The sequence below is a fragment of the Mesorhizobium tamadayense genome (assembly GCF_003863365.1).
In the GTDB taxonomy this organism is placed as follows: Bacteria; Pseudomonadota; Alphaproteobacteria; order Rhizobiales; family Rhizobiaceae; genus Mesorhizobium; species Mesorhizobium tamadayense.
In genome coordinates this window covers 286,405-328,235 of sequence record NZ_RQXT01000002.1, presented here as the reverse complement: position 1 = coordinate 328,235, position 41,831 = coordinate 286,405, and the positions used below count along the sequence as shown (strand labels likewise).

40 protein-coding genes and 1 pseudogene (1 of these 41 running past the window's edge) are annotated in these 41,831 nt (G+C 64.5%); 33 read left to right on the top strand and 8 right to left on the bottom strand.

The window, feature by feature from the left end; all coding sequences use genetic code 11:
• Both EH240_RS03210 and EH240_RS03205 read right to left on the bottom strand, forming a co-directional pair.
• Positions 1-305: hypothetical protein (locus EH240_RS03210; RefSeq protein WP_124995963.1), on the bottom strand; the 305-nt coding region annotated here is incomplete at its 3' end.
• Positions 306-538: 233 nt separating this feature from the next.
• Positions 539-1,570, bottom strand: a complete 1,032-nt coding sequence (locus tag EH240_RS03205) for a hydroxyacid dehydrogenase (protein ID WP_124995962.1) — start codon at positions 1,568-1,570, stop codon at positions 539-541.
• A gap of 145 nt (positions 1,571-1,715) precedes the next feature.
• On the opposite strand from EH240_RS03205, the gene EH240_RS03200 reads away from it, so the two are divergent.
• The 5 genes from EH240_RS03200 to EH240_RS03180 all read left to right on the top strand — a co-directional run bounded on the left by EH240_RS03200 (position 1,716) and on the right by EH240_RS03180 (position 6,624).
• Entirely contained in the window at positions 1,716-2,789 is a 1,074-nt protein-coding gene (locus EH240_RS03200; protein ID WP_124995961.1) for a LacI family DNA-binding transcriptional regulator, read from the top strand.
• A 130-nt stretch (positions 2,790-2,919) separates the two neighbouring features.
• On the top strand, positions 2,920-3,855 hold the full coding sequence (locus EH240_RS03195) for a sugar ABC transporter substrate-binding protein (RefSeq protein ID WP_245435811.1): 936 nt from the start codon (positions 2,920-2,922) through the stop codon (positions 3,853-3,855).
• Positions 3,856-3,999: 144 nt separating this feature from the next.
• A complete protein-coding gene (locus EH240_RS03190) occupies positions 4,000-4,992 on the top strand; it encodes an ABC transporter permease (RefSeq protein WP_124995959.1) in 993 nt (330 codons plus the stop codon).
• Positions 4,989-5,765 (top strand): ATP-binding cassette domain-containing protein, encoded by a 777-nt coding sequence (locus EH240_RS03185; RefSeq protein WP_124995958.1) that lies wholly within the window; start codon positions 4,989-4,991, stop codon positions 5,763-5,765. Before EH240_RS03190 ends, EH240_RS03185 begins: the two co-directional genes overlap by 4 nt.
• Before the next feature lie 4 nt (positions 5,766-5,769).
• A complete protein-coding gene (locus EH240_RS03180) occupies positions 5,770-6,624 on the top strand; it encodes a sugar phosphate isomerase/epimerase family protein (protein ID WP_124995957.1) in 855 nt (284 codons plus the stop codon).
• A 5-nt stretch (positions 6,625-6,629) separates the two neighbouring features.
• Here the strand turns inward: EH240_RS03180 and EH240_RS03175 are convergent, their stop codons facing one another.
• Complete coding sequence (locus EH240_RS03175) at positions 6,630-8,291, bottom strand: sulfatase-like hydrolase/transferase (protein ID WP_124995956.1); 1,662 nt, start codon at positions 8,289-8,291, stop codon at positions 6,630-6,632.
• Between the two features lie 246 nt (positions 8,292-8,537).
• Here EH240_RS03175 and EH240_RS03170 point away from each other — a divergent pair, with 246 nt between their 5' ends.
• The 12 genes from EH240_RS03170 to pobA all read left to right on the top strand — a co-directional run bounded on the left by EH240_RS03170 (position 8,538) and on the right by pobA (position 20,027).
• On the top strand, positions 8,538-9,527 hold the full coding sequence (locus tag EH240_RS03170) for a sugar phosphate isomerase/epimerase family protein (RefSeq protein ID WP_124995955.1): 990 nt from the start codon (positions 8,538-8,540) through the stop codon (positions 9,525-9,527).
• A gap of 55 nt (positions 9,528-9,582) precedes the next feature.
• Entirely contained in the window at positions 9,583-10,635 is a 1,053-nt protein-coding gene (locus EH240_RS03165; protein WP_124995954.1) for a sugar ABC transporter substrate-binding protein, read from the top strand.
• A gap of 51 nt (positions 10,636-10,686) precedes the next feature.
• Entirely contained in the window at positions 10,687-12,219 is a 1,533-nt protein-coding gene (locus EH240_RS03160; protein WP_124995953.1) for a sugar ABC transporter ATP-binding protein, read from the top strand.
• 13 nt (positions 12,220-12,232) lie between these two features.
• Positions 12,233-13,210, top strand: a complete 978-nt coding sequence (locus EH240_RS03155) for an ABC transporter permease (RefSeq protein ID WP_124995952.1) — start codon at positions 12,233-12,235, stop codon at positions 13,208-13,210.
• Positions 13,207-14,073 (top strand): MurR/RpiR family transcriptional regulator, encoded by an 867-nt coding sequence (locus EH240_RS03150; protein WP_124995951.1) that lies wholly within the window; start codon positions 13,207-13,209, stop codon positions 14,071-14,073. Before EH240_RS03155 ends, EH240_RS03150 begins: the two co-directional genes overlap by 4 nt.
• 16 nt (positions 14,074-14,089) lie before the next feature.
• Positions 14,090-15,004: a ribokinase gene (locus EH240_RS03145; protein WP_124995950.1), complete on the top strand. Its 915-nt coding sequence runs from the start codon at positions 14,090-14,092 to the stop codon at positions 15,002-15,004.
• 220 nt (positions 15,005-15,224) lie between these two features.
• Entirely contained in the window at positions 15,225-16,037 is an 813-nt protein-coding gene (gene pcaD, locus EH240_RS03140) for a 3-oxoadipate enol-lactonase (protein ID WP_124995949.1), read from the top strand.
• Positions 16,030-16,431 carry a 4-carboxymuconolactone decarboxylase gene (gene pcaC, locus EH240_RS03135; protein ID WP_124995948.1) on the top strand — a complete coding sequence of 134 codons (402 nt, stop codon included), beginning with the start codon at positions 16,030-16,032 and terminating at the stop codon, positions 16,429-16,431. The genes pcaD and pcaC overlap by 8 nt, the downstream gene beginning before the upstream one ends.
• Positions 16,424-17,176 (top strand): protocatechuate 3,4-dioxygenase subunit beta, encoded by a 753-nt coding sequence (pcaH, locus tag EH240_RS03130; protein ID WP_124995947.1) that lies wholly within the window; start codon positions 16,424-16,426, stop codon positions 17,174-17,176. Before pcaC ends, pcaH begins: the two co-directional genes overlap by 8 nt.
• Positions 17,176-17,790: a protocatechuate 3,4-dioxygenase subunit alpha gene (gene pcaG / locus EH240_RS03125; protein ID WP_124995946.1), complete on the top strand. Its 615-nt coding sequence runs from the start codon at positions 17,176-17,178 to the stop codon at positions 17,788-17,790. The genes pcaH and pcaG overlap by 1 nt, the downstream gene beginning before the upstream one ends.
• A gap of 12 nt (positions 17,791-17,802) precedes the next feature.
• Positions 17,803-18,855 (top strand): 3-carboxy-cis,cis-muconate cycloisomerase, encoded by a 1,053-nt coding sequence (locus tag EH240_RS03120; RefSeq protein ID WP_124995945.1) that lies wholly within the window; start codon positions 17,803-17,805, stop codon positions 18,853-18,855.
• Complete coding sequence (gene pobA, locus EH240_RS03115; protein ID WP_124995944.1) at positions 18,855-20,027, top strand: 4-hydroxybenzoate 3-monooxygenase; 1,173 nt, start codon at positions 18,855-18,857, stop codon at positions 20,025-20,027. The genes EH240_RS03120 and pobA overlap by 1 nt, the downstream gene beginning before the upstream one ends.
• 340 nt (positions 20,028-20,367) lie before the next feature.
• On the opposite strand, the gene EH240_RS03110 is transcribed toward pobA, so the two are convergent.
• The 4 genes and pseudogenes from EH240_RS03110 to EH240_RS03095 all read right to left on the bottom strand — a co-directional run bounded on the left by EH240_RS03110 (position 20,368) and on the right by EH240_RS03095 (position 24,444).
• Positions 20,368-21,408 (bottom strand): IS110 family RNA-guided transposase, encoded by a 1,041-nt coding sequence (locus tag EH240_RS03110; RefSeq protein ID WP_124995978.1) that lies wholly within the window; start codon positions 21,406-21,408, stop codon positions 20,368-20,370.
• A 171-nt stretch (positions 21,409-21,579) separates the two neighbouring features.
• Positions 21,580-22,786, bottom strand: a pseudogene (pcaF, locus tag EH240_RS03105) (3-oxoadipyl-CoA thiolase).
• Entirely contained in the window at positions 22,787-23,590 is an 804-nt protein-coding gene (locus tag EH240_RS03100) for a CoA-transferase subunit beta (RefSeq protein WP_124995943.1), read from the bottom strand.
• Positions 23,587-24,444 (bottom strand): CoA transferase subunit A, encoded by an 858-nt coding sequence (locus EH240_RS03095; RefSeq protein ID WP_124995942.1) that lies wholly within the window; start codon positions 24,442-24,444, stop codon positions 23,587-23,589. The genes EH240_RS03100 and EH240_RS03095 overlap by 4 nt, the downstream gene beginning before the upstream one ends.
• Before the next feature lie 98 nt (positions 24,445-24,542).
• Here EH240_RS03095 and EH240_RS03090 point away from each other — a divergent pair, with 98 nt between their 5' ends.
• From EH240_RS03090 to EH240_RS03050, 9 genes are all read left to right on the top strand, one after another.
• Positions 24,543-25,313, top strand: a complete 771-nt coding sequence (locus EH240_RS03090; protein ID WP_124995941.1) for an IclR family transcriptional regulator domain-containing protein — start codon at positions 24,543-24,545, stop codon at positions 25,311-25,313.
• Between the two features lie 92 nt (positions 25,314-25,405).
• A complete protein-coding gene (locus EH240_RS03085; RefSeq protein WP_167483903.1) occupies positions 25,406-26,632 on the top strand; it encodes an MFS transporter in 1,227 nt (408 codons plus the stop codon).
• Between the two features lie 111 nt (positions 26,633-26,743).
• A complete protein-coding gene (locus EH240_RS03080) occupies positions 26,744-27,469 on the top strand; it encodes a GntR family transcriptional regulator (protein ID WP_124995940.1) in 726 nt (241 codons plus the stop codon).
• Between the two features lie 2 nt (positions 27,470-27,471).
• The gene (locus EH240_RS03075) at positions 27,472-28,503 is read left to right on the top strand and encodes an ADP-ribosylglycohydrolase family protein (protein WP_124995939.1); all 1,032 of its coding nucleotides are present in this window, start codon (positions 27,472-27,474) and stop codon (positions 28,501-28,503) included.
• On the top strand, positions 28,500-29,474 hold the full coding sequence (locus EH240_RS03070) for a PfkB family carbohydrate kinase (RefSeq protein WP_124995938.1): 975 nt from the start codon (positions 28,500-28,502) through the stop codon (positions 29,472-29,474). Before EH240_RS03075 ends, EH240_RS03070 begins: the two co-directional genes overlap by 4 nt.
• Positions 29,475-29,514: 40 nt before the next feature.
• Positions 29,515-30,573 carry an ABC transporter substrate-binding protein gene (locus EH240_RS03065; protein ID WP_124995937.1) on the top strand — a complete coding sequence of 353 codons (1,059 nt, stop codon included), beginning with the start codon at positions 29,515-29,517 and terminating at the stop codon, positions 30,571-30,573.
• 28 nt (positions 30,574-30,601) lie between these two features.
• Complete coding sequence (locus tag EH240_RS03060; protein WP_124995936.1) at positions 30,602-31,471, top strand: ABC transporter permease; 870 nt, start codon at positions 30,602-30,604, stop codon at positions 31,469-31,471.
• The gene (locus EH240_RS03055; RefSeq protein WP_124995935.1) at positions 31,471-32,259 is read left to right on the top strand and encodes an ABC transporter permease; all 789 of its coding nucleotides are present in this window, start codon (positions 31,471-31,473) and stop codon (positions 32,257-32,259) included. The genes EH240_RS03060 and EH240_RS03055 overlap by 1 nt, the downstream gene beginning before the upstream one ends.
• Positions 32,259-33,323, top strand: coding sequence for an ABC transporter ATP-binding protein (locus tag EH240_RS03050; RefSeq protein WP_124995934.1), 1,065 nt, complete (start codon positions 32,259-32,261; stop codon positions 33,321-33,323). Before EH240_RS03055 ends, EH240_RS03050 begins: the two co-directional genes overlap by 1 nt.
• 32 nt (positions 33,324-33,355) lie before the next feature.
• On the opposite strand, the gene EH240_RS03045 is transcribed toward EH240_RS03050, so the two are convergent.
• On the bottom strand, positions 33,356-34,384 hold the full coding sequence (locus EH240_RS03045) for a LacI family DNA-binding transcriptional regulator (protein ID WP_124995933.1): 1,029 nt from the start codon (positions 34,382-34,384) through the stop codon (positions 33,356-33,358).
• A gap of 353 nt (positions 34,385-34,737) precedes the next feature.
• Here EH240_RS03045 and EH240_RS03040 point away from each other — a divergent pair, with 353 nt between their 5' ends.
• From EH240_RS03040 to EH240_RS03010, 7 genes are all read left to right on the top strand, one after another.
• Positions 34,738-36,351 carry an extracellular solute-binding protein gene (locus EH240_RS03040; protein WP_124995932.1) on the top strand — a complete coding sequence of 538 codons (1,614 nt, stop codon included), beginning with the start codon at positions 34,738-34,740 and terminating at the stop codon, positions 36,349-36,351.
• A gap of 80 nt (positions 36,352-36,431) precedes the next feature.
• Positions 36,432-37,292, top strand: a complete 861-nt coding sequence (locus tag EH240_RS03035; protein ID WP_124995931.1) for a carbohydrate ABC transporter permease — start codon at positions 36,432-36,434, stop codon at positions 37,290-37,292.
• Positions 37,289-38,248: a carbohydrate ABC transporter permease gene (locus EH240_RS03030; protein WP_124995930.1), complete on the top strand. Its 960-nt coding sequence runs from the start codon at positions 37,289-37,291 to the stop codon at positions 38,246-38,248. Before EH240_RS03035 ends, EH240_RS03030 begins: the two co-directional genes overlap by 4 nt.
• Entirely contained in the window at positions 38,245-39,330 is a 1,086-nt protein-coding gene (locus tag EH240_RS03025) for an ABC transporter ATP-binding protein (protein ID WP_124995929.1), read from the top strand. Before EH240_RS03030 ends, EH240_RS03025 begins: the two co-directional genes overlap by 4 nt.
• Positions 39,331-39,333: 3 nt before the next feature.
• Positions 39,334-40,404: an ABC transporter ATP-binding protein gene (locus EH240_RS03020; protein WP_124995928.1), complete on the top strand. Its 1,071-nt coding sequence runs from the start codon at positions 39,334-39,336 to the stop codon at positions 40,402-40,404.
• A 35-nt stretch (positions 40,405-40,439) separates the two neighbouring features.
• The gene (locus EH240_RS03015; protein WP_124995927.1) at positions 40,440-41,525 is read left to right on the top strand and encodes a Gfo/Idh/MocA family protein; all 1,086 of its coding nucleotides are present in this window, start codon (positions 40,440-40,442) and stop codon (positions 41,523-41,525) included.
• A 50-nt stretch (positions 41,526-41,575) separates the two neighbouring features.
• Positions 41,576-41,831: the start of a sugar phosphate isomerase/epimerase family protein gene (locus tag EH240_RS03010; protein WP_124995926.1), read on the top strand. The gene runs 659 nt beyond the window's last position; 256 of the gene's 915 nt are visible here — the first part of the coding sequence; the start codon lies at positions 41,576-41,578; the stop codon falls past the right edge of the window.

The following is a 41,831-nucleotide window of genomic DNA, read 5'->3' as shown; positions in this document are numbered from 1 at the left end:
TACTTGCTGCCGCCGTTTTCCTTGACGCTGCTGCAGAACTCCGGATGGCTGTTGGCTGCGTTGGCATTCTTGGCCTCGTCCGCGCAAGCAGTCATCATCGCGGTCTGGTCTTCCGGCGACAATGCCTTCCAGGCCTTTGTGAAGGCGTCCTTACCGACCATCGTCTTCATGCTGGAGTCTGTGTAGAAGGGTTGCATCTTGGCCGGATCGTCTAGTGCTGACGTGCCGGTCTGCCCTGCCGCGAACGCAGAACCGGCGGTCATCAAAATCGCCATGGCGCCGAAGCAGATCGATTTGATGTTCATGACATACCTCCTGTTGCTCTGGCCTCCTGTTGCTCTGGATCGTTCAAAGCAATGATCATGATTGCAACGGCAGGGCAGGATGAAAGTTCCGGAATAGCCGCGCCAAATAGGCGATAATTCTAACAAGATCGGGGAACTTGAAATTCTTTTGGGCGGCCGTCGTTCAATCCGCCGGTGCTTTGTCGATTAGGGCGTGGCTGGCGCCAAGGTGCCAGCCAGGCAAAGCCAGCCCTTCAGTTCCGATCGACCGGCTTGGAACGCATCCGCGAAACGGTCTCGCGTTCGGCGCGTTTGGAGCGCATCGGCGGCAGGCCGCGGTCGATCAGGTCCATGTCCTCCAGCACCATGTCGCCCATGCGCTTGAAGGCGACGTCGAGCGCGCCAGCGCGGTGGGCCGAGCGCAGGAAGCCGGGGAGGGAACGGACGGGGTGATCCTTAGCCAGTGGTTCTTCCGGAAACACGTCGCTGGCGGCAACGATATGGCCAGTTCTCACCGCTTCCATCAGCGCCGGGAAATCGACAACGCCGGCGCGGCTGAGCAGGACGAAGGCGGCGCCCTTGCGCATTTTCGCGAAGGCGTCGGCGCCGAGGAAGCCCTGGTTCTCGCTGGTCACCGAAGCGACGACGAAGAGGAAATCGCTTTCCGACAGCACCTTGTCGAGCGAGGCCGGCTCGACGCCATGCTCCACCAGCACGGACGGCGGCAGCCACGGATCGAAGACCCTGGTGCGGGTGCGGAAGCCCGTGAGCAAACGGTTCAGCGCGCGGCCGAGATCGCCGAAGCCGATGATGCCGACATCGGCGCCGGAGAGCAGGCGCGCGGTCTGGTTGCCGTCGCCGCCCCAAAGCTCTTCGCCTTGCCGGAAGGCGAGGTCGGCATCGACGACATCGCGCGCCAGGTTGAGCGCCATGGCGATCCCAAGCTCGGCGACCGGCTCGGCGAAGACCAGGCCGGTGGTGACGACATGAATGCCGCGGGCAAACAGCGTCTCATAGGGCATGTTGTTGATGAGATTGGTCTCGACGTTGAAGACGCAGCGCAGCGACGTCAATTTCTCCAGTGTCTCCGGCGCGATCGGCGGCTGGCCGACGATGTAGCGCGCTTCGGCGAGCACATCTGTCGGCAACTCCGAGACACCTTCGGGCGTTGTCTCGACGATGCGATATTTCCTGCGAAACACGTTCAGTTGCCGCGGCGTGAAGATCAGGCCGAGCGTGCGCGGTTCGGGCGCGCTGATCACCAGCGGCAGGGCCTTGTCGGACATCGTTTATCCTCCCAGCGCGATTGGATCACGTCAATCACACAAACGTTCTTTACCCAGGATTAAACGATTTACAACTGCAAAAAATCGATTTATCGAATAAAACTAGAAACGCAGCAAGCGGCTGCCCGCCCTCAGGAGGAGGTCAATGGCGCAACATGAAGCCCAGCAGCGGCGGCCGTCGATCCACGACGTGGCAAGTCATGCCGGCGTGTCCGCGGCGACCGTCTCCAAGGTGCTGTCCGGCGTCACGACGGTGAAGCCAGAGAATGCGCAGCGCGTCTTCGATGCCGTCGAACTGCTCGGCTACCGCGTCGATCCGCTCGCCTCCGACATGCGGCGGGCCAAGCGCCGCATCATCGGCGCCATTATGCCGGAATTCGAAAGCGAGTTCTTCGGCCAGATGGTGAGCGAGCTCGAGGGTCTTGCCGAGCAGCGCGGCTACACGCTGGTCGCCGCCTCCAGCCGTGAATCGGAAGCGCGCGAGAAGGAGATCCTTGCCCGCATGCATGACTGGCGCGTCGCCGGCGTGGTGCTGGCACCGGTGCGCAACGAGCATGGACCGGCAGCCGGTTTCATGAAAGCGAACGGCATGACCGGCGTATTGATCGATCGCGTGCTTGCCGACGATGCCTTCGATACCGTTTCAGCCGACAGCGCCGCGGCAAGCGCTGAAGTGGCGCGCGCGCTTGTCGGCCAAGGCCATCGCCACATCCTCGTCGTCGGCCTCGGCCAGCAGGCGGCGACGGTGCGCGCCCGCCTCGAAGGGTTTCGCAACACGGCGCTCGAGCTCGCGCCGGACATCCGCATCGACGTAGTGCTCTCCGAAAGCAACGTCGAGCCCTTGCGGACGCTGCTTCGCGACTATTTCAGCAAGCGGGAAGCTGACGGCGATCGGCCGACGGCGGTCTATTCGCTCTTCCTCAAGGGCACGCTGGTGGCGCTTTCGGAATTCCGGCGGCGTGGCTGGCATTGCCCGAACGACATCTCGCTGGTCGGCTTCGACGACGCCGAATGGATGCAGGTGACATGGCCGGCGATCGCCGCCGTGGTGCAGCCGGTGCGCGAGATCGCCGGCAATGCGATGGAGGTTCTGTTCCGCAGGATCGAAGGCGAGCGCGGCCCGCCGAGGGCGCGGCTCGAACCTTGCAAGGTGTTGATGCGGGAATCCGTTGGCTCGCCAGGCAACGGCCCGCATTCCGGGGGAGGAGACCGACAATAGCCCCCATTGTCGACAACGGAAGAAAAGCGCCGGCCCTGGCCGAGGCATCCGGTGCGCAAGATCAACGGAGGAAGGAATGACATCGTTTTATAAAAGGATAAATCGATTTACGCTGGCATTGGGCGTAGCCTTGGCATTTTCGGCCATAGGTGCGGCCAAGGCTGAGGACGGCGAATACGGTGTGCTGATGAAGACGCTGGCCAACCCGTTCTGGGGTGCGATGGCCCAGGGCGTCGCCGACGGCGCCAAGGAGGCCGGCGTGAAGTATTTCCAGCAGGCGGCCGAGAGCGACCAGGCGGCCGAGCCGCAGCTCAACCTCTGCAACACCATGCTGGAACGCAAGCCGGTGGCGATGATAACCGCCGCCATCAACTCCACCAACCTCTTGCCCTGCCTGAAGTCGGCGCAGGATGCCGGCATCAAGATCGTCGACCTCGACAACAATCTCGACCAGGCGGTGCTCGACAAGGAAGGCGTCAAGGTCACCTTCCACATCGGTTCCGACAATATCGCGGCCGGCGCGCAGGGTGCCGAATACCTCGTCTCCAAGCTCGGCAAGGACGCCAAGGGTCCGGTGCTGGTGATCGAGGGCCTGTCGGGCAACATCACCGGCGAGAAGCGCGCCAAGGGCTTCGCCGACAAGCTGAAGGAACTGGCGCCGGGGCTCCAAATCGTTGCCTCGCTGCCGGGCGACTGGGACCGCGGCAAGGCGGCTTCGATCGCCACCGACACGCTGACCGCGCATCCCGATCTCGTCGCCATCTTCTGCGCCAATGACGGCATGGCGCTTGGCGCCGTGGAATCGGTCTACGCGGCCGGAAAGGGTGAGCAGGTGACGATGATCGGCGTCGACGGCAATGTCGATGCGGTGAAGTCGATCAAGGAAGGCCGGCTCAACGCCTCCGTCGCGCAACTGCCCTATCTGGTCGGCAAGCAGGCGGTCGAGAACGTCAAGAAGGCGCTGGCCGGCGAGAAGGTTGAGGAAAGCATAGCCGTGCCGACCCTGGTGCTGACCAAGGACGTGCTCGACGCCGGCAAGGAGCCGATGCTGCAATATGTGAAGTAGCTTCACGGTAGGGAGTAGGGGAGTAGGTCAGCAGGGCAGTAGGGGAAGCGACGGTTTGCGCTTCTCCGATTGGTTCGAGACGCCGTATTTCCCTACTCCCCTACTGACCTACTCCCTTATTCCCTTACCCGAAGGGTGAAAAACATGGCTTCTGAAACGGCGCAGCCCGGCTTCTGGGCTCGGGTGCAGCGCGCATCCGTCGAACGGCTCCACATCAGGCTGGAGTCGCTGGTCGTGCTTGTGGCGCTGAGCACGGCGATGGCGCTGCTGTCGCCCTTCTTCCTGTCGCTCAGCAATTTCCTCAACATCCTGCTCGCGACGTCGACGATCGGCGTGCTGGCGATCGCCGCCACCTTCGTCATCGGCTCCGGCGGGCTCGATCTGTCACTCGGCTCGGTTATGGGCCTTGCCGGCGTGGCGGGCGCCTTCGTCGCCGTCAATCTCGGCTGGCCATCGGTGTTCGCGGTGATCGCCTGTATTCTGGCAGGTAGCATCGCCGGCTACATCAACGGACAGCTTGTCACCCGCGCCTTCGTTCCCGCCTTCATCGTCACGCTCGGCATGCTGGGCCTCGCGCGCGGGCTGGCGCTGGTCATCTCGCAGGGCAGGGCGATTTACGGCCTGCCTGCCGAGATCGTCTATATCGGCCAAGGCCGGCCGCTCGGCATTCCGATGCCGGTGATCATCTTCGTGCTCACCGCGATCGTCGCGCATTGCGCGCTCGCCTATACGCGCTTCGGCCGCCACACGCTGGCGCTTGGCGACAGCGAGGGCGCCGCGCGCGCCGCCGGCATCCGCGTCGAGCATCACCGCCGCATCATCTACACGCTCTCCGGCGCGCTTGCGGGCCTTGCCGGTCTCTTGTTCACCGCCCGCGTCAACGCCGGCGATCCGACCGCTGGCATCAATTACGAGCTCACCGCCATCACCGCGGCGATCATCGGCGGCACCAACCTGTTCGGCGGCCGCGCCTCGATCCTCGGCACCATGATCGGCGCGCTGATCATGGGCGTGCTGCAGAACGGGCTGACGCTGCTTGCCGTGCAGTCCTATTACCAGCAGATGGCGATCGGCGCGGTGCTGATACTCGCCGTCTTCATCGATCAGTACCAGGTGCGGAAGGAGTCGCGCGTATGACCCTGCTTTCGCTCCACAACATCCGCAAAAGTTTTGGCGCGGTCGACGTGCTGCACGGTGTCGACCTGTCGGTCGCGGCCGGCGAGGTGGTCGGGCTGGTCGGCGACAATGGCGCCGGCAAGTCGACGCTGATGAAGACCATCACCGGCATCTACCGCGCCGACACCGGCTCGATCGAGTTCGACGGCAAGGACATCCTCGCCCTCGACCCCGGCCAGCGCCGCCGGCTCGGCATCGAGATGATCTACCAGGACCTGTCTTTAGCCAAGCAGCAGGATGTGGCCTCGAACATCTTCCTCGGGCGCGAGCCGACCAAGAAGGTGTTCGGCCTGTTTCCGGGCTTCGTCGACAAGGCCGAGATGGACCGCCGTGCGACGCGGATGATCGAGCGGTTAGGGGCGCATCTGCCATCGATCAACCGCTCGGTCGGTTCCTTCTCCGGCGGCCAGCAGCAGACCGTGGCGATCGCGCGGGCGCTTACCTTCAACCCGAAGCTCGTCATCATGGACGAGCCGACGGCGGCGCTTGCCGTGCGCGAGGTGCAGAGCGTGCTCGACCTGATCCGGCGGCTGAAATCGGAAGGCATCGCCGTCATACTGATCTCGCACCGGCTGAACGATGTGCTGTCGGTCACCGACCGCATCGTCGTGCTGCGCCACGGACGGGCGGATGCCGATCTCGTCACCGCCAAGACCAACATGAACGAAGTCGTCAGCCGCATCGTCGGCGGCGGCGATATCAGTGCCGCGGCGGCGCATGAACAACGAGGCTGAGCTTATGAACACGTTTGGACTGCACACTTTCGCCATCGCACCGGTCTGGGACCTCGCTCGCATCGAGCCGCAGATGGACAGGCTGAAGGAATTCGGCGTCGGCCTGATGGAAATCCCGCTGCTGCGCCCTGAGGAGATCGACACCAAGCGCACGCGCGGTTTCGCCAACCACTATGGCGTCCAGCTTATCCCGTCGCTCGGCTTGCCGCGCGCGCTCGACGTGGTCGAGCGGCCGGAGGAGGCGCTCGACTTCCTGCAGCCGGCTTTCAAGGTGTGCAACGAAGTGGGCGCCGAGGCGCTGGGCGGCGTCACCTACGGCACGATCGGCAAGACCACCGGCCGGGCGCCGACGCAAAGGGAGATCGACGGTATGTGCCGGTTCCTCGAACGGGCGGCGAAGGCGGCGAAGTCGCGCAGCCTGAAGCTCGGCATCGAGCCCTGCAACCGCTACGAGACGCACCTCATCAACCGCGGCATCGACGCGGCGCGGATCATCGAGCGCGTCGGCGCCGACAACATCTTCATCCACCTCGACACCTACCACATGCATATCGAGGAAGAGAGCTTTGCTTCAGGCTTCGAGGCGGCGGCACCCTTCCTCGGCTATGTGCATGTGTCGGAAGCCAATCGCGGCGTCCCGGGACGCGGCATGCTCAACTGGGCGGCCTGCATGAAGGCAATCGCCGACATCGGCTATGAAGGGCCGATCACGCTCGAAAGCATGAACCATGTCGATGTCGACATCGCCGGCGGGCTGGCAGTGTGGCGCCCGGTGGCGGAAGACCCGCGCGACGTCATCGAGGTCGGACTGCCGTTCCTGCGCGAGGAAGCGCGCAAGGCGGGGTTGACGCTCGGATAGCGAAGTTACTTGCGGTCCCGGCGCGCCAGCCAGCGGCGGCGCGCCTCCTGCTGCTTGGCAAGCTCGGCTTCGTCCCAGTAGCCGATGAGCACGCCGGAACCGATAATGGGATCGAAATGCCCGATCTTGTCGTCGATCTCCGTCAGCCATTCGTCGGGAACGGTGATGCGGTTGTTGGGCAGCGCCAGCCAGCGCATCAGCATTTTGCGCAGCCGCTCGATGTCGCTGGCCGCCGACGGCTCGCGGCCGAGGTCGCGCAACTCGCCGGGGTCGTTGCGGAGGTCGAAGAACATCGGCTCCAAGCTTTCGCCGTGAACCAGTTTGAAGCGGCCGTCGGTGATCATGTAGAGCTTGCAGTCCGACACCGGCATGGCGAGCTTGAGGCGCGCGGCGTCGCCGCTGTAGTCATATTCGCTGACAGCAAAGTTGCGCAGGCTTGTCCGTTCGCCGGAAGTGAGCGGCAGCAGCGAGCGGCCTTCGAGGAGGTGCGGCTTGGCCTTGCCGCCGAAATAGTCGAGGAAGGTCGGCGCGAGATCGATCATCTCGACCAGTGCGTCCGATGTCGTTCCGCGCGTGCCATCGGCTTCGGGGCGCGGATCGTAGACGATCATCGGCACCTTCACGGCCACGTCGTGGAACAGGTATTTTTCGCCGAGCCAATGGTCGCCGAGATAGTCGCCATGGTCGGAGGTGAAGACCACCAACGTGTTCTCGAACAGGCCGCGCTTCTCCATGAAGTCGAACAGGTGGCCGAGCTGGTCGTCGATCTGCTTGATCAGGCCCATGTAGCAGGGGATGACCGTCTCGCGGACCTCGTCGCGCGAGAAGTTCTTCGAGTAGCGCTCCTGCTGGAAGGCCTCGAAGATCGGGTTTGGCAAGAGGCGCTCCGCCTCGCTGCGGACCGGCGGCTGGATGTCCGCCTTGCCGTACACGGCGTGATAAGGCGCGGGAACGATATAGGGCCAGTGCGGCTTGATGTAGGAAAGATGCGCGCACCAGGCTTCGCCCTTGGCTTCGGCTTCCTCGATGAAGCGCATGGCGCGGCGCGTCATGTAGGGCGTTTCGGAATGCTCCTCCGGGATGCGCGCCGGCTTGTCGGCGTGGACGAGCAGCCAGCCGTTGAAGTTCTCGCCGTTCTCGCCCTCGCCGGAATTCGCCCAATGCTCCCATGGGTTGGCGGCGCCGAAGCCATGCTCGCGCAGATAGGTATCGTAGGCTGGATCGGGGTCGTAGCTGGTCGAGGGATGCAGGCCGTCGTGGCGCTCGAACGGCTCGAAGCCGCATTCGGCGATCCGCACGCCGATGATGGAATCCCTGGCGATGCCGAGGCGCTCCATGCCTTCCTCGTCGGCGGTCATATGCGTCTTGCCGATCAGCGCACAACGCACGCCGACCTCGCGCAAATGGTCGCCCAGCGTCGGCTCGCCGACCCTCAGCGGCACGCCGTTATGCGTCGAGCCGTGCGAGCGGACATAGCGGCCGGTATAGGCGCTCATGCGCGAGGGGCCGCACACCGTCGATTGCACGTAGGCGTTGGTGAAACGCACGCCGCGGCTGGCGAGCCGGTCGATATTCGGCGTTTTCAGGCGCCTGTGTCCGGCGCAGCTCAGATAGTCGAACCGCAGCTGGTCGCACATGATGAAAAGGACGTTGCGTCTTGAAGTCATTGCTATCCGTCGAAGTGGCTCTCGGACCAGCGGTAATGCCAGAACGGCGAGCGCTTTTCCAACTGTTGTTGACGATCGGCCCGACGACCGAGATTTCAGCAATGAGAGGCTGAGGGTCGGCAGGGTTTCCCGGACAGGGGCTGCGTAACGGCTGATCGTCGGTAAGAACGGATTGCATCGTCTTTCAAAAAAATAACTTTACAAAATTTTATAACTATGTGAAGTAATGGCGTACGAGGACGCCAGATGACATCCCATCGTTTCGCCACCCGCCTGAATTCCTTTGCGTCCCGGCCTCACGCCGAGTGGCCCGACCTAGCCGGAAAGCCGTCGCTGATGCAGATGGCCGCCCGCGCGGCCAAGGTTGCCGGCCTCACTGACGTCGATCTGAATTTCCCCGACCATGTCGGCGAAAAGCCGGCTGAAATCGCCCGAAAACTTGGCGATCTTGGCCTTTCCATCAATGGCCTCGCCATGCGCTATTACTCCAACCCGGCCTTCAAGCTCGGCGCTTTCACCAATCCCGATCCAGCGGTGCGGCGTGAAGCCATCGATCTGACCAAGGCCGGCATCGATGCGGCGCGAGAGGCCGGCGCCAATCTCATGACCTTATGGCTGGGACAAGACGGCTTCGACTACGCCTTCCAAGCCGATTACGAGACGCTATGGCAACACGAAATCGATGGAATTCGTGAAGTTTCGATGCATGACCCCGACTGCGCCATCAGCCTGGAGTACAAGCCGAACGAGCCGCGCTCCTATTCGCTGATGCCCGATGCGGCAACGACCTTGCTGGCGATCCGCGAGGTCGGCCAGCCCAATCTCGGCGTAACCCTGGACTTTGCCCATGCGCTCTATGCCGACGAGCAGCCGGCCTTCGCCGCGGCGCTTGTCGCGCGTCATGCAAGGCTGCTCGGCGTGCATCTCAACGATGGGTACGCCAAGCGCGACGACGGCCTGATGGTCGGGGCCGTGCATACGCTGCAGACGATCGAACTGCTGCGCCAGATCCGCAGGAACGGCTACGCCGGCGCGATCTATTTCGACACGTTCCCCGACGTGACAGGGCTCGATCCGGTGCGCGAATGCGAGGTCAACATCGCCACCGTCAGGCGCATGCTGCGCGTCGTCGAGCGACTTGAGCACGACAATCGCCTGGCGACCGCCCTCGACGGCCAGGACGCCGTGGCCTCGCAGGCCATCGTCCAGGAAATCATGCTCGGCCCGGACGGTTGACCGCTTTGTCCGCGCTTTCGACCAAATTGCCGTCTTCAACCAGGGAGGAATGACCATGAAATTTCTGCTCGCAGCTACCACCGCGGGGCTGATGGCCCTATCCATCGGCACGGCCTTGGCCACCGACCTCGCGCCACTCAATTCCGATACCGAGAAAGACCGTATCGAATGGTCGCAGCTCGACGCGAAGTTCGGCGCATTCCCCAAGCTGCCTGAAGGCACCAAGGCGGGCGCCGTTTCCAAGACTTTGACCAATGAATACTGGCGCTCGTTGGGCGAAGGGTACAAAACCTTCGGCGGCAAGATCGGCGTGCCCGTCGTCTATCAGGCGGCTCAGAGCGAAGGCGATCAACTGGGACAACTCACCATTGCCGAGGGTCTGGTCACACAGGGGTACAATGTGCTCCTCGTTTCGCCGCAGACGGACTCCAACCTGCAGCCGATCATGGAGCAGGCCAAGGCTGCCAACGTGCCGGTCATCAACGTCAACGACGCGGTTATTCCGCAGGCTGAGCACTATGTGGGCAATGTCCAGCGCGACAATGGCGTGCGGGTCGCCAAATGGTTCATCAAGAACCGGCCGGAGGGCGGCAAGGTTGCCGTCGTCGAGGGCCAGGCCGGCGTCTATGCTGCAGTCCAGCGCACGGAAGGCTTCAAGGCCACGATCGGCGAATCCGGCAAATTCCAGGTCGTCGCGAGCGTTCCCGGCAACTGGGACCGGCAGACGTCCTACGACGCGGCCACCAACATCCTGCAGCAACACCCCGACCTGATCGGCTTCTATGCCAACAATGACGGCATGGCGCTGGGCATCGTCGAAGCGGTCAAGGCGGCCGGCCTGCAGGGCAAGGTCGCCGTCTTCGGCACCGATGGCATTTCCGATGCCTATGCCTCGATCCGCGCCGGCGAACTCACCGGCACAGTCGACAGCTTCCCGGTGCTGACCGGCGAGGTGGCGCTGGAAGCGGCGCTGCGCCTGGTCGCCGGCCAGAAGTTGCCGCGTGTCGTCGCCACGCCGCAGGCGCTGATCACCAAGGACAACGCCGACCGCTATTCCGGTCCCGACGCGCGCAAGGCGCTGCTGGAGGACGCGGCGGCGGGTCAATAGGCCTGCGTTGCGCCGGGCATAACCCCGGCGCGACCTCCGAGGACTTTCAAGATGTTTGAAATCCCGCGCTTGAAATTCGAGGGCGTCTCCAAGGTGTTTCCCGGCGTGCGGGCGCTGAGCGATGTGTCCTTCGCCATCGGCGCCGGCGAGGCGCATGGGCTGCTCGGCGAGAACGGCGCCGGCAAGTCGACATTGCTGCGCATCCTGTCGGGCGTTTACCGGCCGACAGCTGGCCATATCGCCATCGACGGCAAGCCGGTCGCCTTCGCCAATCCTGTCGCGGCGCGGCAGGCTGGCATTGCCATGATCCACCAGGAATTGCAGCAAGTAGCGCGCCTGAGCGTCGCCCAGAACATGTTCCTCGGCCAGCCTCTTACCCGCTCCGGTATTTTTGTGGCGAGCCGCGAACAGGAGCGCCGCGCCGCCGAGGCGCTTGCCGCAATCGATCCGAACATCGATCCGGCGGTGCCGATCGGAACCTTGAAGGTCGCGCAGCGACAGATCGTCGAGATTGCCCGCGCGCTGCTCAACCGCGCAAAGGTCGTCGCCATGGACGAGCCGACATCGAGCCTGACGCCGGCCGAGTTCGAGCGGCTTGCCGAGGTCATTGCAGGGCTCGCCCGCGACGGCGTCGCCGTCGTCTATGTCTCGCATAAGCTCGACGAGGTGTTCGGCATCTGCCGGCGCGCCACGATCATGCGCGATGGCGTCGTGGTCGATTCTGTCGATCTCGCGGACCTGCCCGAAAAGGCGGTTGTGGCGATGATGGTAGGGCGCGAGCTTGCCCAAGAGAAGCACCGTTCGCACAAGTCGGGCGATGTCAGGCTCACCGCGCGCAGCCTTTCGTCGGCAACCAAGGTGCGAGACGTATCTTTCGACCTCCACCGCGGCGAGCTGCTGGGTATCGCCGGCCTTGTCGGGTCCGGACGCACCGAACTGCTTCGGCTGCTGGCTGGGGCCGACCGCCTATCGTCGGGCGCGATCGAAATCGACGGAAGGTCCGTTCGCCTTTCCAGCCCGCGCGATGCCATCGCTGCCGGCATCGGCCTGGTGCCGGAGGAGCGCAAGCGTGAGGGCATCGTGCCGCTGCGATCGATCATCTCCAACATGGCGCTCTCTTCGATGAAGGTCTTTGCGCCGCGTGTCCTCATCGATAATCGTCGATTGAGGCGGGTCGCCGCCGAGAAGATGCAGCGGGTCAATCTGAGGCCCTTCCTGCTCGACCGGCCGATCCGGCTGTTCAGCGGCGGCAACCAGCAGAAGGCGATCATCGGCCGCTGGCTGGCTGCCGGCACGCGCATCCTTCTTTTCGACGAGCCGACGCGAGGAATCGATGTCGGCGCCAAGGCCGAGATCTATCACTTGATCGAGGAACTTGCTGCCGAGGGTCATTCGGTGATCGTCGTTTCCTCCGAGCTGCCCGAAGTGATCCGGCTGGCCGATCGCGTGCTTGTCATGCGTGAGGGCACGGTCGCGGCCGAACTCGAAGGCACCGATCTCAACGAGCATGCGATCGCCGCGCACGCCATACCGCAATCGAAGAGGCAGCCCGGTCAGGCCGACGCCGGTCGGGCAAGCGCATAGAGCAGGGCGCCAAATGTCGGACATTTCGCAAGCAATCACAGGCCGGCCAGGGGCGGCTTTCGTCAGCCGCTTTTCCATGCGCGACGCCGGCACGCTCATCGGCCTGGTCGTCATCTTGGGGTTCTTCGGCGCGTTGGTGCCTGGTTTCTTCGCCGAGCGCAACCTGATCAACATCCTGCAGCAATCGAGCATCAACGCCTGCCTGGCGCTGGGCATGACGCTGGTCATCATCTCAGGCGGCATCGATCTGTCGGTCGGGCCGACCGCGGCGCTGTCGGCGGTGATCTCGGCCTCGATGCTGATGGCGGGCGCGCCAATTCCGCTGGCGATAGCTGCTGGCCTGGCCATCGGCCTTGCCGGCGGCCTGGTAAACGGCATTCTCGTCGCCCATGTCGGGCTGCAGCCCTTCATCGTCACGCTCGGAACGCTCAGCACCTATCGGGCGCTGGCGCTCATCTACACCGGCGGCAATCCCGTGCTTGGTCTCCCAGCCGATTTCCGCGCCGTCTTCAACGGATCCCTGCTCGGGCTTCCGCTTTCTGTCGTCATCGTCGCCATGGTGGCGCTGGTTGCCTGGATCATCCTCAAGAAGACACCTTTCGGCGAATATCTGCTTGCCGTCGGCGGAAACGAGGAAGCGGCCTATATCGCAGGTGTGCCAATCGCCCGCACCAAGATTGCCGCCTACATGATTTCCGGCCTGCTTGCCGCCCTCGCAGCGCAGATCCTGATCGGCCGGCTGGGTGCTGCCGAACCCATCCTTGGCAATCTCTGGGAGCTCGACGCGATCGCTGCAGCCGCCATCGGTGGCGCCTCGCTGATGGGCGGCAAGGGCAGCGTCATCGGCACCATTTTGGGCGCCGTCGTGCTGGGCAGCATGCGGAACGGCCTGACGCTGATGAACGTGCAGTCCTTCTATCAGCTGCTTGCAACTGGCCTTATAATCCTCGCCGCGATGCTCATCGATCGCGTGACGAGGGGACGTGGATGACTTTGACCGACTTGAAAGCCGTAGGGCCGCGCATCCGCATGATGATGCCGCATCTCACGCCGCTGGAGGCAAAGGTGGTGGAGACCGTGTTCGGTCGCCGCGGCTTCGATGAGACGATCCCTTTGAAGCAGATCGCCGAAGAGGCCGGCGTGTCGGAGGCGATGGTGGTCAAGATTGCCAAGAAGCTGGGCTTCTCCGGCTACCGCGACTTTCGCACCGCGGTTTATGAATACAGCCGACTGCCAACCGCCGAGATGCATCAGGAACTGTCGGCCGACGACAGTTCGGCCGAGATCGTTCAAAAAGTCTTCCGCACGTCGATCCAAGCGCTGGAGGAAACGCTGGCGATCCTCGACATGGACGATTTCGACCGTGCCGCCGATCTGCTCTATCGCGCCAGGAATCGCGATTTCTATGGTGTCGGCGGCTCGGCGCAGATCGCACGAGACGTCTCGCACAAATTCCTGCGCATCGGCATTCGCGCATCGGTCTACGACGACTCGCACATGATGCTGATGTCGGCCTCGCTGCTCGGCGCCGACGACATCGCCGTAGGCTTTTCGCATTCGGGCAATACCAGCGCCGTCATCGACGCCATCCAGCTTGCCAGGAAGAACGGCGCCCGCACGCTTGCCATCACGAACTACGACAACTCGCCGCTGGCGGCGGTGTCGGATATCGTGCTCTGCTCGACCGCCCAGGGTTCGCCTCTAATGGGCGAGAACGCGGCCGCCCGCATTGCCCAGCTCAATATCCTCGACGCGTTGTTCGTCGCGGTCGCCCAGCGCGACTACCAGGCGGCTGAGCGCAATCTTGGCCGCACCATGTCGGCGGTGACATCGAAACGGCGGGACAAAAGCTGATGAAAGATCGGCGCGAATGAGCGTTGTTTCAGTGGGACTGGTCGCCGTTTTCGGCAGCCTGCATTACGACATCATGGTCAACGCACCGGATCGCCCGCGCAAAGGGGAGACGGTGACCGGCTATGCCTGGCAGCCGAAATGCGGCGGCAAGGGCGGCAATCAGGCGGTCTCCGCCGCGCGGGCAGGTGCACAATCGGCGATGATCGGCGCCGTCGGCGACGACGATTTCGGGCGCGCGCTGCTCGCCAATCTTGACCGCAGCAGTGTCGATCATCGCTTCGTGCGGGTAGAGCCTGGGGCAGGGTCCGGCATGAGTGTGGCGATCTTCGATACCGGCGGAGACTATGGCGCGGTGATCGTCTCCGGCAGCAATCTGACGCTCGATGAAAAGGACGTCGCGAAGGCGGCCGATCTGTTGGCACGGGCTTCGGTACTGTTGTTGCAGAATGAGGTGCCTGAAATCTCCAACACCGCCGCCGCGCGCGCTGCCAAGGCGGCCGGCGCCCGCGTCGTGCTGAACGCAGCGCCGGCGCGGACGCTGCCTGCCGAACTCACCGCGCTGGTCGACTTCGTCATCGTCAACGCCATCGAGGCGGAGTTCCTGGCCGGCATTCCGGTCATCGATACGCTCGACGGCGCGATCGAGGCGGCGCGCCAATTAGCCGGAATCTATCCGGCGGCGGTCGTGACCGCCGGCGGCGAGGGCGTCGCCTATCACGATCGCAACGGCCACGCTTTCGCGCTCGCCGCAATTCCGGTGAAGGTTGTCAGCACCCATGGTGCCGGCGACGAATTCGTCGGCGCCTTCGCCGCCGCGCTCTCCCGCGGCGAGCCCGTGGAGGCCGCTGTCGCTGCCGCCAATGCCGCCGCCGCCCGGCTGGTCTCCATGCCGGAAGGGGAGCGCCAGGCGCGAGCGCTTGGCCGTGAATGATCCAGGACGTGGTCCTTCAGCTACTTCTGACAGGTAGCATCGGAGGATCCCAATCGTTATCCAGAGCAGGTCGGTCAACTCGGCGATCCGAGTTCTCTCGTGCCGCGGATAGGCTGGAAGAGGATGGAGCCCGGCGAGGGGCAACGTCCGGCCGTTCAGGCTAGCCATCGGTTTACCGAACCAAACAACTGGTGCAAGGTAGCGATGGAGGATCGAAATCGTGCCATTCGTCAGCATCGGCGGCGTGACGCTGCACCACCGCTATATCGAAGCGGCCGGCACTTCGCGCCCGATCATCTTCATCAATTCGCTCGGCACGGACTTCCGTATCTGGGACGACGTCATCGCGCGCCTTGCCGGTGAAATGCCGATGCTCGTCTATGACAAGCGAGGCCACGGACTTTCCGATATCGGCGGCGGCGTGCGCTCGATCGACGACCATGTCGACGATCTGAGCGCGCTGATCGATCATTTTGGCTTCGACAAGGTCGTGCTCTTTGGCCTGTCGGTCGGCGGCATGGTGGCGCAGCGGCTCTATGCCCGCCGGCCCGAGCTCGTCGAGGCGCTGATCCTCAGCGACACCGCCCACAGAATAGGCACGGCCGAGAGCTGGAACGGCCGCATCGCGACGATCGAACGCTACGGCATCGAGGCGATCGCCGACGGTGTGATGAAGGTTTGGTTCACGCCGGATTTCCATGCCAACCGGGCGGCCGAGCTTGCCGGCTGCCGTAACATGCTGACCAGGCAGGCGCTGCCCGGCTATATCGGCACATGCATGGCTGTCCGCGACGCCGATTTCACCGACAGCGCGCGCAATATCGCGGTGCCGACGCTCTGCATCGTCGGCGACCAGGACGGCTCGACGCCGCCCGATCTCGTGCGCTCGCTTGCCGACCTGATCCCCGGCGCGCGCTTCGAGGTGATCCGCGGCGCCGGGCACATTCCCTGCATCGAGCGGCCCGACGCGCTCACAACCCTGATCCGCGACTTCGTCGCCTCGTTGCCCGAAGGAAAGCATGCCCATGGGTGACGTCTCCAAGAACGAAAAACGCTACCGGACGGGGCTTGACGTCCGCCGGTCCGTGCTCGGCGATCCGCATGTCGACCGCGCCGGGGATGCGGTGACCGATTTCGACCGGCCGTTCCAGCAACTGATCACCGAAGCCGCCTGGGGAACGGTGTGGGCGCGCCCCGGCCTGTCGAAGCGCGAGCGCTCGATCGTGACGCTGGCGCTGCTTGCGGCCCTCGGCCATGACGAGGAGGTGGCCATGCATGTGCGCGCCACCGCCAACACGGGCGCGTCGCGCGACGATATCTGCGAAGCCTTCCTGCATGTCGCGATCTATGCCGGCGTGCCGGCTGCCAACCGCGCCTTCAAGATCGCCAAGGAGGTGTTCGCGCAGATGGACGACGCCCATGCCTGAGCCCGGCTCCAACAGGACGCCGGAAACGGGCGCCTTCTTCCAGCGCGATCGTCAGTGGCACCCGCCGGCATTCACGCCGGCGTACAAGAGCTCGGTGCTGCGCTCGCCGCAAAAGGCGCTGATCGCCTTCGACAACACGCTATCGGAACTTACCGGTCCGGTGTTCGGCCATGCCATGCTGGGAGAACTCGACAACGACCTGATCCACAATTTCGCCAGGGCCGGCGAGAGCGCCATCGGCGAGCGCATCATCGTCCATGGGCGCGTGCTCGACGAGCGGGGCAGGGGCGTGCCCGGCGTGCTGCTCGAATTCTGGCAGGCCAATGCCGGCGGCCGTTACCGCCACAAGAAGGACGGTTATCTTGCGCCGCTCGACCCGAATTTCGGCGGCTGCGGCCGCGCCATCACCGCCGAGGACGGCGGCTATGCCTTTCGCACCGTCAGGCCCGGGCCGTATCCATGGCCGAATGGCCCGAACGACTGGCGTCCGGCCCATATCCATTTTTCGGTGTTCGGCCACGGCTTCGCGCAGCGGCTGATCACGCAGATGTATTTCGAAGGCGATCCGCTGATCCGGCGCTGCCCGATTGTCGGCGGCATTGCCGACAAGGCTGCCATCGAAGCGCTGATCGCTGCGCTCGACATGCAGTCGACCATCCCGATGGACGCGCTCGCCTACAAGTTCGACATCGTGCTGCGCGGGCGGCGCTCGACGCTGTTCGAGAACAGGCTGGAGGGCAATTGATGACTCAATCGCTCGACCGGCTGAAGGAAAGCCCTTCGCAGACCGCGGGGCCTTACGTGCATATCGGGCTGACGCCCAATTTCTGCGGCATCGGCGGCGTCTATGCGAGCGACCTCGGCTCGACGATGGTCAACGAGCAGTCCAAGGGTGAGCGCATCGATTTGCGTATCCGCGTGCTCGACGGCACCGGCAAGCCGCTCAAGGACGCGCTGGTCGAGATCTGGCAAGCGGATGCCAACGGGCTCTACAATTCGCCGGCCGAATTGCGCGGCGCCGCCGACCCGAATTTCCTGGGCTGGGGCCGGCAGCCGACCGACACGGAAACCGGCATCTGCCTGTTCCGGACGATCAAGCCAGGCCGCGTGCCGTTCAGCGACGGTCGGCTGATGGCGCCGCACATCACGCTGTGGATCGTGGCGCGCGGCATCAATATCGGCCTGCACACGCGGCTCTATTTCTCCGACGAGGAGGAGGCCAATGCCGAGGATCCGATCCTTGCCCGTATCGAGCACCGCGTGCGCGTGCCCACCCTGATCGCCGAGCGCCAGGGCGACACCTACGTCTTCGACGTCCATCTGCAAGGCGAGAAGGAGACGGTCTTCTTCGACAGCTGACCGAGCCGTTTCATGACCGTTTCGCCCTTCGATCATCCGCTGCTTTCCGCTCTCGTCGGCGACGAAGAGGCGGCGAGGCATTTTTCTGTCGAAGCCGACATTGGGGCGATGATCAGCTTCGAGCGTGCTTTGGCCGAAGCGGAAGCTGAATGCGGGGTGATCCCGCGCGAGGCCGGGGCAGCGATCGTCAAGGCGCTGGCCTCGTTCCGGCCGGACACGGCGGAGCTGCGCGGAGGCGTCGCCAAGGATGGCGTCGTGGTGCCGGAACTGGTGCGCCAGATCAAGGCTACCGTCGGTGGGCAGTTTGGCGAATTCGTTCATTTCGGCGCCACCAGCCAGGACGTCATCGACACCTCGCTGGTGCTGCGCTTGCGCCAGGCCATCGACCATACCGGCCTGCTGCTCAGCGAAAACATCGTGCGCCTTGCCAACCTCGAACAGGAGTGCGGGAGCAGGGCGCTGATGGGAATGACGCGCATGCAGCCGGCAATTCCGATAACCGTGGCGGATCGGATCGTTTCGTGGCGGGCGCCGCTCGAACGTCATCAGCAGCGGTTGACGGAACAATCTGGCCGGCTGCTCGTGGTGCAGTTCGGCGGCGCGGCCGGCACGCTCGACAAGCTCGGTGACAAAGCGCCAGCAGTGCGCGCGGCGCTCGCTGCCAAGCTTGGCCTCAGCGATGCGCCGCAATGGCACTGCCAGCGCGATGCGCTCGCCGAGTTCGCTAGCTGGCTGTCGCTTGTCACCGGCAGCCTCGGCAAGTTCGGCCAGGATATCGCTCTGATGGCGCAGGCCGGCACCGACATCCGGCTTTACGGCGGCGGCGGCTCGTCGGCCATGCCGCACAAGCAGAATCCGGTGAAGGCGGAGGCGCTGGTGGCGCTGGCGCGCTTCAACGCCCTCCAGCTCTCCGGCATGCACCAGGCGCTGGTGCATGAGCAGGAGCGCTCGGGCGCGGCCTGGACGCTGGAATGGCTCATCCTGCCGCAGATGGTGGTGGCGACCGCTGCCGCGCTCAGGCTCGCCGCCGAACTTGCGGGGCAGATCGAAAGCCTCGGGCACTGATGCGCACGCAGGTTGCAATCATCGGCTCAGGGCCTTCCGGCCTGCTGCTCGGCCAATTGCTCGCCACCATCGGCGTCGAGACGATCATCCTCGAGCGATCCAGCCGCGAGCATGTGCTGGGTCGCGTGCGCGCCGGCGTGCTCGAACAGGGCACCGTCGACTTGCTCGGCGAGGCGGGCGCGGCGGATAGGCTGCATGCCGAAGGCCTGCAGCATTCCGGCATCTCGCTCGCCTTCGACGGACGCCTGCATCGTATCGATCTCACCGGCCTGACCGGCGGCAAGCATGTCACCGTCTACGGGCAGACCGAGGTGACGCATGATTTGATGGACAAGCGCGAGGCGGCGGGGCTCGTCACCGTCTACGAGACCGCGAATGTCGCGCTGCATGATTTCGGCGGCGCATCGCCTTTCGTCACCTACGACAAGGACGGCGCTACCCATCGCATCGACTGCGACTTCATCGCCGGCTGCGACGGCTACCATGGCGTCAGCCGCAGATCGGTGCCCGCGAGTGCGCTAAAAACCTTCGAGCGGCAATATCCGTTCGGCTGGCTTGGCGTGCTGGCGGAGGTGCCGCCGGCCGACCACGAACTGATCTATGCCAACCATGAACGGGGTTTTGCATTGTGCTCGATGCGCTCGCCGCACCGCAGCCGCTATTATGTGCAATGCCCGGCCGACGAGCGCGTGGAAGCGTGGTCCGACGGTCGCTTCTGGGACGAGCTCAGGCGCCGCCTGCCGCCGCAGACGGCCGCGGCGGTGACCACTGGACCATCGTTCGAGAAGTCCATCGCGCCGCTGCGTTCCTTCGTTGCCGAGCCGATGCGCTTCGGCCTGCTGTTCCTGGTCGGCGACGCGGCCCATATCGTGCCGCCGACCGGCGCCAAGGGCCTCAACCTTGCTGCCAGCGACGTGCGCTATCTCTTTGCCGGGCTTCGCGAATTCTTTTCCGAGAGGTCGAAGGCCGGGCTCGATGCCTATTCCTCAAGGGCGCTGGCCAGGGTCTGGAAAGCGGTGCGCTTCTCCTGGTGGATGACGACGATGCTGCACCGTTTTCTCGAGACGGGCGAGTTCGGCCAACGCATCCAGGAGGCCGAGCTCGATTATCTGGTGCATTCCAAGGCGGCATCGACCGCGCTGGCGGAGAATTACGTTGGCCTTCCGTACTAGGGTGTGTCGATATTCAGGTGAGGCCGGCCTGCAAATGGCGGGGTCCTGCGCTTCCGGTGCTCATATGTGGACGGCCCCCTGCTTGCAAGGTTTGGCTGAGATGGTTGATCGGATCGCTTGCGCTCATATGTCCGGCCTGTTGCGCGCCGGTATGTGAGCGCTGGCCAAGATGGGCTACACGGATAGCGAGTTCCAAACACGTACGCGGCATTGGCTGCCGGTGAGCACCTCGGAGTGTCTCGCTGGTCCCGGTTCGACCGGTCACACCATCTGCTCCTCTGCTTGCAAGTTCTGGCCTCGGCGTCGAACGAGGGCGCTCGACGCCGAACTCTTAATGCTCTTACGGCTGCACAGACACCGGATTGGTGGCGCCGAGGGGGCGGTAATGCTCACCGGTGACCATCAGCTTCCAGGCGATGCGGGCCAGCTTGTTGGCCAGCGCCACCGCCGCGAGTTTGGCGGGCTTGCGCGCGGTCAAGGCCGCCAGCCATGGCCAGACCCTTTTGCTGCCCCGCCGCATATGTTGAATGAGCGCGGTGGCGCCCGCTACCAGCACGCTTCGCAGCATGTCGTCGCCTGCGCGGGTGATCACCCCAAGCCGATTTTTGCCTGCTGTCGAATGGTTCTTCGGCGTCAATCCGAGCCAGGCGGCAAAGTCGCGCCCCGACTTGAAGCCGTGCGCATCCGTCACCTTGATGGCCAGCAGCGTCGCTCCGACAGGACCGACCGCCGGTATGACGGCCAGCCGCCGGCTCACTTCGTTGTGCCTATGAAGCGCAAACAGCTTTTTATCGAGCACGGCGACCTCGGCGCTGATATGCGCATAGTCGCGCGCCAGCGTCTCGAACATGTCCCTGGCCGTGTCCGGGATCGTCGCGTCAGCGCGAATGTCGGCCAGCAGATCGCCGAGCCGGGAAAGCCCCTTGGGCGCAGTCAAGCCGAACTCCGCCGCAAAGCCGCGGATCGAATTGGCCAGTTGCGTGCGCCGGCCGATGAACTGCGCTCGCAGCTTCGCCAGCATCTGTGCCGCCTGCTGTTCGGCGCTCTTGGCCGCAACGAAACGCATGCGTGGCCGAATCATCGCCTCGCAGATCGCATCGGCATCGGCTGCATCCGATTTGGAGCGCTGGACATAGGGCTTCACGTGCTGCGCCGGCATCAGCAGCACATGATGACCCAGCGCGCGCAATTCCCGCGCCCAGTAATGTGCCGCGCCACAGGCCTCCATGCCAACCCTCAGCGGCGAAAGCCCGGCAAAGAAGGCGAGCACCTGATTGCGCCGCAGCTTCTTGCGCAACACAGGCTGTTCGGCTTCATTCACCCCATGCAGTTGGAAAACGCTCTTTGACGTATCCATGCCAATGCGAATAAGTTTATCCACGGACGGTCTCCCTTGCTTGAGATCTTCAACGACCTCATTCTGGCACATCACGATGCCGTCGGGGGCCGTCCACCCCAACACGTACTTTAAGTACGCTCCGCTCCGGTTTTCGGAGCCCGCCATTTTCGGCTCGGCCTGACCTGAATCTCGGCACACCCTGGCGTGCGCCTATCAAATTCGCTCCAGCGCAATGGCAATACCCTGGCCGACACCGATGCACATCGTGGCAAGTGCATAGCCTCCGCCGCGCTCGTGAAGCTCGAGCTGCCGCCGTGCCGGTAATGCGGGCGCCCGACATGCCGAGCGGATGGCCGAGCGCGATGGCGCCGCCGTTCGGATTGACGTGCGCGGCGTCCTCGGCAATGCGGAGCTCTCGCAGCACCGCGATACCTTGCGAGGCGAAGGCTTCGTTGAGCTCGATCACATCGAACCGGTCCGGCGTCAGACCAAGACGGGTGCAGAGCTTCTTGGTGGCCGGAGCCGGGCCGATGCCCATGATGCGCGGCGCGACACCGGCGACAGCACCACCGAGGATGCGGGCGATCGGCGTCAGGCCGTGCTTCTTCGCCGCCGCTTCGGAAGCGATGATGAGCGCGGCCGCGCCGTCATTGACGCCGGAGGCATTGCCGGCGGTGACGGTGCCGCCCTGGCGGAACGGCGTCGGCAGCTTGGCCAGCGCCTCGATAGTCGTGCCGGCGCGGGGATGCTCGTCCTTCGCCACCACGACCGGATCGCCCTTCTTCTGCGGGATCGTCACCGGTGTGATCTCCTTCGCCAGCCGGCCATTGGCTTGCGCAGCGACGGCCTTGTCCTGGCTGCGTACGGCGAAGGCATCCTGGTCGGCACGAGAGATTGAAAAATCCTCGGCGACGTTCCCGCCGGTCTCGGGCATGGAATCGACGCCGTACTGCTTCTTGATCAGCGGGTTGACGAAGCGCCAGCCGATCGTGGTGTCGTAAATCTCGGCATTGCGCGAGAAGGCGCTGTCGGCCTTCGGCATGACGAAGGGCGCGCGGCTCATCGATTCCACGCCGCCAGCGATCATCAGTTCGGCCTCGCCGGCCTTGATGGCGCGCACGGCGATAGTGACGGCATCCATGCCCGAGCCGCAGAGCCGGTTGACGGTCGAGCCGGGGATGTCCTGGGGGAGGCCGGCAAGCAGCAGCGCCATGCGCGCGACGTTGCGGTTGTCCTCGCCGGCCTGGTTGGCGCAGCCATAGACGACGTCGTCGACCGCGGCCCAGTCGACGCCGGCATTGCGCTCGATTAACGCCTTCAGCGGGATGGCGCCAAGATCATCGGTTCGCACCGAGGACAGCGAACCGCCGAAGCGGCCGATCGGCGTTCGGATGTAATCGCAGATGAAGGCTTCAGTCATTTATGCAGCTTTCCCCTTGGCGGTTCCCGCATGCGCGGCCTTGGTGCGGGCCTGCAAGTCGCGCAATGTCTTCAGCTCGAGTTCCGTCGGCGCTGGCGTCTCGTCAAGGGCCTCCACAAACTTGACTGTCCAGCCACAGGTTGCCTGCAGCTGCTCGCGGGTGACGCCGGGATGCACCGATACGACGGTGAATTCCTTGGTGACGGGATCCGGCTTCCAGACGGCGAGGTCGGTGATCAGCAAGGTCGGACCGGCCGTGTCGATGCCGAGGCGCTTGCGGTGGTCGCCGCCCTCGCCATGGCCGAAGGAGGTGAAGAAGTCGATCTTCTCGACCATGCCGCGCTTCGACTGCGCCATCGTGATGTAGACCTCTCTCGACGAGGTGGCGATCTCCGGAGCGCCGCCGCCGCCGGGCAGCCGCGTCTTCGGATGCGCGTAGTCGCCGATGACGGTGGTGTTGATATTGCCGAACTTGTCGAGTTGAGCGGCACCGAGGAAGCCTATGGAGATGCGGCCGCCCTGCAACCAGTAGCGAAACATCTCCGGCACCGCGACGGTGGTCACCGCCGTCTCGCACAATTCGCCGTCGCCGATCGACAGCGGCAAAACGTCAGGCGCGGTGCCGATCGTGCCGCTCTCGTAGATCAGCGTGATATCGGGCGCATGGGTCAGCCGCGCGACGTTGCAGGCGGCCGACGGCGCGCCGATGCCGACGAAGCAGACATCGTCGTTCTTCAGCGCACGGCTGGCGGCGATCGTCATCATCTCGTTGGGGGTGAAGCCCAAGTCCTCGGTGTCGCTCATGCGGCTTTCCTCAGATGCTCGACGCGGGCGGCGAAGTCGTCCGCGCTGCTCTCGATGACGTTCTTCTGCATCCATGCCTGGAAGCGGTCGCGGTCGGCGGCGATCTCGTCCCATTCGAGATAGGCGGCGTTGTCGCGCTCGTAATAACCATGCGTATAGGAGGGATGCGAGCCGCCGGGCACGACGGAGATCGCCGCGATGGTCCAGCTCGGCAGCACGGTCAGATTGGGGTGGAGATCGTCGAAATTGTCGACCACCTCCTCGACGGTCACCACGGCACGCTTTGCCGCGAGCACGGCCTCCTTCTGGATGCCGATGATGCCTTCGACCAGCACATTGCCCTTCCGGTCGGCCTTCTGCGCGTGGATGAAGGTGACGTCGGGGCGGATCGCCGGAACCGCGGCAAGAACTTCGCCAGTGAACGGGCAGGTGACGGATTTGATGTTCGGATTCACCTCGGCAAGACCCGCGCCGCGATAGCCGCGAAACACCGCGCAGGGCAGGCCGGCCGCCCCAGCCTCATAGGCGTTGGCCATGCCGGCGTGACTGTGCTCCTCGACCTCGATCGCGCGCGGAAAACCGTTCTCGATGGCGTCGCGGGCGCGCCTGAGCAGGCCGACGCCAGGATTGCCAACATAGGAGAAGACGATCTTCCTCGCCATGCCCATGCCGATCATCTGGTCGTAGATCAGGTCGGGTGTCATGCGGATAAGCGTCAGGTCGCGAAAACCCTGGCGGATCGCTTCATGTGCGGCGGCGGTCGGGATCAGATGCGTGAAGCCCTCGAAGGCGACTGCGTCGCCATCGTGCAAATTCTGCGCGACGGCCTCCTTCAGCGGCACGAACTTCACCATGTCCAGGCTCCGGTGTTCCGCGAAAAAGTTCGCGTTGCGAACATATGTTTAATATGGAATACTTTTTAGCTCCAACCTTTGCGCCGAGTCAAACGCACGTGGAAGACGAAGCAACGTCGCGCGATCATGTCGGCTCGCTGGAACGCGGCCTGGTGGTGATGGAGATCCTCGCCCGGCATCCGGCCGGCATGACGCTGACCGAGATGGCCGAGGAAGCTGGCCTGACGCGCGCCGGCGCCCGCCGCTTCCTGCTGACGCTGGCAGCCGCCGGCTATGCGACGCAATCGGGCCGGCTGTTTTCGCTGTCGCCGCGGCTTCTGACCGTCGCCCGAACCTGGCTCAGCGGCGCCTCGCTGTGGACCTTCGCCACACCCATCATGCGCGAGGTGGCGGGTCGGTTCGACGAGGCCTGCAATGCGGCGGTGCTGTCGGGCGAGGACGTCGTCTATGTCGCGCGCATTCCCGGCCGCCGCATCTTGAGTGTCGCGCTCGACGTCGGCACGAGGCTGCCGGCCCACTGCACCTCGATGGGGCGGGTCCTGCTCGCCGGCCTTGGCAAGGACGAACTGAAAAGCTTCCTCGGCGAAGCAAAGATCGAGCGACGGACGCCGAAGACGATCGCCAGCCGTGCCGCGCTGGGCAAAGCTATCGACAAGGCAAAGGCGGACGGTTTTTCCATTGTCGACGAGGAACTGGAACTCGGCCTGCGCTCGATCGCCGTGCCGATCCGCGACCGCGCCGGCCGCACCGTCGCGGCCATCAATGTCTCGACGCAGTCGGCGCGCTTCTCGGTCGAGGCGATGGAGCGCGAGATCCTGCCCGCGCTGACCAGTGCAAAACAGCGCATCGAGGAGTTCTTCTTCGTTTGATGGCGGCCAATTTCACCGCTGGCACATTTGCCGCTCCTCCAGCATGATATCTCGGCTCCAGCTACGTGCCCGGGTGACAAGCCCTGACGGTGATGCTGGCGACAAACTGTCGAGAGACGAAATCGGTGCAGCGGATCCATCCGACGATTTTTCTCTTTGCTGCTCGTGCTCTGCGGGACTTTGGCGACGGATTCGTGGCCGTGCTGTTGCCGGTCTACCTGCTCGCCCTCGGATTTACTCCCCTGCAGGTCGGCGTCATCGCGACAGCATCGCTCCTCGGTTCCGCGCTGCTGACAATATATGTCGGGTTCCTTGGCGCCCGACATGATCACCGTCAACTGCTGCTGGCCGGGGCCGGTTTGATGATTGCTACCGGCGTGGCCTTTGCCGTCGTAGATGATTATGCGTTACTTCTGGTCGTTGCTCTCGCCGGCACGATCAACCCCTCGGCCGGCAGTGTCAGTGTATTCGTGCCGTTGGAGCACGCCGTACTCACACGCGAGGTCACCGAGCGTGAGCGTACCAGGATGTTCGCGCGCTACAGCCTCGTGGGCGCGTTCGCGGGTGCCACAGGTGGGCTTGCTTCAGTGATACCCGACCTTTTGGCCCCGGCTGGTCTGGACCGACTTGCCGGCATCAAGGCCATGTTCGTCCTTTACGCGCTCCTCGGTCTGCTCGGTGGCTCGCTCTACGCATGCATCCCACACCGCCCGGCACCGGTTGCCGGCCCGCCAGCCGCGCTCGGCCCTTCGCGCCATATCGTTTTCAAGCTTGCGGCCCTTTTCAGCCTCGATGCCTTCGCGGGAGGCTTCGTCGTTCAATCTCTGCTCGCCCTTTGGCTTTTCGACCGATTTGACCTCTCGCTTTCGCAGGCAGGTGTTTTCTTCTTCTGGTCGGGCGCGCTATCGGCATTCTCGTTCCCTGTGGCCGCTCGGCTTTCGCGACGCATCGGGCTGATCAACACGATGGTATTCACGCACATTCCGTCCAGCATCGCTCTGATGTTGGCGGCACTGGCACCGACACTGCCCATGGCGCTTGTCTTCCTATTGATCCGGGCTGCGCTGTCGCAGATGGACGTGCCGACGCGCTCGTCCTACGTAATGGCCGTCGTTACGGAGGCGGAGCGCGCGGCGGCCGCGAGCTTCACGTCGGTGCCGCGCAGCCTGGCCGCCTCGGTCAGCCCTGTCCTGGCAGGCGCTCTCTTCGCTGCCTCGTTCCGAGCATGGCCTTTGCTCATCTGCGGTGCGCTGAAGATTTTGTACGATCTGCTCTTGCTGATGCAATTCCGGCGGCTGAAGCCGCCGGAGGAACGCTGACCCTGATTCAGGACCGAAGTTTGCCGTCTCTCCGGATTTCTTCGCGATTGACGCCGTCTCTCAAATGCAATATTGAACAGGATTATACAGGTTCATTGAACAGGTATTGATATGACCCGTCGCGCTACGCAGCTCACTCCCGGCACGGGCAAGCCCGAGCAGATCGCGACGGTTCTGGAGCATGAGATCCGCTCCGGCATGCTCGGCTTCGGCGACCGCCTGCAGAGCGAGAACGAGCTCGTGCAGCGCTTCTCAGTCAGCCGCAATACGGTCCGCAAAGGGCTGGAAGAGCTTTCCAGCCGCGGGCTCATCACCACCAAGGTCGGCATCGGCTCCTTCGTTACCTTCGACGGCATGCCGGTCGATGACGCGATCGGCTGGTCGCGCGCGCTTGCCAATGCAGGCGCCAATGCCGAGACCCGAACGTTGAGGCTCGAGATTATTGAGGACGCCGAACTCGCGGCAAAACTCGGTGTCGAGAACCGGTCCTTCATCGCCGTCGACCGTGTCCGTACCAATGCCGATGACGGCCATGCCATTTCGATCGAGCGCAGCCGGCTGCCGCTGTCGCCCGAGTTGGAGGACGTGCCGCTGCGCGGACTTCGGGAAGGCTCGCTGCACCAGACGCTGCGCGGAGCAGGGCTGGTGCCCGACCATGGCGAGGAATGGGCCGACATCGAGATGCTGAGCGCCGCCGATGCCGCTGTCCTCGATTGCGCGCCGGGCACGCCATTCCTCAGGACGCGGCGCCTGACGCGCGCCGCCGACGGACGTGCCATCGAATTCGTCACCAGCCTGCTCAACCCGGCGCATTTCGCGCTTCATCTGGAGTTCTGAGCATGGCGGCTGAGGCGATCGACCGGGCAATGGGCGCGCTGATCGGCGGGGCGCTGGGCGATGCGCTGGGCATGCCGACGCAGCTTCTGTCGCCCACCCGTATCGCCGAGCTCTACGGCCATGTCGAAGACTTCGTCGCGCCGTCCGCCGATCATCCGGTGTCGAAGGGGCTGCCGGCTGGCGCCATCACCGATGACACGGAGCAGGCGCTGCTGCTTGGCCGCATCCTGGTCAGTTCCGGCGATCGTTTCGATCACGCGCGCTGGGTCAACGCGCTGCTCGACTGGGAGCGCGACGTCAAGGCGCGCGGCAGCTACGATCTGCTCGGCCCGTCGACCAAGCGCGCCATAGACGCCATCAATGACGGCGTACCGCCCGAGCAAGCCGGAAGTAGCGGCGACACCAATGGCGCGGCGATGCGCATCGCGCCGGTCGGCATCATGATGCCACCGGAGCCGCTCGACGCGCTGGTCGCCAAGGCCGCGGAAGCCTGTCGCGCCACGCATAACACGTCGATCGCCATTGCTTCGGCCGCCGCGGTCGCGGCAGCCGTCAGCAGCGGTGTTGCCGGCAGCGACTGGCGCGTGGCGTCCGACCGGGCCGTCGCGGCGGCGCGGCGGGGGGCAACGCTCGGGCATTGGGTCACCGGCGGCGACATCGCCGCGCGGATCGCCTGGGCGCAGAAACTGGTGCGCGGCAAGGCGGAGAAAGAGGCGATCCGGCTGATCGTCGATCTGATCGGCACCGGCGTCGCCAGCCAGGAATCGGTTCCGGCTGCGTTCGCCGTGCTGGAGGTGGCGCAGGGCGATGCGTGGCGGGCGGCCGTCATCAGCGCCAATCTCGGCGGCGACACCGACACGATCGGCGCCATCGCCGCCGGCATGGCAGGCGCCTGTTCCGGCCTGTCATGCCTGCCGCAGGGGCGCATCGCCAGGCTGAAGGGCATCGACCTCGCCGAGGTTCGCGCGCTGGCTGCTGATCTGGTCGCCGCACGAAACGCGAAGGCTGGCTCCGGCAAGGAGGCTGCCGCATGAGCGCGCGGCTCGTTCATGTCGGCAGCGCCGTGGTGGACTATGTCTACCGCATCGACGCCTTGCCGGCCCCCGGCACGGAAAAGACCGCGACGAGCTACGCCCGGGTCGCCGGCGGCGGCTTCAACATGATGGTCGCGGCAAGCCGCACCGCCATGAAGGTGGTGTTCGGCGGGCAACTGGGCACAGGGCCCGACGGCGATTTCCTGCGCGCGGCATTTGCTGCGGAAGGCATCGACACGCTGACGCCGCCGTCGCCCTTGATGGATAGCGGCAATTGCGTCGCCATGATCAGTGGCGACGCCGAACGGACCTTTGTCTCATGGCCGGGCGCCGAGAGCGTGCTCACGCTCGACGTGATGGTTCCGGTCGAAGTCACGCCAGGGGACTGGGTTTTCGCTTCCGGCTATACGCTGAGCTATCCCGGCAGCCGCGATGCGCTCGCCGGCTGGATCGAGGCGCTGCCGGCGGAAGTTCCCTTCGTCTTCGATCCGACGCCGGTGATAGCGGACATTCCCCGCCCGATCCTGGACAGGGTGTTGGCGTGCACGACCTGGCTCAGTTGCAACGCTGACGAGGCCGCCGAGATCGCCGGTTCGGGCGACGCCCAGACGGTAGCCATCCGGCTGCTCGCCGAGCACTGCCCGAAGGCGGCCGGCGTCGTTATCCGCGCCGGCGCGCAGGGCTGCCTGGTGCGTCTGGCCGATGGCGGCACGCGCGCCATACCCGGCTTCGAGGTCCCCGCGGTCGATACCAATGGTGCCGGCGACACCCACATCGGTGCCTTCGTGAGCGGCCTGTCGCGCGGCATGCCGCCTTGCGAAGCGGCGCGTTACGCCAACGCGGCGGCTGCGCTTTCGGTCACCCGCCATGGCGGATCGTCGGCGCCGACGGACCGGGAAATACAGGAATTCCTGATCCAGCGCGGGCAGGCGGCGGCCGCGCATGGCCGGGAACAAGAGGCCACAACTTAACAAGCCCTCAAACCGGGCAAACAATGAGAGGAAAGAAAACATGTGCATGCCCAGACTGACCGCTTTTCTGACGGCGACGGCCGTCTTCGTTTCAGCCTTGGCCGCCCAGGCCGCCGAAGAAGTGCATGTGCTCAACTGGAAGGGCTACGGCGCCGACGAGCCATGGGCGGTTGCCGATTTCGAGAAGGCGACGGGTTTCAAGGTTGTCAACGACTTCTTCAACTCCGAGCAGGAGATGCTGACCAAGCTGAGGACCAATCCCGGCCTTTACGACGTCGTCATGATCAATGCCGCCTTCAACGACCAGGCGATGGCCGGCAAGCTGATCCAGCCGATCGATGCGTCGAAGCTCTCCAACTACGCCGACATCGCCAAGGACAAGGCCAACTCGCCGATGCTCAACCATGACGGCAAGGTCTATGGCGTGCCGTGGGTCTGGGGTCTGACCGCGGTCGCCATCAACGAAAAATCCTTCGACAAGCCGCCGACGAGCATCGCCGAAATGTGGGATCCCGCGCACAAGGGCCGCGTCATCATCCGTGACGACGCCGTCGAGGCGGTGCAGTTCGGCGCCATTGCCAGCGGCCAGAACATTAACGACATCAAGGACATGGAAGCCGTCAAGGCGAAGCTCACCTCGCTGATGCCGCAGATCAAGACCTTCTGGAGCTCCGAGAACGACTGGAACCAGATGGTCGCCTCCAACCAGATCGACATCGGCACCTACTGGAGCGGCTCGGCCGACCGCGCCAAGACGCATTTCAAGCTGCCGGTCTCGCTGGTCATTCCGCAGGAGGGCGCGGTCGCCTGGCTCGACGCCTTCTCGATCCCGGCCGGTTCCAAGAACGTCGCCGGCGCCGAAGCCTTCATCAACTACATGATCGACCCGAAATTCTACGTCGAATGGGTCACCAAGGTCGGCGCTCCGGTCTCGGCCAACACCAAGGCGGTCGAGACGCTGCCTGAGGATGCCTTCAACCGCAAGGTCATGGGCAACCCCGAGGTCGCCAAGCGCATCCAGTTCCAGGCGCCGATCACGGATGAGCAGCGTGAAAAATACCTGGCGCTGTGGCAAGAGCTGAAGGTCAACGTGAAGTAACAGGCGTCTTTCGGGGAGGAGAGGCATCATGGCTGACCAGCTTGCGACCGGCTCGCGCCGTGGACTCAAGCCCGCCCTGCCGCTTCTCCTTCCTGCCTATCTGTGGCTGACGGTGGCGATCTTCCTGCCGCTGTCGGCCATGGTCTTCTTCTCCTTCATGACCGACCTGCCGCTGGCGGAGAAGGAGTGGGCGTTCACGCTCGGCAACTACACGGCCTTCTTCTCGCAGGGCCTTTACCTGACGCTCCTCCTCGCTTCACTGCGTCTCGGGCTCGAGGTGACGCTGTGGTGCGTCGTCATCGGCTATCCGGCGGCCTATGTGCTGGCCAAGGTGCTCAAGGGGCGCAGCCGCGAGGCGATCTTCCTGCTCATCATTCTGCCGTTCTGGTCGAACGGGCTGGTGCGCATCTTCTCTTGGGCGATGGTGCTGCGCGAGGGCGGCATTCTCGACACGACGCTGAATGCCGTGCTGCCGTTCAAAATCAACATCGATCTCATGTATTCCTATCCGGCCGTCATCATCGGGTTGGTGCACTCCTATGTGCCCTACATGGTGCTCACCTGCTACCTCACGCTGCAGGCGATCGACGACTCGCTGATCGAGGCCGGGCGCTCGCTTGGCGCCTCGCGGTTTCAGGTGCTCAAGCGGGTGATCATCCCGCTGTCGATGCCCGGTCTGATCGCGGGTGCTGCGCTGATCTTCGTGCCGGTCGTCGGCTCCTTCATGGAGCCGCGCATCCTCGGCGGCCGCACCGGCACGTTCTACGGCACCATCATCGAGGACCAGTTCGTCGCCGTCTTCAACTGGCCGCTTGGCGCGGCGTTGTCCTTCATCCTGCTTGCCGTCGTGCTAATCATCCTGGCTTTAGCCGCGCCGGTCTTGCGGAGGGCCGGCTGATGGCGACGACGCGCATTCTCGAATGGCTCGGCCGCTTTTACATCTTCCTGCTGCTCGCCTTCCTCTACCTGCCGATCATCATCATGGCGCTGATGTCGTTCAACGCATCGCCTTTCTATCAATTGCCGTTCGAATGGACGACGGACTGGTACGCCTCGCTCTGGCAGAACGACCAACTGATCGCGGCGACCTGGAACAGCATCGAGATCGCGGTGATCACCACCTTCATCAGCACGGTGCTGGGCTCGATGGCTTCGCTGGCGCTCTACCGCTATGAATTCCGCGGCAAGAAGCTCCTGCAGGCGCTGCTCTTTCCGCCGATCGCCATTCCCTGGCTGATCACCGGCACGGCGATGCTGATCTTCTTCTTCGGCATCGGCATCGGCCGCGGGCTGGTCGCCATCCTGCTCGGCCATGTCGCGCTGGCGCTGCCTTATGTGATCGTCGTCGTGTCCGCGCGGCTGCAGACCTTCGCGCCGGAACTGGAGGAGGCGGCGCGTTCGCTCGGCGCCAATCAGTGGCAGGTGACGCACCGCGTCACGCTGCCCTGGATCATGCCCGGCGTCATTGCCGGCGGGCTGTTCGCCTTCGCGGTCTCCTTCGACCAGTTCGTGGTCTCATACTTTCTGTCGACGCCCGGCCAGACGACGCTGCCGGTCGAAATCTATGCCGCGATCCGCAAAGGCTTCACGCCCGAGATCAACGCGGTCTCGACCATCATCATCGTGGTGTCGATGGCGCTGATGCTGCTCACAGCACGCTTCTTCAAATTCGGCGGAGAGAAATAATGGCAGGCGTTCAGGTAGCGAACGTCTCGCGCAGTTTTGGCGCGCACAAGGCGCTGGACGACGTCTCGATCGATTTCGCCGACGGCGGTTTCTACGCGCTGCTCGGGCCTTCCGGCAGCGGCAAGACCACGCTGCTGCGCCAGATCGCCGGCTTCGACTTCCCCGACGCCGGCCGCATCGCCATCGGCGGCGAAAGCGTCGAACGGGTGCCGGTCGAGAAGCGGCGCATCGGCATGGTGTTCCAGAACTACGCGCTGTTTCCCAACATGAGCGCCGCCGACAATGTCGCGTTCGGGCTGTCGGTGCGCGGTGAGCCGAAGGCGACGATCGCTGCGGAAGTGCAGCGCGCGCTCGATCTCGTGCAGCTCGGCAAGCTCGGCACCCGCCGTCCGCACCAGCTCTCCGGCGGCCAGCGCCAGCGCGTGGCGCTGGCGCGCGCCATCGTCACCAAGCCGCGCGTGCTCTTGCTCGACGAGCCGCTCGGCGCGCTCGACAAGGCGCTGCGCGTCGACATGCAGATCGAACTGAAGCGCATCCAGCGCGAGATCGGCATCACCACGATTTTCGTCACGCACGACCAGGAAGAAGCGCTGACGATGAGCGACCGCATCGGCATATTGCGCGACGGCAGGCTGGTGCAGGAAGGGCCGCCGGAGGAGATCTACGACCGGCCGCAAAGCGAATTCGCCGCGACCTTCCTCGGCGACGCCAACATCTTTCGCGGCGACGCGACCGGCGCCGGCATCCGACTCCCCGATGGCACCGCGATCGCCGCGGGAGCGGGCGCAAAGCTCGCCGCTGGCGCCAAGGCGAGCTGCGCCGTGCGGCCAGAGCGCATCCAAATTTCGACCATCGCGAAAGGCCACGATCAGGTCGATACCAACATGCTCAAGGGGCAGGTGTCCAAGCGCATCTTCGCGGGCAACAACAGCACCTACTTTGTCGATCGCGACGGCCAGACACTCAAGGTCATTGTTCAGAACACCGGCGCCGAGCGGCTTGCCGAAGGCCAGGAAGTGGTGTTGCTCTGGTCTCCGGAGAGCACGGTGCTGATCGCAGCTTGATGCCGCACTTCAAGGTCTCGTGCCGAGCCCGGTCAAATCTCCGGGATGCTCTCGCGAAAGATCACCTGCAGCCGCGGCTGGTGCAACTCGTAGGGCAATCCCCTGACGGCGTGGGACAGGATGTTGAGCGCCTCGCGCGCCTCGACGCGCGGGTTCTGGTCGATCACCGCATCCAGCGTGCCGTCGAGCAGAAGCTCCTTGGTGCCGTCGGTCACCTCATGGCCGAGGAAGAGGATCTCCCTCGCGCGGCCGCGTTCCTTGAGCGCGCGGGCGATGCCGGTGTTGCCGGCGCCGACATTGTAGATGGCGGCGAGGTCGGGATGGCGCTCGAGCAAGGCGGAGGCCTCCGAATAGGCCTTCTCGCGGTCGTCGAGCATCTCGCGCATCTCGACGATTTCGAGGTTGGGGGATTCCTCCGCGAGGATGTGACGGAAGCCCATCTCGCGCTCCTCATGGCCGCGATAGGCAAGCGAGCCGGCGAACAGCGCCACCTTGCCCGGCCGCCCGGCGCCCATGAAGCGGTTGAGCAGGTAGCCGGCCAGCCGACCCGCGGCGCGGTTGTCGATGCCGATATAGGCGACCCTCGGCACATGCAGGATGTCGGAGGCGATGGTGACGACCTTGATGTCGCTCGCCGACAGCGAGCGGATCGCCTCGCGCACCGTCGGATGGTCGAGCGCGATAACGCCGACGCCTTGCGTCTGGCCGTGCAGGTCCTGCAGCAGGCGGGCGAGCCGGTCGGGATTGAAACCCTCGATCGTCGTCACGCGGACATCGAGGTCGGGCCGTGTCAGTGCCTGGGCCTCGATGTGACGATGCAGCAGCTTGATGAAGGAGTTGGTGCCGGCGGGCAGCGCGAAGTCGAGCCTGATCGTCTGGCCCGGCACGGATCGTTGCGGCGTGCCGTTCGGGCTCTCGGCAATGTAGCCAAGGCGCTGCGCCATCTCGATGACGATCTCGCGGGTGCGGGCCCGCACCCCCGGCCGGTTGTTGAGCACACGGTCGACCGTGGCGGGAGAAACGCCGGCTTCCCGGGCTATGTCTGTCAGGGTTGACCGCACGTCGAGCACCTCATCGCAAGCATCAAAATCACGCAGCTCCGAACCAGTTCCTGAAAACCGCTCAGCCGCAGCCGCGATTCTGATGTGAAATGATGTAACCAGCCTTGGCCCGCACGCAAGCAGACGCGTTACACAAGGCAGCGAAGGTCGGGCAAAGCCGGCCGGATCGACGCAGGAATCCCTCAAAACCACGCAGCGGGTGCGATGTGACTAGCTTGGCGGACTGCATTCTCTCCCTCATTTGCGATCTTATGACGTGTTTTGAGCATTAATGATGTTGACAGGCTCGCCACGGTTCCGTCAATATCCCTCATAAGGGCCAAGGAGGAACAGGCCCTTATGGGAGAGTTCCAATGACTGATTTGATCCGCGTCTCGCGGCGCCGCCTGCTGGCGTCCGGAGGAAAGGCGGCGGTTTTTGTCGCCGCGACGGGTATCGCGCCGCAATTCATTCGTCCCGGCCGCGCTTATGCCGCCGACGCGCTGGCGCCCGGCATGATCGGCGGGCCGACCGGCTTCGACGGCGCCGAGCGCTACCAATACGGGCCGGATACGCCGGAAGGGCGCGCCGTCGAAGCGGCCAAGGCGTTGAAAGCCGCCGGCAAGGCGCCGGCAAAAATCGTGCTCGGCCTTTCGGACGGATCGATCGGCCAACTGACGCAGCCGTTCCCGGCCGGCGCGCCGTCGATCAAGGACCTGTGGGAAAAGGAAACCGGCATCCCGATCGAGATCGTCGGCCTGCCCAACGGCCAGGAATTCACCAAGACGATGCAGGACATCTCCACCAAAGGTGGGGCCTACGACATCTATTCGACGGAATGGAACCGCCTCGGCGATCTCGCCGAAACCGGCGGCATCGCCAAGCTCGACGACTTCGTCGCCCAGCACAAGCCCGAATGGGACGATCCGGAGCGCGGCTACGTCAACGGCGCCAAGGGCGTGTCGCTGCTCAACCAGTATCGCGGCTCGACCTATGGGGTGTCGCTGGACGGCGACTTCCAGACCTGGGTCTACCGTACCGACCTGTTCGGCGATGCCGGCGAGCAGAAGGCCTTCAAGGACAAGCATGGCTACGACCTTGCGCCGCCGAAGACCTGGAAGCAGCACAGCGAGATCGCGGCCTTCTTCCAGCGCCCGGATAAGGGCCTGTTCGGCTCGACCGACCTGCGCAACCAGGGCTGGGGCTACACCAACTGGTACCAGCGCTATGTCTCGATGGCGTCGCCAAACCAGTTCTTGTTCGACGACGCCGGCAAGCCGCTGATCAACTCCGAACAGGGCGTCGCGGCGACGAAGGAATATATCGACTCGCTGGCGCATCACTCGCCGGACGCGATCTCGTGGGGCTGGCCGGAGCAGTACGGCAATTTCGCCAAGGGGGGTGCTGCGATGACCTGCGCCTTCTCCAACTTGCCGAAATTCCTCGACAATGCCGGCAACAAGGATTCCAAGGTCACCGGCAAGATCGGCTCGATGCTGCCGCCAGGGCGCGAGATCGATGGCAAGCTGATCAGCCGTTCTGTGCTCTGGTTCTCGCTGACCGGCATGGTCTCGTCGCAATCGAAGAGCCCGGAAGTCGCATATCTCCTGCTGCAGTGGCTGGGCTCGAGCCGCATCTATGCCTGGATGACGGCCAATCCGGGCGGCTATTTCGATCCGTTCCGGCTGTCGGACTTCTCCGATCCGCTGGTCCGCCAGACCTACCACGCCTACCACATGGACGTGGTGCGCGAGACGGTCGCCCGCACCGTGCCGACCATCAACTATCCAGGCGCCACCGCCTTCCACAACGCGCTCGACGAAAACCTCGTCGCGGCGCTGACCAAGGCCAAGACCGCCGAGCAGGCGATGGCCGACACCGAACGGGAGTGGAAGAAGATCGCCCGGCGCACCGGCGAGGACAAGCTCAACGAAGCGATCAAGACCAACAAGGAGGCCTGGCCCACGGTTCTCGATCCTATCAGCTGATCCGTCTCCCTGGATCAGAACCGGAGGGGAGGGGCGCCAGCTCTTCCCCTCCGCCGTAACGCCACCAGCAAAGCAGCCAGATGAAGCGTTCCATTCCTTTCGAGATCTTCCGCTACGCAGCGATCCTCGCGGCGCTCGCGGTGACGCTGGTGCCGATCCTATGGATGGTGTCGATGGCCTTCAAGCCGATCGCCGAATGGTCGGCGACCGGCGCCGACCTGACATGGTGGCCGAAGAACCCGACGCTCAGCAACTTCCAGTTCGTATTCGGCGAATCCACCAACAGCCTGATCGTCGCGCTCGACCGCACGGCACTGAAGCCGATCGTGTCGTCGCTCTTGTCGGCGGTGTTCGGAACCGCGATCGCCATGTCGGCGGGCACCGCGGCCGCCTACGGCCTGTCGCGTTTCGGCGCCGGCCAGAACCTGCAGCTGGCGCTGATCCAGCTGAGGCTGTTTCCGCCGATGGCGGTGATGATCCCGGTGATGATCATGTGGGCATTCCTGAACTTCAACGATACCTGGTGGGGGCTGGCGCTGATCTACGGCATCGTCACGCTGCCCTTCGCCTTCTGGCTGATGAAGACCTTTTTCGACGACATGCCGCGCGAGATCGAGGAGGCGGCGCTCGTCGAAGGCTGCTCGCGGTTGCGCGTCTTCACCCGCATCACGCTGCCGATGATGCGCGCGCCGCTGGCAAGTGCGGCGCTCTTCGTCTTCATCCTCAACTGGTCGGACTATCTGATCGCGCTGCTGCTCACGACGCGCGAATGGGTGACGATCCCGGTCTACATGGCGTCGCTGTCGTCGTCGATGACAGGGCAGCTCTACGGCGCCAAGGCCGCGCTCGGCCTGATCGCGGCGGTGCCGCCGGTCATCATGGGCATCGCCATCCAGCGCCACCTGGTGCGCGGGCTGACCTTCGGAGCGCTCAAGCAATGAGCGCGGTGACTGCGACGATTGCGGAGGGCGAGATGGACGCAGCCCTTGCAAAGCCAACCCTGCGGGACGAGGGCGCGCGCCTGGGTTTCCGGTTGACCCTGCCGGCGCAGATACTGGTGCTGTTCATCTCGGCGTTTCCGCTGCTCATGCAGCTCTACATCAGCGTCACCGACTGGTCGCCGCTTTCGGGCGCCGGCTGGTGGAGCGCCTGGGAGATGTGGAACAGTTTTGCCAATTACACCGACCTTGCAGCCGACACGCGCTTCTGGAGCGCCCTGGAGCGCACGGCGATCGTCATGCTCGTCTGCGTGCCGGCGGAGTTCCTGCTGGGGCTAGCGCTGGCAACGCTGTTCGCCGACGACTTTCCCGGCAAGCGCATCTTCTATTCGATCCTCTTGATGCCGATGATGGTGGTGCCCGCGGTCGCCGGCTACATGTTCTTCATGCTGTTCCAGTCGGGCGGCCCGGTGAACGACATCCTGTCGAGGATCATCGGCACGCCCGTCACCATCGCCTGGCTTTCGGATCCGACGTTGGCGCTGATCGCGGTCATGATCGCCGACATCTGGCAGTGGACGCCGCTGATGTTCCTCATCCTGCTCGCCGGCCTGGTCGGCGTGCCCGAGGATCAGATGAAGGCGGCGACGCTGCTCGGCGCCAACGCGTGGCAGCGCTTCACCACCATCGTGCTGCCGAAGATGAAGACGATCATCATCATCGCGCTGGCGATCCGGGTGATCGAGAATTTCAAGATCTTCGACACGCTCTATATCATGACCGGCGGCGGTCCCGGCGTCGCCACCGAGACGATCTCCGTCTACATCTACAAGGTCACCACACAGGACCTGATCTGGGGATATGTGGCGGCGATCGCTTTAGCCATCCTCATCGTGCTTTCCATCGTCGCGGTCTACGCCATGAAGCGCATGGCAAAGGTACGGGAGGTGGCGGCATGAGCGCCATCCATCTGCACAACCTGGTCAAGAAATTCGGCGACTTCACCGCGCTGAAGACGATGGACCTCGAAATCGCCGACGGCGAGTTCATGGCGCTGCTCGGGCCTTCGGGCTGCGGCAAGTCGACGACGATGAATATGATCGCCGGCATGGAGGAGCCGACCAGCGGCAAAATCCTGTTCGGCAAGCGCGACATGGCCGGCGTGCCGATGGGGCGGCGCGGCGTCGGCTTCGTCTTCCAGAACTATGCTATTTTCACCCATATGACGGTGCGGCAGAACCTTGCCTACGGGCCGAGGATGCGCGGCGCCGCCAAGGCCGAGATCGACCGCCGCGTCGGCGCCATCGCCGAGATGCTGCAGCTTTCGCCGCTGCTCGACCGCAAGGCGGACCGGCTGTCGGTCAACATCCTGCAGCGCGTGGCGATCGGCCGCTCGGCGATCATGGAGCCGGCGATCTTCCTGCTCGACGAGCCGCTCTCCAATGTCGATGCGGCGTTCCGCGCGGTGATGCGCACCGAGCTCAGGCAGCTGCAGCGCCAGTTCAGGCAGACGATGGTCTATGTCACGCACGACCAGCTCGAAGCGATGACCATGGCCGACCGCATCGCGGTGATGGACCATGGCGTGCTGCAGCAGGTCGGCACGCCGCTCGAGGTCTACAACAACCCGGCCAATGCCTTCGTCGCCCGCTTCATCGGCGCGCCGGGCATGAACCTGCTGAAGGGCAAGCCGGCCGAAAGCGATCGCGGCCTGGTCATCGATCTCGGACCGCTCGGCGTCACGCCGCCCTTGCCGGACGAGCTCGCTCCAGTGGTGAGGGCGGTGCGCGGAGATGTGCTCTACGGCTTTCGGCCGGAGCAGGTGACGCTTGCCGAGCGCGGGCTTTCGATGCCGGTGAGCTTCGTCGAACGGATCGGCGCGCGCACCATCGTGCATCTGGGCGAGGGCGGGAGCGCCGTGAAGGCGGTGTTCGAGAACGATGTCGGGCTGTCGATCGGGCAGACCGCGGTCGTCGCGCCGCCGGCTTCCTCGGTGCGCGTCTTCGACGCCGCCAGCGGCCGCGCAGTGAAGGCAGGCTGAATCATGGCGGATATCGTTTTTCGCAATGTCACCAAGCACTACGGCGCCACACTTGCCGTCGACGATGCCTCGTTCATCGTCAACGAAAACGAGTTCTTCTGCTTCTTCGGCCCGCCACTGTCGGGCAAGTCGACAATTCTGCGGCTGGTGCTTGGATTGGAGCAGCCGGATGCCGGCGAGATCCTGATCGGCGGCAAGCCGGTCAACAGCGTCTCGCCGGCCGAGCGTAACGTCGCCATGGTGTTCCAGAACCTGGCACTGTTCCCGCATATGAGCGCGCGCGACAATGTCCGCTTCCCGCTGGTCGAGCGGAAGGTCGCGGAAGCCGAGATCGAAAGGCGCCTCGGCGACGTCGCGGCCAAGCTCCATATCGGCCATATCCTGCACAAGCCGCCGGCGCAGCTTTCCGGCGGCGAGCGGCAGCGGGTGGCGATCGCACGGGCCCTGGTGCGCGACCCGGCTGCCTATCTGATGGACGATCCGATCTCGGCGCTCGACGCCAGGCTGCGCGAGGAGACGCGCGTCGAGCTGAAGCGCATCCAGCGCGAGCTCGGCAAGACGCTGATCTATGTCACGCACGACCAGGAGGAAGCGATGTCGGTCGCCGACCGCATGGCCATCCTGGAGAACGGCCGCATCCGCCAGATCGGCGCGCCGGCGGAAATTTACGACCGGCCAGCCAGCGCCTATGTGGCGAGGATGCTCGGCTCGCCGATGATGAACATCCTGCCGTCGGTGCGCGGCGCAGGCGGGATCGAAGCGGCCGACGGCGCGATCCGCATTGCCGACGACAAGGCGCCGGCCGAGGCGATCGAGATCGGGCTGCGGCCCGAAGACATCAAGGTCCGGCCCTGGACGGACAACGAGACGGCGGAAGGGGGAACGGGCCGCCCGGCGCGGGTGTTTGAGGTCGAGCCGCTCGGCGGCTACACCGTGGTGACGCTCGCCGCCGGGCAGGCGCGGCTTCGCGCGTTGCTGCGCGGCCAGCCCGACATCCGACCGGACGCGATGGTGGCAATATCCTGCGAGCCGGCCAGAGTGCATTATTTCGGCCAGGACGGAGGCGCGTTGTGACGGCGGCCGCAAGCACAGAATTTTGGGAGAAACATATGGCAAGCAAAGGTTTCGAGCCGGACGTTAAGGTTCGCACCAAGGAATACCGGATCGGCTGCGTCGGCGCCGGCATGATCATGGCCGAGTGCCATCTGGCGGCTTACAGGGAGGCCGGCTTTCCGGTGGTGGCGATCGCTTCGCGCACCAAAGCGAACGCTGAGAAGGTTGCCACCCGCTGGGGCATTCCCACGGTGCACGACACGCCGGAACGGCTGATCGAGGACGAGCAAGTCGAGATCATCGACCTTGCCTTTCCGCCCGACCAGCAGCCGGCGCTGATCCGGCACGCGCTGAAGCAGAAGCACATCAAGGCGATCCTGGCGCAGAAGCCGCTGGCGCTGACTGTGGAGGAGGCGGTCAAGCTGCGTGACGAGGCCGCAAAGGCCGGCAAGATCCTCTCGGTAAACCAGAACATGCGTTACGACCAGTCGATGCGCGTGTTGAAGCAGATCATCGACAATGGCGAGCTCGGCGACATCGTCTTCGCGCAGATCGACATGCACGCGATCCCGCACTGGCAGACCTTCCTCGAAGACTACGACCGGCTGACGCTCGCCAATATGAGCGTGCACCATCTCGACGTGCTGCGCTTCCTGTTCGGCGATCCCGACGAGATCACGACGCTGACGCGCAAGGACCCGCGCACGCGCTTCGACCATTCCGACGGCATCACGGTGTCGACACTGCGCTTCCCGTCGGGCGTGCTCGCGGTGTCGCTGGAGGACGTGTGGTCCGGTCCGCGCCAGGAAGGCTATCACGACGACCAGCACATCAACTGGCGCGTCGACGGCACCAAGGGTGTCGCCAAGGGCACGATCGGCTGGCCGACGGGTGCTGCCTCGACGCTGACCTATGCGTCCGCCGAAACGACCGGCGGCGAGTGGGTCAGCCCGAGCTGGAGTACGATGTGGTTCCCGCATGCCTTCATCGGCGTGATGGAACAGCTGCAGCATGCCGTGAAGACCGGCACGCCGCCGGCGCTCTCCGTCGCCGACAACGTCAAGACGATGGCGCTGGTGGAGGCGGGCTATCGCTCGATCGCCTCGGGTCGCACGGTCAAGCTCTCCGAAATCGCCATCTGACCAACTGAATCACCAGCAACTCGAATCGCTTACAGGGAGGAATTCACACCATGATGCAGGCAGGCATTTTCACGGGTTATTTCCCGTACGGCCTCGAAGAGACGGCGCAAAAGATCCGCGGGCTCGGTTTCAACACGGTGCAGCTCGACCTGCATTTCAAGGACATCGACCTGTCGGACGGCCAGATTACCAAGGACAAGGCGAAGACGGTGCGCGACACCTTCCGCGACCACAACCTGCCGGTCTGCTGCGTGTCCGGCTACACCAACATCATCCACCCGGACAAGGCTGAGCGCGAGAAGCGCG

Excerpts from the sequence above, each read along its gene's own strand:
- EH240_RS03205 (WP_124995962.1), bottom strand. The coding sequence starts at position 1,570 with ATGTCCGACAAGGCCCTGCCGCTGGTGATCAGCGCGCCCGAACCGCGC.
- EH240_RS03200 (WP_124995961.1), top strand. The coding sequence starts at position 1,716 with ATGGCGCAACATGAAGCCCAGCAGCGGCGGCCGTCGATCCACGACGTG.
- EH240_RS03190 (WP_124995959.1), top strand. The coding sequence starts at position 4,000 with ATGGCTTCTGAAACGGCGCAGCCCGGCTTCTGGGCTCGGGTGCAGCGC.
- EH240_RS03185 (WP_124995958.1), top strand. The coding sequence starts at position 4,989 with ATGACCCTGCTTTCGCTCCACAACATCCGCAAAAGTTTTGGCGCGGTC.
- EH240_RS03180 (WP_124995957.1), top strand. The coding sequence starts at position 5,770 with ATGAACACGTTTGGACTGCACACTTTCGCCATCGCACCGGTCTGGGAC.
- EH240_RS03175 (WP_124995956.1), bottom strand. The coding sequence starts at position 8,291 with ATGACTTCAAGACGCAACGTCCTTTTCATCATGTGCGACCAGCTGCGG.
- EH240_RS03170 (WP_124995955.1), top strand. The coding sequence starts at position 8,538 with ATGACATCCCATCGTTTCGCCACCCGCCTGAATTCCTTTGCGTCCCGG.
- EH240_RS03165 (WP_124995954.1), top strand. The coding sequence starts at position 9,583 with ATGAAATTTCTGCTCGCAGCTACCACCGCGGGGCTGATGGCCCTATCC.
- EH240_RS03160 (WP_124995953.1), top strand. The coding sequence starts at position 10,687 with ATGTTTGAAATCCCGCGCTTGAAATTCGAGGGCGTCTCCAAGGTGTTT.
- EH240_RS03155 (WP_124995952.1), top strand. The coding sequence starts at position 12,233 with ATGTCGGACATTTCGCAAGCAATCACAGGCCGGCCAGGGGCGGCTTTC.
- EH240_RS03150 (WP_124995951.1), top strand. The coding sequence starts at position 13,207 with ATGACTTTGACCGACTTGAAAGCCGTAGGGCCGCGCATCCGCATGATG.
- EH240_RS03145 (WP_124995950.1), top strand. The coding sequence starts at position 14,090 with ATGAGCGTTGTTTCAGTGGGACTGGTCGCCGTTTTCGGCAGCCTGCAT.
- pcaC (WP_124995948.1), top strand. The coding sequence starts at position 16,030 with ATGGGTGACGTCTCCAAGAACGAAAAACGCTACCGGACGGGGCTTGAC.
- pcaH (WP_124995947.1), top strand. The coding sequence starts at position 16,424 with ATGCCTGAGCCCGGCTCCAACAGGACGCCGGAAACGGGCGCCTTCTTC.
- pcaG (WP_124995946.1), top strand. The coding sequence starts at position 17,176 with ATGACTCAATCGCTCGACCGGCTGAAGGAAAGCCCTTCGCAGACCGCG.
- EH240_RS03120 (WP_124995945.1), top strand. The coding sequence starts at position 17,803 with ATGACCGTTTCGCCCTTCGATCATCCGCTGCTTTCCGCTCTCGTCGGC.
- pobA (WP_124995944.1), top strand. The coding sequence starts at position 18,855 with ATGCGCACGCAGGTTGCAATCATCGGCTCAGGGCCTTCCGGCCTGCTG.
- EH240_RS03100 (WP_124995943.1), bottom strand. The coding sequence starts at position 23,590 with ATGAGCGACACCGAGGACTTGGGCTTCACCCCCAACGAGATGATGACG.
- EH240_RS03095 (WP_124995942.1), bottom strand. The coding sequence starts at position 24,444 with ATGGTGAAGTTCGTGCCGCTGAAGGAGGCCGTCGCGCAGAATTTGCAC.
- EH240_RS03085 (WP_167483903.1), top strand. The coding sequence starts at position 25,406 with ATGCTGGCGACAAACTGTCGAGAGACGAAATCGGTGCAGCGGATCCAT.
- EH240_RS03080 (WP_124995940.1), top strand. The coding sequence starts at position 26,744 with ATGACCCGTCGCGCTACGCAGCTCACTCCCGGCACGGGCAAGCCCGAG.
- EH240_RS03075 (WP_124995939.1), top strand. The coding sequence starts at position 27,472 with ATGGCGGCTGAGGCGATCGACCGGGCAATGGGCGCGCTGATCGGCGGG.
- EH240_RS03070 (WP_124995938.1), top strand. The coding sequence starts at position 28,500 with ATGAGCGCGCGGCTCGTTCATGTCGGCAGCGCCGTGGTGGACTATGTC.
- EH240_RS03065 (WP_124995937.1), top strand. The coding sequence starts at position 29,515 with ATGTGCATGCCCAGACTGACCGCTTTTCTGACGGCGACGGCCGTCTTC.
- EH240_RS03060 (WP_124995936.1), top strand. The coding sequence starts at position 30,602 with ATGGCTGACCAGCTTGCGACCGGCTCGCGCCGTGGACTCAAGCCCGCC.
- EH240_RS03055 (WP_124995935.1), top strand. The coding sequence starts at position 31,471 with ATGGCGACGACGCGCATTCTCGAATGGCTCGGCCGCTTTTACATCTTC.
- EH240_RS03050 (WP_124995934.1), top strand. The coding sequence starts at position 32,259 with ATGGCAGGCGTTCAGGTAGCGAACGTCTCGCGCAGTTTTGGCGCGCAC.
- EH240_RS03040 (WP_124995932.1), top strand. The coding sequence starts at position 34,738 with ATGACTGATTTGATCCGCGTCTCGCGGCGCCGCCTGCTGGCGTCCGGA.
- EH240_RS03035 (WP_124995931.1), top strand. The coding sequence starts at position 36,432 with ATGAAGCGTTCCATTCCTTTCGAGATCTTCCGCTACGCAGCGATCCTC.
- EH240_RS03030 (WP_124995930.1), top strand. The coding sequence starts at position 37,289 with ATGAGCGCGGTGACTGCGACGATTGCGGAGGGCGAGATGGACGCAGCC.
- EH240_RS03025 (WP_124995929.1), top strand. The coding sequence starts at position 38,245 with ATGAGCGCCATCCATCTGCACAACCTGGTCAAGAAATTCGGCGACTTC.
- EH240_RS03020 (WP_124995928.1), top strand. The coding sequence starts at position 39,334 with ATGGCGGATATCGTTTTTCGCAATGTCACCAAGCACTACGGCGCCACA.
- EH240_RS03015 (WP_124995927.1), top strand. The coding sequence starts at position 40,440 with ATGGCAAGCAAAGGTTTCGAGCCGGACGTTAAGGTTCGCACCAAGGAA.